Source organism: Nonomuraea sp. NPDC005983 (genome assembly GCF_040614375.1).
In the GTDB taxonomy this organism is placed as follows: Bacteria; Actinomycetota; Actinomycetes; order Streptosporangiales; family Streptosporangiaceae; genus Nonomuraea.
Genome location: NZ_JBEXUP010000068.1, coordinates 1 through 45,666 on the forward strand (window position 1 = coordinate 1; position 45,666 = coordinate 45,666).

General features: G+C 69.4%; 52 protein-coding genes, 2 pseudogenes and 1 riboswitch. Of the genes and pseudogenes, 26 read left to right on the top strand and 28 right to left on the bottom strand.

Going from position 1 to position 45,666, the window contains the following annotated elements; all coding sequences use genetic code 11:
* Nucleotides 1-218 precede the first annotated feature (218 nt).
* The 5 genes from ABZ297_RS26830 to ABZ297_RS26850 form a co-directional block, all read right to left on the bottom strand.
* The gene (locus ABZ297_RS26830; protein WP_355351244.1) at nt 219-1,088 is read right to left on the bottom strand and encodes a bile acid:sodium symporter; all 870 of its coding nucleotides are present in this window, start codon (nt 1,086-1,088) and stop codon (nt 219-221) included.
* A 35-nt stretch (nt 1,089-1,123) separates the two neighbouring features.
* Nucleotides 1,124-2,458 carry a Dyp-type peroxidase gene (locus tag ABZ297_RS26835; RefSeq protein ID WP_355351246.1) on the bottom strand — a complete coding sequence of 445 codons (1,335 nt, stop codon included), beginning with the start codon at nt 2,456-2,458 and terminating at the stop codon, nt 1,124-1,126.
* 20 nt (nt 2,459-2,478) lie between these two features.
* Nucleotides 2,479-3,498: a hypothetical protein gene (locus ABZ297_RS26840; protein WP_355351248.1), complete on the bottom strand. Its 1,020-nt coding sequence runs from the start codon at nt 3,496-3,498 to the stop codon at nt 2,479-2,481.
* 35 nt (nt 3,499-3,533) lie between these two features.
* Nucleotides 3,534-4,067, bottom strand: a complete 534-nt coding sequence (locus ABZ297_RS26845; RefSeq protein WP_355351250.1) for a hypothetical protein — start codon at nt 4,065-4,067, stop codon at nt 3,534-3,536.
* Nucleotides 4,068-4,363: 296 nt separating this feature from the next.
* Nucleotides 4,364-5,257: a nuclear transport factor 2 family protein gene (locus tag ABZ297_RS26850; RefSeq protein ID WP_355351252.1), complete on the bottom strand. Its 894-nt coding sequence runs from the start codon at nt 5,255-5,257 to the stop codon at nt 4,364-4,366.
* 120 nt (nt 5,258-5,377) lie between these two features.
* On the opposite strand from ABZ297_RS26850, the gene ABZ297_RS26855 reads away from it, so the two are divergent.
* Nucleotides 5,378-5,938 (top strand): helix-turn-helix domain-containing protein, encoded by a 561-nt coding sequence (locus tag ABZ297_RS26855; protein ID WP_355351254.1) that lies wholly within the window; start codon nt 5,378-5,380, stop codon nt 5,936-5,938.
* A 78-nt stretch (nt 5,939-6,016) separates the two neighbouring features.
* Here the strand turns inward: ABZ297_RS26855 and ABZ297_RS26860 are convergent, their stop codons facing one another.
* The 3 genes from ABZ297_RS26860 to ABZ297_RS26870 all read right to left on the bottom strand — a co-directional run bounded on the left by ABZ297_RS26860 (nt 6,017) and on the right by ABZ297_RS26870 (nt 7,949).
* A complete protein-coding gene (locus ABZ297_RS26860; RefSeq protein WP_355351256.1) occupies nt 6,017-6,421 on the bottom strand; it encodes a nuclear transport factor 2 family protein in 405 nt (134 codons plus the stop codon).
* Between the two features lie 258 nt (nt 6,422-6,679).
* Nucleotides 6,680-6,859, bottom strand: a complete 180-nt coding sequence (locus tag ABZ297_RS26865) for a hypothetical protein (RefSeq protein WP_355351258.1) — start codon at nt 6,857-6,859, stop codon at nt 6,680-6,682.
* A 91-nt stretch (nt 6,860-6,950) separates the two neighbouring features.
* On the bottom strand, nt 6,951-7,949 hold the full coding sequence (locus tag ABZ297_RS26870; RefSeq protein ID WP_355351260.1) for a zinc-dependent alcohol dehydrogenase family protein: 999 nt from the start codon (nt 7,947-7,949) through the stop codon (nt 6,951-6,953).
* A gap of 92 nt (nt 7,950-8,041) precedes the next feature.
* Between ABZ297_RS26870 and ABZ297_RS26875 the strand changes: the two genes are divergently transcribed.
* The 7 genes from ABZ297_RS26875 to ABZ297_RS26905 all read left to right on the top strand — a co-directional run bounded on the left by ABZ297_RS26875 (nt 8,042) and on the right by ABZ297_RS26905 (nt 12,633).
* Complete coding sequence (locus ABZ297_RS26875; RefSeq protein WP_355351262.1) at nt 8,042-8,359, top strand: helix-turn-helix transcriptional regulator; 318 nt, start codon at nt 8,042-8,044, stop codon at nt 8,357-8,359.
* 134 nt (nt 8,360-8,493) lie between these two features.
* Complete coding sequence (locus ABZ297_RS26880; RefSeq protein ID WP_355351264.1) at nt 8,494-8,841, top strand: hypothetical protein; 348 nt, start codon at nt 8,494-8,496, stop codon at nt 8,839-8,841.
* Complete coding sequence (locus ABZ297_RS26885; protein ID WP_355351266.1) at nt 8,838-9,311, top strand: hypothetical protein; 474 nt, start codon at nt 8,838-8,840, stop codon at nt 9,309-9,311. Before ABZ297_RS26880 ends, ABZ297_RS26885 begins: the two co-directional genes overlap by 4 nt.
* A 51-nt stretch (nt 9,312-9,362) precedes the next feature.
* Entirely contained in the window at nt 9,363-9,968 is a 606-nt protein-coding gene (locus ABZ297_RS26890; protein WP_355351268.1) for a bifunctional 4-hydroxy-2-oxoglutarate aldolase/2-dehydro-3-deoxy-phosphogluconate aldolase, read from the top strand.
* A gap of 231 nt (nt 9,969-10,199) precedes the next feature.
* On the top strand, nt 10,200-10,643 hold the full coding sequence (locus ABZ297_RS26895; protein ID WP_355351270.1) for a hypothetical protein: 444 nt from the start codon (nt 10,200-10,202) through the stop codon (nt 10,641-10,643).
* Nucleotides 10,644-10,714: 71 nt separating this feature from the next.
* Nucleotides 10,715-11,977, top strand: a complete 1,263-nt coding sequence (locus ABZ297_RS26900) for a sensor histidine kinase (protein WP_355351272.1) — start codon at nt 10,715-10,717, stop codon at nt 11,975-11,977.
* Nucleotides 11,974-12,633, top strand: coding sequence for a response regulator transcription factor (locus ABZ297_RS26905; RefSeq protein ID WP_355351274.1), 660 nt, complete (start codon nt 11,974-11,976; stop codon nt 12,631-12,633). Before ABZ297_RS26900 ends, ABZ297_RS26905 begins: the two co-directional genes overlap by 4 nt.
* A gap of 63 nt (nt 12,634-12,696) precedes the next feature.
* Here the strand turns inward: ABZ297_RS26905 and ABZ297_RS26910 are convergent, their stop codons facing one another.
* Nucleotides 12,697-13,305: an XRE family transcriptional regulator gene (locus ABZ297_RS26910; RefSeq protein WP_355351276.1), complete on the bottom strand. Its 609-nt coding sequence runs from the start codon at nt 13,303-13,305 to the stop codon at nt 12,697-12,699.
* Nucleotides 13,306-13,385: 80 nt separating this feature from the next.
* On the opposite strand from ABZ297_RS26910, the gene ABZ297_RS26915 reads away from it, so the two are divergent.
* Nucleotides 13,386-14,336: an NAD(P)/FAD-dependent oxidoreductase gene (locus ABZ297_RS26915; protein ID WP_355351278.1), complete on the top strand. Its 951-nt coding sequence runs from the start codon at nt 13,386-13,388 to the stop codon at nt 14,334-14,336.
* A 117-nt stretch (nt 14,337-14,453) separates the two neighbouring features.
* On the opposite strand, the gene tenA is transcribed toward ABZ297_RS26915, so the two are convergent.
* On the bottom strand, nt 14,454-15,134 hold the full coding sequence (tenA, locus tag ABZ297_RS26920) for a thiaminase II (protein WP_355351280.1): 681 nt from the start codon (nt 15,132-15,134) through the stop codon (nt 14,454-14,456).
* A riboswitch (TPP riboswitch) is annotated at nt 15,124-15,219 on the bottom strand. Its footprint overlaps the gene before it by 11 nt.
* A 169-nt stretch (nt 15,220-15,388) precedes the next feature.
* On the opposite strand from tenA, the gene ABZ297_RS26925 reads away from it, so the two are divergent.
* The 8 genes from ABZ297_RS26925 (at nt 15,389) to ABZ297_RS26960 (ending at nt 25,084) form a co-directional block, all read left to right on the top strand.
* Entirely contained in the window at nt 15,389-18,610 is a 3,222-nt protein-coding gene (locus ABZ297_RS26925) for a S8 family serine peptidase (RefSeq protein WP_355351282.1), read from the top strand.
* Nucleotides 18,611-19,255: 645 nt separating this feature from the next.
* Nucleotides 19,256-19,555 (top strand): DUF4158 domain-containing protein, encoded by a 300-nt coding sequence (locus tag ABZ297_RS26930; RefSeq protein WP_355351284.1) that lies wholly within the window; start codon nt 19,256-19,258, stop codon nt 19,553-19,555.
* A gap of 271 nt (nt 19,556-19,826) precedes the next feature.
* Complete coding sequence (locus tag ABZ297_RS26935) at nt 19,827-20,231, top strand: VOC family protein (RefSeq protein WP_355351286.1); 405 nt, start codon at nt 19,827-19,829, stop codon at nt 20,229-20,231.
* Nucleotides 20,228-20,770: a YdeI/OmpD-associated family protein gene (locus ABZ297_RS26940; RefSeq protein ID WP_355351288.1), complete on the top strand. Its 543-nt coding sequence runs from the start codon at nt 20,228-20,230 to the stop codon at nt 20,768-20,770. Before ABZ297_RS26935 ends, ABZ297_RS26940 begins: the two co-directional genes overlap by 4 nt.
* Before the next feature lie 109 nt (nt 20,771-20,879).
* Nucleotides 20,880-21,770 carry an NUDIX hydrolase gene (locus ABZ297_RS26945; RefSeq protein WP_355351290.1) on the top strand — a complete coding sequence of 297 codons (891 nt, stop codon included), beginning with the start codon at nt 20,880-20,882 and terminating at the stop codon, nt 21,768-21,770.
* A gap of 268 nt (nt 21,771-22,038) precedes the next feature.
* Nucleotides 22,039-22,551: a DUF4158 domain-containing protein gene (locus tag ABZ297_RS26950; protein ID WP_355351292.1), complete on the top strand. Its 513-nt coding sequence runs from the start codon at nt 22,039-22,041 to the stop codon at nt 22,549-22,551.
* Nucleotides 22,530-24,704, top strand: coding sequence for a Tn3 family transposase (locus ABZ297_RS26955; RefSeq protein ID WP_355351294.1), 2,175 nt, complete (start codon nt 22,530-22,532; stop codon nt 24,702-24,704). Before ABZ297_RS26950 ends, ABZ297_RS26955 begins: the two co-directional genes overlap by 22 nt.
* An 8-nt stretch (nt 24,705-24,712) precedes the next feature.
* Complete coding sequence (locus tag ABZ297_RS26960) at nt 24,713-25,084, top strand: TetR-like C-terminal domain-containing protein (protein WP_355351339.1); 372 nt, start codon at nt 24,713-24,715, stop codon at nt 25,082-25,084.
* On the opposite strand, the gene ABZ297_RS26965 is transcribed toward ABZ297_RS26960, so the two are convergent.
* Together ABZ297_RS26965 and ABZ297_RS26970 are read right to left on the bottom strand one after the other, a co-directional pair.
* On the bottom strand, nt 25,077-25,538 hold the full coding sequence (locus ABZ297_RS26965) for a hemerythrin domain-containing protein (RefSeq protein WP_355351296.1): 462 nt from the start codon (nt 25,536-25,538) through the stop codon (nt 25,077-25,079). The two genes, ABZ297_RS26960 and ABZ297_RS26965, sit on opposite strands and share 8 nt — an antisense overlap.
* A complete protein-coding gene (locus ABZ297_RS26970; RefSeq protein ID WP_355351298.1) occupies nt 25,528-26,307 on the bottom strand; it encodes an alpha/beta hydrolase in 780 nt (259 codons plus the stop codon). Before ABZ297_RS26970 ends, ABZ297_RS26965 begins: the two co-directional genes overlap by 11 nt.
* A gap of 279 nt (nt 26,308-26,586) precedes the next feature.
* Between ABZ297_RS26970 and ABZ297_RS26975 the strand changes: the two genes are divergently transcribed.
* Nucleotides 26,587-27,228 carry a recombinase family protein gene (locus ABZ297_RS26975; RefSeq protein WP_355351299.1) on the top strand — a complete coding sequence of 214 codons (642 nt, stop codon included), beginning with the start codon at nt 26,587-26,589 and terminating at the stop codon, nt 27,226-27,228.
* Nucleotides 27,195-27,524 (top strand): annotated as a pseudogene (locus tag ABZ297_RS26980) (DUF3224 domain-containing protein). Before ABZ297_RS26975 ends, ABZ297_RS26980 begins: the two are co-directional and overlap by 34 nt.
* Here ABZ297_RS26980 and ABZ297_RS26985 read toward each other — a convergent pair.
* Together ABZ297_RS26985 and ABZ297_RS26990 are read right to left on the bottom strand one after the other, a co-directional pair.
* A complete protein-coding gene (locus ABZ297_RS26985) occupies nt 27,512-28,348 on the bottom strand; it encodes a virginiamycin B lyase (protein WP_355351301.1) in 837 nt (278 codons plus the stop codon). The pseudogene ABZ297_RS26980 and the gene ABZ297_RS26985 sit on opposite strands and share 13 nt — an antisense overlap.
* A complete protein-coding gene (locus tag ABZ297_RS26990; RefSeq protein WP_355351341.1) occupies nt 28,342-29,829 on the bottom strand; it encodes an ABC-F family ATP-binding cassette domain-containing protein in 1,488 nt (495 codons plus the stop codon). The genes ABZ297_RS26985 and ABZ297_RS26990 overlap by 7 nt, the downstream gene beginning before the upstream one ends.
* A gap of 60 nt (nt 29,830-29,889) precedes the next feature.
* Between ABZ297_RS26990 and ABZ297_RS26995 the strand changes: the two genes are divergently transcribed.
* On the top strand, nt 29,890-30,477 hold the full coding sequence (locus tag ABZ297_RS26995; RefSeq protein WP_355351303.1) for a TetR/AcrR family transcriptional regulator: 588 nt from the start codon (nt 29,890-29,892) through the stop codon (nt 30,475-30,477).
* Between the two features lie 485 nt (nt 30,478-30,962).
* Nucleotides 30,963-31,190 carry a hypothetical protein gene (locus ABZ297_RS27000; protein ID WP_355351305.1) on the top strand — a complete coding sequence of 76 codons (228 nt, stop codon included), beginning with the start codon at nt 30,963-30,965 and terminating at the stop codon, nt 31,188-31,190.
* A gap of 18 nt (nt 31,191-31,208) precedes the next feature.
* Here ABZ297_RS27000 and ABZ297_RS27005 read toward each other — a convergent pair whose 3' ends face one another.
* Nucleotides 31,209-31,424, bottom strand: coding sequence for a hypothetical protein (locus ABZ297_RS27005; protein ID WP_355351307.1), 216 nt, complete (start codon nt 31,422-31,424; stop codon nt 31,209-31,211).
* A 570-nt stretch (nt 31,425-31,994) separates the two neighbouring features.
* Between ABZ297_RS27005 and ABZ297_RS27010 the strand changes: the two genes are divergently transcribed.
* A complete protein-coding gene (locus tag ABZ297_RS27010; protein ID WP_355351309.1) occupies nt 31,995-32,300 on the top strand; it encodes a hypothetical protein in 306 nt (101 codons plus the stop codon).
* Between the two features lie 286 nt (nt 32,301-32,586).
* Here ABZ297_RS27010 and ABZ297_RS27015 read toward each other — a convergent pair whose 3' ends face one another.
* The 3 genes and pseudogenes from ABZ297_RS27015 to ABZ297_RS27025 form a co-directional block, all read right to left on the bottom strand.
* Nucleotides 32,587-32,988: an NUDIX domain-containing protein gene (locus ABZ297_RS27015; protein WP_355351311.1), complete on the bottom strand. Its 402-nt coding sequence runs from the start codon at nt 32,986-32,988 to the stop codon at nt 32,587-32,589.
* A 34-nt stretch (nt 32,989-33,022) separates the two neighbouring features.
* A complete protein-coding gene (locus tag ABZ297_RS27020) occupies nt 33,023-33,229 on the bottom strand; it encodes a hypothetical protein (protein WP_355351345.1) in 207 nt (68 codons plus the stop codon).
* A gap of 10 nt (nt 33,230-33,239) precedes the next feature.
* A pseudogene (locus tag ABZ297_RS27025) lies at nt 33,240-33,557 on the bottom strand (transposase); the annotation flags it as partial.
* Nucleotides 33,558-33,659: 102 nt separating this feature from the next.
* Between ABZ297_RS27025 and ABZ297_RS27030 the strand changes: the two are divergent.
* A complete protein-coding gene (locus ABZ297_RS27030) occupies nt 33,660-34,265 on the top strand; it encodes a TetR/AcrR family transcriptional regulator (RefSeq protein ID WP_355351313.1) in 606 nt (201 codons plus the stop codon).
* Nucleotides 34,262-36,058, top strand: coding sequence for an SDR family oxidoreductase (locus tag ABZ297_RS27035; protein ID WP_355351315.1), 1,797 nt, complete (start codon nt 34,262-34,264; stop codon nt 36,056-36,058). Before ABZ297_RS27030 ends, ABZ297_RS27035 begins: the two co-directional genes overlap by 4 nt.
* Nucleotides 36,059-36,104: 46 nt before the next feature.
* Here the strand turns inward: ABZ297_RS27035 and ABZ297_RS27040 are convergent, their stop codons facing one another.
* The 6 genes from ABZ297_RS27040 to ABZ297_RS27065 form a co-directional block, all read right to left on the bottom strand.
* On the bottom strand, nt 36,105-36,848 hold the full coding sequence (locus ABZ297_RS27040; RefSeq protein WP_355351317.1) for a DUF2071 domain-containing protein: 744 nt from the start codon (nt 36,846-36,848) through the stop codon (nt 36,105-36,107).
* A complete protein-coding gene (locus ABZ297_RS27045; RefSeq protein WP_355351319.1) occupies nt 36,845-37,177 on the bottom strand; it encodes a metalloregulator ArsR/SmtB family transcription factor in 333 nt (110 codons plus the stop codon). The genes ABZ297_RS27040 and ABZ297_RS27045 overlap by 4 nt, the downstream gene beginning before the upstream one ends.
* A gap of 189 nt (nt 37,178-37,366) precedes the next feature.
* Nucleotides 37,367-38,668, bottom strand: a complete 1,302-nt coding sequence (locus ABZ297_RS27050; protein WP_355351321.1) for an MFS transporter — start codon at nt 38,666-38,668, stop codon at nt 37,367-37,369.
* Nucleotides 38,665-39,246: a helix-turn-helix domain-containing protein gene (locus ABZ297_RS27055; protein ID WP_355351323.1), complete on the bottom strand. Its 582-nt coding sequence runs from the start codon at nt 39,244-39,246 to the stop codon at nt 38,665-38,667. The genes ABZ297_RS27050 and ABZ297_RS27055 overlap by 4 nt, the downstream gene beginning before the upstream one ends.
* A gap of 79 nt (nt 39,247-39,325) precedes the next feature.
* The gene (locus tag ABZ297_RS27060; RefSeq protein WP_355351325.1) at nt 39,326-40,288 is read right to left on the bottom strand and encodes a LysR family transcriptional regulator; all 963 of its coding nucleotides are present in this window, start codon (nt 40,286-40,288) and stop codon (nt 39,326-39,328) included.
* Between the two features lie 168 nt (nt 40,289-40,456).
* The gene (locus tag ABZ297_RS27065) at nt 40,457-40,819 is read right to left on the bottom strand and encodes a nuclear transport factor 2 family protein (RefSeq protein WP_355351327.1); all 363 of its coding nucleotides are present in this window, start codon (nt 40,817-40,819) and stop codon (nt 40,457-40,459) included.
* A 312-nt stretch (nt 40,820-41,131) separates the two neighbouring features.
* On the opposite strand from ABZ297_RS27065, the gene ABZ297_RS27070 reads away from it, so the two are divergent.
* Nucleotides 41,132-41,539, top strand: a complete 408-nt coding sequence (locus ABZ297_RS27070) for a spore-associated protein A (RefSeq protein WP_355351329.1) — start codon at nt 41,132-41,134, stop codon at nt 41,537-41,539.
* 207 nt (nt 41,540-41,746) lie between these two features.
* Here the strand turns inward: ABZ297_RS27070 and ABZ297_RS27075 are convergent, their stop codons facing one another.
* Together ABZ297_RS27075 and ABZ297_RS27080 are read right to left on the bottom strand one after the other, a co-directional pair.
* Nucleotides 41,747-42,637, bottom strand: coding sequence for an alpha/beta hydrolase (locus ABZ297_RS27075; RefSeq protein WP_355351331.1), 891 nt, complete (start codon nt 42,635-42,637; stop codon nt 41,747-41,749).
* Nucleotides 42,638-42,683: 46 nt separating this feature from the next.
* The gene (locus tag ABZ297_RS27080) at nt 42,684-43,295 is read right to left on the bottom strand and encodes a GNAT family N-acetyltransferase (RefSeq protein ID WP_355351333.1); all 612 of its coding nucleotides are present in this window, start codon (nt 43,293-43,295) and stop codon (nt 42,684-42,686) included.
* 135 nt (nt 43,296-43,430) lie between these two features.
* On the opposite strand from ABZ297_RS27080, the gene ABZ297_RS27085 reads away from it, so the two are divergent.
* Nucleotides 43,431-44,408, top strand: coding sequence for a GntR family transcriptional regulator (locus ABZ297_RS27085; protein ID WP_355351335.1), 978 nt, complete (start codon nt 43,431-43,433; stop codon nt 44,406-44,408).
* A gap of 298 nt (nt 44,409-44,706) precedes the next feature.
* Here ABZ297_RS27085 and ABZ297_RS27090 read toward each other — a convergent pair whose 3' ends face one another.
* Both ABZ297_RS27090 and ABZ297_RS27095 read right to left on the bottom strand, forming a co-directional pair.
* Nucleotides 44,707-45,252, bottom strand: a complete 546-nt coding sequence (locus ABZ297_RS27090; RefSeq protein ID WP_355351337.1) for a YceI family protein — start codon at nt 45,250-45,252, stop codon at nt 44,707-44,709.
* Nucleotides 45,253-45,306: 54 nt separating this feature from the next.
* Nucleotides 45,307-45,576, bottom strand: coding sequence for a nuclear transport factor 2 family protein (locus ABZ297_RS27095; protein ID WP_355351343.1), 270 nt, complete (start codon nt 45,574-45,576; stop codon nt 45,307-45,309).
* Between the last annotated feature and the right edge of the window lie 90 nt (nt 45,577-45,666).

Sequence of the window (45,666 nt, forward strand, 5' to 3'; positions counted from 1 at the left end):
GGCCGGCGCGCTCCTTCGCGGAGTGGGCCACGGACCACGCCGCCGACTTCGCCTGATCCACTGCTGGGCCGCGCCGGCCGCGGTCGAGATCACGGCATCGCACGACGCCTTCATGTGCTGCGGTGGACTGTTCGCCGCCCACCTGAGGCATGTGTTCGCGGCCACGATCTCGGCGTGCCGCATCGTGTTCCCGCGACTGATGTCCTGCCCGCCTGGACTCAGGTCGTGCCGCCGGCCCGCCGGCGGCTGAGCACTGCGGCGATCGTCACGGCCGCGGCCAGGCCGCTGAGCAGTACCGCGGCCAGCGCTCCCAGGACGCCCGGCGTGTTGCCGAAGGCGATGCCGACGGCGGCCAGCGCGGGCCCGGCGTTGCGCACCGCGGCGACGCCTCCCATGGTGGTGCGACGCACCAGCGATCCGGTGGCCAGCACGGTGCCCGTGGCGAAGGCGGCCACGGACAGGACGACGCCCGCCAGCAGGGTGCGCGAGCCGATCAGCGCGACGACGTCGTGCCAGTTGCCCAGCAGCATGCCCGCCAGCACGATCAGGAACGTCACGTTCGACACTCCGGCCGCGACGGGTCGCCAGGACTGGGCTGTGGGCGGCGTGTAGTGGCGCACGATCAGCCCGATGGCGAACGGGATGAGCTGCAGGACGGCCACCGTCCGCACCAGCGCGGCGACGTCCAGGGAGATCCCCGCGGCGACCTTGGCCGCGGTGAGGACGGCGTTGGCCGTCAGGCCGAAGGTGACGCTGCCGACGGCGGCGAGCAGCACCTGCATCGCCGCGCCCGCGACCACGTCTCCTTTCTGCACCATGCCCAGCTTCGCCCCGAACGGCCCGCCCGGCGACGAGGCCACCAGCACCATCGCGATGAACGCCGCCGTGGGCAGGCCGAACAGCGCGGCGATGCCCCAGCCCAGCAGCGGGACGACCACCAGGTTGGCCAGCAGCGCCAGCAGCAGAAACAGCGGCTTGGCGAAGATCGCGCGCAGCGCCGGCAGCGTGGCTCCCAGACCGGCGGTGAACATGGTGGCCGCAATGAAGATCACGGTAATCGCGTTGAACAGCGGCTGCAGCGTGGCCATGCCCCCTCCACCCTCGTCTCAGGCCTGTCGTGCCTTCAGTCCTTGAGATCGCCCAGCCAGCTCAGGGCGTTGAGCCCGGGCATGAAGCCGTACTCGCCGCCGCGGGTGATGACGAACCTCGGCAGCGCCCGCAGGCGCCGCCGGAGCGGCTTTCGCGGGATGGTGAAGTCGCCGGAGCCGTCGTTGGAGCCGACGATGGGGTCTCGGGTGTCGGCCGCGCCGAAGAAGACGCCGTCGTTCATCCATTCGGACTGGACGAACTCGAACTGCCGCCCCAGATGCGCCCCGATGAAGGTGAACATCAGCCCGCGGTCGGCCCCGTCGTCCTCCAGGACCCCCTCGGGCAGCGGCGGGCCGTAGGCGGTGCCGCGCCTGATCATCCGGTGCAGCCTCGGCTCCCCCGCCACTGCCGCGTCGCGGGGGTTGCCTCGGCGGATGTGACAGCCGCCGGGAGTGACGAATCCCGCCGGGTCGTCGCGTTCGTACAGGAAGGCGTTGTTGCGCCGAGGATCGGCGCCGAGGTCGGGGTCGTCGTATGACGGGCTGAGCGCCAGCGGCGCACCACTGCGCCAGCGTCCCATGATCTTCGCGGCCAGCAGTTCCTCGTCCTCCGGGCCGGTGGAGTTGTCCCTCAGGTACTGCCGGAAGGCGGCGACACGCTGGTGCAGTTTGCGGAAGGCCACGTAGGTGCCGTTGCGCCCCAGAATCTCGGGCTGCGGGGCCTGGACGCCGCCGAGCTCGTCGGGGTAGCCGAGCACGAACTCCCCGGCCTTGAGCGGTGACGCCAGCGGGTTGGATCCGGCGAAGCCGCTGCCTTCGACGGCCGGGTGGCTGATGCCGTCGCGGTAACCGAACGGCTCGGCCTCGGTGGGCAGCGCGTGACAGTTCTGCCGCCAGATCGCGGTCACGCCGGAAAGGCGGTGATAGGCGGGGCGGGCACGGTCGATGGCCGCGTCCAGCCGGGCGCTGTCCGGTGCGAGCGCCACCAGCACCACGTGAACATCGGACGTGCCCAGCGGCGCCTCCCAGTACTGCGGGCTGCTCTCGCCGACGTCGCCCAGCGCCGTCGCCCGGGCGGCCATCCCCTGCCGGAACTCCCAGGCGAACGTCTCCAGCGCCTGCGGCGGAACCCCCAGCGCCTTGAGGCCGTGGAAGGTGAGCGCGACGCTCACCCAGGTCTCGCCCAGCGGGTTCACCGTGTCGGCGGCCGAGGTCACCGCCGCGCGCACGCGCCGCATCAGCTCCCGTCCGTGCGCGCGGTCGTCGATCCGGAACAGGATGTAGGTCGCCGCGTACGGGGTGGGCCGCGGGCTGAGGACCCCGCGCTGGATGTCGTCGAGCTCGAGCGCGACGTGCGTTGGTGCGGTCACGGTCTCCCCTCCCCGGGGTGCTACTTCGCCGAGGCGATGTTTCTCCAGAAGGCACGCAGGCTCTCGTCGCCGCCGAACAGCGAACTGAAGATCGTCGAGTCGGCCAGGAGCACGTCACCGGCTCGTTCCGCGGTGGGGGGCATCCATAGGAACATGTTGAACTCGGTGTTGCCGGCCTCGGTGAAGGGGTGCGGCGGCCTGGACAGGTCGATCGGCTGCCTGCCCAGCACGTGGATGCCGTCCGGGTTGTCGCTCGTCACGGCGTAGTGCGGCAGGTGCATGTGGAAGTTGAAGTTGGTCACGCCGTCCAGCCACCCTTTGGTGTCCAGATCCCTGGTGATGGACAACGGCGCGATCTTGCCGGGTTCCCGCGCCGCGGGCCGCAGCCCGTAGCGGTTCTCGACCGGCACGCCCAGCCCGCGCATCAGGCCTCGGACGTAGCGGGCGAAGCGTTGCTGGCGAGGCACCAGCGGGTCGCCGTGGTGGCGATACTCCGCCTCGCGCACGGCCAGGTCGTCCGACGCCCCCACGTCGTGGTGCGGCCCCAGCACCAGGCAGGTTTCCTCACGGGTGAGGAAGTGCCGCAGCGCCTCGATCTCCTCAGGCTCGGCCTCCTGCCCGGTGATCATGTGATCCAGGCCGAACACCAGCAGGGTGTCGGTGTCGGCCAGCACCCGCTCGTCCAGCACGGTACGGAATCCGGCCTGGTCGATGCGCTGGTACACCGGCACGGGGTGGCCGGTGACCTCCTCGACGAACTGCTGGAACGGCGCCCAGCCCCAGAAGAACAACTCCAGCGCTCCGGCGATACCCTGCTGAAACTGCAGCGGATCAGACCACCGGGGCTCTTCGTAGGCGGGCCAGCTCACCCGCCGGACCTCGGTGATCGTGGAGAAGCGGTTGTCGAGCTCGGCCGGGTTCCTGCCCGCCTCGGCCGGATAGCTCCACGAGACGTAGATGCTCACCCGCCGCCGCCCCGGGGTGTACGCGCGTGGCACGTGGTTCTGGTTGTAGGTGCGGGCGGTCCTGAACTCGCTCATCTCGCCTCCGATCGACAGCGGGATACCTGGTCCACTCACTGCATCTGGTCGAGCATCTCCGACAGGGCGTTCTTGATCTTCAGCGCCTTCTTGACCTCGTCGGCTGTGACGTACGGATACTCGCCGTACTCGATGAAGCTCGGGCAGTGGTGCTCGCGGACGAACTTGACGAACGCCTCGGGGTTGGTCTTCCAGTCCTCGGGGAACCCTTCGAGGTTCTCGAACGCCGTGTTCACCCCGGCCTTGCTGAACAGGGCGATGGCGTCTTCGGTGTACTTGTCGAAGTCGGTGTCGAAGATGCCCTGGTACATGAACCGGGTGTCGTCGTCGAAGAGCACCCAGCGCAGGTAGTGCAGCTTCAGCGGCGCGAGCAGGTGCGGGTCGGCTTCGAGCGCCTTGGCCAGCGCGTGGCCGTAGCTGCGGATCGCCTCGGCCCGGCCGGGCTTGACCTTGGCGATGATGGTGAACCCGTAGCAGGCGGGGGTTCTGGGGAAGATGGGGCCGTATTTGCCCTGTTCGAGGTGGTCGGTCTCCTTGGGAATGACCACTGCCTGCGGCGTGATGTCCATGCCGACTCTCCCTCACCCGATCAGTGGGGGAACCAGCCAAAGACCACCTGACATGGGCATTATCCCACAGAGGAGCTGGATGACAGGTAAGGGCACGCGCGTGCGGCGCATGGAGGATGGCGCGTCCGGTCGTTCGGGCAGGCCGCGCCGGGCCAGAGCCGGCGCGAAGAGGGTCAGCGGGAGATTGATGAAGAAGATCGTCCGCCAGCCCGTGTGGGCCACGATCAGACCGCCGAGCACGGGCCCGGCGATGAGCACCCAGCCCAGGCAGGCCCAGTGCCGGATCGGCGCGGTTGTCACTCGCTCTGGCCGAAGCCAGGTACCTTCCGCAGCAGCTCGGCGGAGGCAAGGGGGTTGCCGTAGTCGCGCGAGTGCACGATGAGCCCGTCCCGGACGGTGATGATTACGGCATAGGTGAGGGAGAAGCGTGCTCCGGTGGCGGTGACGGAGCCGTGCAGGGTGTACTCGGCGACCACCACGTCCGGGTCGGCCGTCTCCACCAGGTTGATCCCGGTTGCGCGGTCGAACCGCCACGCTCCTGCCACCGCCTCCAGCCGGGCGCGCAGGCGATCGTTGCCGGTCGAGCGGGTGGGCACTCCCGGCGGGGCGAACGGGATCTCGATGACGACGTTGGGTGCGTACAGCCCGACGAGGGTGTCGTGGTCGTTGGCCGCCGCGGCCTCGATCAGCTGCGCGGCGACCTGCTTGGCGCTGCGGCCGTCCGGCGCGGGGTGCACGGGGGTGGCGGCGGCGAGCATGGCTCCCAGTTCGGGCAGCATGCCGGCGGCTTCGGCGGCGTCCAGCGGGTTGGGATAGTCGAGATAGGAGACCACGGAGCCGTCGCGTACGCGGATCACGCCGAGGGAGGAGGCGAACCGGAACCGCGCGCCGCTGGTGCGCACGCTTCCCACGGGCTCGAACTCGACGACGACCGTCTCCGGATCGGTGGTCGCGTACACGGTGGTGCGGACGTCGTCGAAGCTCAGCAACTGCGCGATCCCGCCGGAAGTGCCCCGCTTCATGTGCTCGCGGATGGCCTGCACGCCCTCGAACCGGCGTGGCTGTCCGGGCATGCCGAACCGTAGCTCGTAGACGGCGTCGTCGGCGAACACGTCGGTGAAGGCGTCGGCGTCCATGCTCATCAGGGCTTGACGCAGGCGCGCGACAACGGGGTGGAGCTGGGTGGACATGGCGAACTCCATGGAAGAGAAGGGCGATAGAATCGGAACGCATGCCCCGCTTCGGGGCGCGCAGCAGACGATACGGAACGCGCGCCCCGGTTGTCTACCCGGTTGAGAGGAACTGCGTCGATGGCGGAGAAGCCCCTGCGCGCGGACGCCCGCCGCAACCGTGCCCGCGTGCTCGAAGCCGCCGAGGCCGCGTTCTCGGCCGAAGGCATGGCGGTGCCGCTGGACGAGATCGCCCGCCGGGCGGGCGTCGGCGCCGGAACGGTCTACCGGCACTTCCCGACCAAGGAGGCGCTGTTCGAGGCGGTGATCCATGACCGGTTCCGGCGACTCGCCGAGGACGCCCAGGCGCTCGCCGAAACTCGGCGGCCCGGCCAGGCGTTCCACGCGTTCCTGGCCCGCGTGGTCGAGCAGGCGATGCTCAACAAGGCGCTGTGCGACGCACTGGAGACAGCGGGGTCACCCGTCAAGCCCCAGGGCGTCGAAGGCGACATCTGGGACGCTTTCGGCGCCCTGCTCGCCGCCGCTCAGCGCGACGGCGCCGTCCGTGCCGACATCGACCTCTTCGACCTGCGGGCGGTGCTGTCGGGCGCGCTCACGATGGAGCGCCACGTCCGCGAGGGCGGCCGGCCTGCAGGCCGGATGACCGAGATCCTCCTGGACGCCCTGCGCCCGCGAAGCTGAGGGCTCGGCGACACCTCCGGAGTCCCGTCCTCGCTCCGGTAACGGCGGCCACGCGCGCCTTCCTCGCCGGAAGGCGCGCTACCGGGCGTTCAGAGGAGCACCGGGGGCGAGGACCCTGCGGTGGCTGATGCGCCAGCCTCGCTCGCCGCGGTCGATCGTGTCCTCGTAGCTGACGCTTCCGCAGGTGCCGTCCGCCTTGACGCCGATGCCCTTGGAAAGGGCGCGCACCTGGTGGTCGGTGACCTCGGTGAGGACGATGTTCGTGACGTGGTGACCGACGGGATTCGACGCTCCGAGCGCGAGCGTGGCGTCCCGGAGGGCCGCCAGCCCTTGGAGCGATCCGGCACCGAGCCCCGTGACGTCGTAGACGACGTCGGGGGTGAACAGCTCGTCCAGGCGGTCGAGCTCGCCACTGTCGAACAGGTGCCCGTGCATGTGGATGAGGTCCGTGATGGCCGTGCGGTCCTCGGTGCTGAGTGTCATCGGATTCCTCTCACCGCTTATTCGGGGAGCTCCCCGGATAAGCGGTGAGACTACTGGGGACATCCCCGGTTAGCAATCGGCCGCGGCGCTTGGCGGCGACCGCCTCGTGGGTGTGCAAGCGGTCCGCGGCCATCATGACGCCGTCCGTTTCACCACCCGCATGGTCGCTGACCGGGAGGCGCCGCTCTCAACGATCGCCGGCCGCGTCCCGAACCGGCTCACCGCCACCGGCCGTGCCGATCCTCCCCAAGGGCCCGCTCAGGCGGCCAGGCGCAGGGCGCCCCCCCCGGCACCGCCCGTTTCGTCCGCGCGGCGCGCTCCCGTGGCGCCCGCCTCGTCCTGGTCACGGACGCCTGGCAGTCGCCTCTCGCGGACGAGGCCGAGGTCCTGGTCCGGCTCCCCCGCGAAGCCGCCGGGCCGATCGCCCCGCTCACCCACGAGATCGCCGTCACGGAGCTCGTCCTCGTCGCCACAATGGCAGGCGATGAAGGTCGCCGATGCGGGCCGGCAACCGTCCTCCGCGCCGTGGTCAGTGGGCCACGGTGACCACGATCTTGCCGAACTGCGTGTTGGACTCCATGTGCTGGTGCGCCTGCACGATCTCCTCCAGCGGGAACAGGCGATCCACCATCGGGCGGAAGGCTCCGGTACGCAGGCCCGAGGCGACGAACTCCGCGGCGCGGCGTATCCGCTCCGGGTCCTTGGTGGTCTCCAGCACTGTGTACGTACGCATGTTCAGCGCGGGCATCCCCAGGTCGAACGCCGGATAGGGCGTCGGCTGCCCGCTCAGCGCGCCGTACAGGAACAGAGTCCCGCCGGCGGCCACGGCTCGGGCCAGTTCCGCCACGCCCGGCCCCGCGACGGCGTCGAAGACGTACCCGGCGCCCCTGCCGCCGGTCAGCGCGAGCACTCGTCCCGCCACGTCCTCTTCTTCCGAGACGATCACCTCGGCCGCGCCCTCCTCGATCAGCCGCTGCCTCTTGGCGCGGGTGCGGGTGACGGCGATCGGCGTGGCTCCCACGCGGTTGGCGGTGTGGATCGCCGCCAGGCCGACGCTGCTGGAGGCCGCGTTCAGCACCACCACGTCGCCCGCCCGCATCCCGCCCACCTCCACCAGCGCGCCGTAGGCCGTGAGGTAGGGCATCCACACCGCCGCGCCGGACACCGCGTCCACTCCGTCGGGACGGCGCAGGAGCGCGCTCGCCGGCGCGATCGCCCGCTCGGCGTACATGCCGTAGTCGTTCTGCGAGAAGGCGGGCACGACACTGACCGCCTGCCCCTCCGTGAACCCGGCCACCTCCGGGCCGACCGCCTCGATCACGCCCGCGGCCTCGGCGCCGAGCCTGGCAGGCAGTTGCTTGACAGGCTCGATGTACTGGCCGCGCCGGAACAGCGCCTCGGCCCTGTTGACCCCGATCGCGTCCACTCGGATGCGCACCTCGCCCGGTCCCGGCTCGCCTGTCTCCAGGTCCTCCAGTCTCATCACGTCGGGTCCGCCGATCTCGTGGAACCGCACAGTCCTTGACATGCCCGCCGTCCTTCCCTCGCTGTGAACGCGGTCCACTGTGACGCATAAGTACGATCGCCGTCAAACTTTGATGAGTGTCGTACTATTGGGCCATGGGACGTACGCCACTGCACCCAGAGGTGTCGCAGGTCGACCTCCAGCAGGTACTGGAGGCCCTCGTCGATCCGGTACGACGGAGCATCGTCACGCAGCTCGACGCCGCCGGCGAGGACCTCAAGTGCGGGTCTTTCGACATCGCCGTCAGCAAGTCCACCGCCACCCACCACTTCAAGGTGCTGCGCGAGGCGGGCCTGATCCGGCAGTACTACGTCGGGACCGCGCGGATGAACGCCCTGCGCCGCGCCGAGATGGACGACGCGTTTCCCGGCCTGCTCGACGCCCTCACCACGCGCCAGGCCAAGGGGCGCTGACCCCTGGTTCCGGCGATCGTGTTCGGCCGGCAGCGCGGGCGTTTCTCACCTGATCTTCATGATTTGCCGAGATTCGTCTGAGACGGGGCGGAGAGCGTTGAGGCGACCGAGTAACCTCGTCCGGGATGGTCCGCATGACACCAAGTAAGAGCAGGCTCGCCCTGGCGGCGATCGCCACGGCTGTCTCCCTCGCCGCCTGCACCTCGGCGACGGACCAGGCCGCCACCAGTGCGAGCGCGTCGACCGCGAGCACGTCCGCCCAGGCGGGGAAGGTGTCGGCGAACACCGCCGACGAGAGCCAGATCGCCACTGCGCTCCAGGCCGCCGGGGTGGCCAACGCCGAACGGTGGGCCAGGGAGGTCGTCGAGTACCGGCCCTACGACGCCGGCGACAGCGACCTGACGTCGCTGAGGCAGAACCTCGCCAAGTACAACCCGGGCGAGGAGACCGTCAACAAGATCGTCTCGGCGCTGACGCCATGACGCTACGCCGAGGGCTTCTGGCCCTGGTCCTCCTCAGCGTCATGGGCGCCGCGTTGGAACTCGCCGCCGAACGCCACTGGCAGACGGTGGAGCAGTTGATCCCCTGGGGAGCGCTGGCCCTGCTCGCGCTCGCGCTGGTGGTGCTCGCCGCAGGCGGATCCCCGAAAGCGGTGCGGGCGCTCGCGCTGGCCGTGCTGCTGGTGGCGATGTTCGGCGTCTACGCCCACGTGTCGGCCAACTACGACGCGGGCCTGCTCGACCAGCGCTACGCCGCCACGTGGGAGACTCTCTCCCCGCTGACCCGCTGGTGGTACGCCGTCAGCAAGTCGGTCGGCGCCGCGCCGCCGCTGGCGCCCGGCATGCTCGCCCAGAGCGCGCTGCTCCTGCTGCTGACCACCCTGACCCGCGCCCGCGTGAAGGAACCCGCCGAGAACGCCCACACGCCCGAACCGCTGCGGAACGCGCGGTGAGCAGCGCCGCGTACGAGATTTCGAAGGCCCTTGGCTGGGGAGGAGACGCACATGGACGCCGATGAGTTCTTCGGCAGCCACCTCGACCGCAACCCGATTCTCGGCATCTTCCGCAACCTCGATCCCGGGGCGACCGTGGAGATGTGCGAGCGGGCGTGGGAGTTCGGGGTCGAGCTGATCGAGGTGCCCGTGCAGACGCCGGACGCGCTGCCGTCCCTGCGGGCGGCGCTGGAGGTGGCGGAGCGGCGCGGCAAGAGCGTCGGAGCGGGGACGGTGACGACGGCGTCCCAGCTGAAGGCGGTCCGTGAGCTGGGCGTCCGGTTCACGGTCGCGCCGGGCTTCCACCCGGAGGTGGTCGCGGAGTCGCAGCGGGCGGGGCTGCCGCACCTGCCGGGGGTGGCCACGTCCACGGAGATCGCGACGGCCCTCGCCCACGGCTTCACCTGGCTCAAGGCCTTCCCCGCCAGGCAGCTGGGCGCGGGCTGGATCCGCGCGCAGCTCGCGCCGTTCCCAGGCGTCCGGTTCGTCGCGACCGGTGGGATCGACGCCTCCAACGCGGCCGCGTTCCTCGCCGCCGGGTGCCGGGGAGTCGCCGTGGGGTCCGCGCTGAACGATCCGGACGCCCTGGATCAGCTCCGAGAGGTGATCGCAAGGTGACGCCGGCCCGCTACGCCTGATCCCCTCCCCCGGCTCTGCCGCGCGCCACGACAGGAAGGGCAGCGGCTACTCCGGTCAGCCGGTCAGCCGGTCAGCCGGTCAGCCGATCGGCTGACCGGCTCAGCCATCCGGTTGGTCCGCCGGTTCAGCCGTGGTTCCAGGTGAATGGTCGATGCGAGGTCTGCCGTGGTGTTGCGACGCTGGAGGCTGTCCAGAGAGGAGCGGGTCTCCATGAACAACCGCAGCTCACGCCCTGCCGTGATCTCCGCCGAAGCGCTGAACCAGCCGCGCAGCCTGATGACGTTTCGCACCATGAAGCTGCTGGTGAGCGGCTACGTCGCCCTCAGCGTGCTCACGCTCGTGGCCGTCTACCTGCTCCGCCGTGATCCTGGGCTGGTGAACGACACGGTCTGGATACGCGGCGGGATCGTCGCCATCACCTCCGTCCTGATGCTCGCCTTCGTCGTCGGCACCGCCCGTGGCCGCCGCCGCGCGTATCTGCGGTTGCGGATCGCCTCGGGCGTCATGGTGGTGGCCATCGCGATCCTGGTCTCGATCCCGGGATTTCTGCCAATGTGGATGAGGATCGAACAGGGCGTTTGCGGGGTGCTCCTGGTGGGCGTCGTCGTGATCGCGAACGGCAGTCACCTACGCTCGCTGTTCGCCATCAGGTAGAACTGTTGGTCGCGGCTGGATGGACAGCTGGGAGCAACAGCTGGGAGCGGGAGCCATGGAGGAGGGCGCGGATGAGCAGTCCGGTGCCGCGCTGGTCTGCGCTGGTGACCGTCGGGCCGTACGCGTTGCTGGCGATCCTGATCGGTGTCACGGTGGCCAGCAAGCGATCGCAGGGCGAGTCCCCGCTCATCGATCTGGCCCTGTGCGCGCTGGCCGCGGCGTGGATGTTGTGGGTCTTCACGCTGCATCCCGCCTGGCGCGAGCGTCCGCCCGTGATGGCGGTGTTCTTCACCGTGCTGATCGTGATCATGTCTGTCCTGGTGATCAGGAACCCGTGGTTCGGGTTCTTCACGCCAGCGGGGTACGTCTACGCTTTCAGGGTCCTGCGCTGGCCGTGGGAGGTGGCCGGCGTCGCCGCGGTGGCGCTGGTGTCGGGCACGGCGCAGGCGTACGGCATCGACAAGACCACCTGGATCGGCCTGGTGGCGTACGCCGCCGTCGTGGTCGCGAACATCGTCCCGATGTGCGGCTTCGCCTGGTTCGCCCGGCGCAGCGCCCTGCAGAACGATGAGCGCGAGCGGGCGCTCCAAGAGGTGCGCGAGGCCAACCGCAGGCTGGCGGCGACGCTGGCGGAGAACGCGGCCCTGCACGAGCAGCTGCTGGCGCAGGCGAGGGAGGCAGGCGTGCATGACGAGCGGCAGCGCATGGCGCGAGAGATCCACGACACCCTCGCGCAGGGGCTCACCGGCATTGTCAGCCAGCTGCGCGCGGCCGCGCACACCGGCGAGGATCCGGCCGGATGGCGCAGGCACATCGAGGCCGCGACCACGCTGGCGAGGGAGAGTCTGGCGGAGGCGCGGCGATCGGTGCACGCGCTGCGTCCCGAACCGCTGCAGTCGGCGCGCTTGAGCGAGGCGGTGGCGGGCGTGGCCGAGCGTTGGTCGGCCCTGCACGAGATCCCGGTCCAGGTCACGACGACCGGCACGGCGCGGCCGCTGCTGCCGGAGGCTGAGGTCACGCTGCTCAGGACCGCGCAGGAGGCGCTGGCCAACGTGGCCAAGCATGCGCGGGCGACCCGGGTGGGGGTGACACTGTCATACATGGACCATGAGGTGGCCCTGGACGTGCGCGATGACGGCGACGGCTTCGATCCGGCCAGGCTCGGAGACGATGCCGCCGGTGCTCTGCGTGCCGACCACGGCGGGTTCGGCCTGGTCGCGATGCGACAGCGGATCGAGGGCCTGTCGGGGACACTGCAGATCGAGTCGGAGCCGGGCATCGGTACGGGGATCTCGGCCCGCGTCCCCGCCGAGCGGGCGGGGGTGTGCGCGTGAACCGCCCCGGCACCGCGATCAGGCTGCTGATCGTGGACGACCATCCAGTGGTCAGGGACGGTTTGAGCAGCATGTTCGCGCGCGACCCGGAGTTCGAGGTGCTCGGAGAGGCCTCCGACGGAGCCGAGGCGGTTCGGCTGGCCGAGGCCCTGGAGCCGGACGTGATCCTGATGGACCTGCAGATGCCCGGCGTGGACGGAGTGAGTGCGACAAGGCAGCTCACCGAGCGCGGAAGTGACGCCCGCGTGCTGGTGCTGACGACGTATGACACCGACAGCCACGTGCTCCCCGCGATCGAGGCCGGCGCCTCCGGCTACCTCCTCAAGGACGCTTCCCGCGACGAGCTGCTGCGGGCGGTCCGGGCCGCGGCCCGAGGTGAGTCGGTGCTCGCCCCCTCGGTGGCAGCCCGGCTGATGAGCCGCGTACGCGCCTCTGCCCCGGGGCCGCTCAGCCAGCGTGAGGTCGAGGTCCTCCAACTGGTGGCGGCCGGGGCCACGAACCGCGAGGCGGCGGCCAAGCTGTTCATCACCGAGGCCACCATCAAGTCTCACCTGCTGAACATCTACGCCAAGCTCGGGGTGAACGACCGCGCCGCCGCCGTCACCGAGGCGTTCAACCGGGGGCTGCTCGTCCCGCGAACACCGGAACAGCGCTGACGCCCTCGCCTTCCGCGCTCAACCAGCGCGGACGCCAGACGTAGCCGCAGGTAGCTGCGGGCCCTACGGTCCGTCCTGGAGCTGGTCGCGGCGGGAGCGGGGGGCGGCGCGGACGTGGATGCGCTCCCCCTGCCGCCCGAAGAGGCTGAGGACTTCGACGGGGCCGTCGCCGGTGCTGCCGAACCAGTGCGGCAGGCGGGTGTCGAACTCGGCGGCCTCCCCCGGGCCCAGCATCAGGTCGCGGTCGGCCAGGATCAGACGCAGGTGTCCGGAGAGGACGTAGAGCCATTCGTAGCCCTCGTGGGTGCAGGGCTCGGGGGTGTTCCGGCCGGCCGGGATGACCATCTTGAAGGTCTGCAGCGGGCCGGGCTGCCGCGTCAGGGGCAGCACGACGTTGCCGTTCACCCTCCTGGGCGTGAGGCGGACGCGGGGATCGCCGACTTCGGGGGCGCCGACCAGCTCGTCCAGGGGAACCTGGTGGGCCTGGGCGATGGGGAGCAGGAGTTCCAGGCTGGGGCGGCGCTGGCCGGACTCCAGCCGCGACAGCGTGCTCTTGGAGATGCCGGTGGCCTCGGCCAGGGCGGCCAGGGTGACGCCGCGCAGGGTGCGCAGGCGTTTGAGGCGGGGGCCGACCTCGGCGAGCGCCTGGGCGATGGCTGGTGAGTGCTCCACATCTCCCATTGCACCGCACTTGTCCCGGAAACGGCAACAAGGATTGCCGTCAGCGGGCCGAAGGTCGCAGGCTGGGGGCCATGAGCGAGACGACGAACGACATGATGTACGACGTGATGGTGGCCGGCGCCGGTGCGGCCGGGCTGAACGCCGCTCTGGTGCTGGCCAGGGCCCGCCGCCGGGTGGCGGTGGTGGACACCGGGGAGCCGCGCAACGCCCCGGCCGCGCACATGCAGGGCTTCCTGTCCCGCGACGGGATGCCTCCGGCGTCCCTGCTGGAGGTGGGCCGGGCCGAGGTGGCCGGGTACGGCGTACGGTTGATCGACGGCCGGGTGGATCACATCGACGACCACAGCGACGGCTTCCACGTGCACCTGGCCGGGGGCCCGGTGCTCAGGGCCCGCCGCATCCTGGTGGCCACCGGGCTGCGCGACGAGTTGCCCGAGCTCCCCGGCGTGCGGGAGCGGTGGGGCAGGGACCTGCTGCACTGCCCGTACTGCCACGGCTACGAGGTCCGCGACGAGCCGATCGGCGTGCTCGGCACCCACCCGGGCGCGGTGCACCAAGCGCTGCTGCTGCAGCAGTGGTCGGCCGACATCGTCTTCTTCCCGCACGCTCTCGACCTGACCGGCGAGGAGCGCGAGCGGCTGGCCGCCCGCGGGGTCCGCGTCGTCGACGGCGAGGTCAAGCGGCTGATGGTCGACGGCGACCGGTTGCGCGGGGTGGAACTGGCCGACGGCCAGGAGGTGCCGCGCAGCGCGGTGTTCGTCTTCCCGCACATGGTGCCCCGCGACGCCCTGCTGACCGGCCTCGGCTGCGAGCGAGACGAGAACGGCTGGGTGCGCACCGACCCCTCGGGCCGCACCAGCGTGCCGGGGGTGTGGGCGGCGGGCAACGTCGTCAATCCGCGGGCTCAGGTGGTCACCGCGGCCGGCATGGGGTCGGCGGCCGCGATAGCCGTCAACAACGACCTGGTCGAGGAGGAGGTCGCGCGGGACGTCGAGGACTACCTCGCGGCGGACCCGCGCTGATGGCCGAGCTATCCGATCACTCGCCCTGTCCCTGCTGATGTTCTCTTCGGCACGAGGAAGATCCCCGGCCAGGGGACCACTCCCGGAACGCGCGCCGTGGAGCTCATCGCGGCGGAGTCACCCGAGCCAGCGCGCGGTGGGCCAGGTTTCGAGCCGCCACGCGCTGTCCCAGAACATCCACTCGTACTCGGTCGCCCGGCAGAACGCCTCCGCCATGGCCTGGCGTGTCGCGGGGTCGGCGGAGGCGGCCAGCCGGTCGACGATCGCTTTGGCCTGCTGCACCGAGGCGGCGAAGTTCGCGTCGGAGTAGGTGGCGATCCACGCCTGGTACGGATGGTCGCTCGTGCCCGCCGTGCGTTCCAGCAGCGCCGCGCCGACGTCCTGGTACACCCAGAAGCACGGCAGGACCGCGGCGGCGAGCACGGGCAGGGGCGCGGCGAGCGCCGTGGCCTGAAGGAACGACGAGTAGGCCAGGCAGGTCGGCGAGGTGGCGACGCCCGCCACCTCGTCGGCCTTCAGCCCGAACTCCTCGAGGTAGCCGGTGTGCAGGGCGCGCTCGACGGCGAGCGCCGTGTGCGCGCTGCCGGCGAAGAACGTGGCGTCGGCGGGGTCGGTGGCGCGCACCGAGGCCGTCGCGAGCACCTTGGCGTACGCCACCAGGTAGCGGCCGTCCTGGACGATGTAGAACGCGAAACGGTCCCTGTCGAGGGTGCCGTCGCCGAGGGCGGCGTTGAACGGATGGCTGTGGATCGCGTCGAGCAGTTTGGCCGTGCGCGCCCAGATCTCCTCGCAGAACATGCGACGTCCCTTCGCTAGTACGAACTAGATCAGGTTCTACGGGTGTGATCTCAGCCCGGCTCTCCGGGCACCCCGCGTCGCGATCGACAGTAGCAGAGGATCAGACAGGCCACGGTTGACCTCAAGTTGAATTGAGGTTCTATGCTCGGGCGCCGTGTCGTAGATGTGCCATGACCGATGGCGCCACCCAGGTTGCTTGATCGCGCGAAGTGCCCCCTGGTTGACTCCTCCTGCTATATGAGGAGGAAACGACGATGTTAGCCAGAACGCTGATCGCGGTAGCTGCGCTGGCGATCCCCCTGGTCGCCGTCCCGCCGGCCGTTGCGGACACCCCACCGCCCGACGCGGCCGCCGCCAAGAGCGTGACGCTGATCACCGGGGACCGCGTGACCGTGGACGGTGACCGTGTCGACTTCGAGGCGGGTCCCGGCAGGAAGGATGTCCGGTACGTCACGGAGGGCACCAAGGACGACTGGACGCTCATCCCGCTGGACGTCGCCGGCGACGTGGCCAGGGGTGTGCTGGATCGCCACCTGTTCCAGGTTCCCCGGTTGATCGCGGATGGGCTGGATGACGCCTCGGTCAAAGGGCTGCCGCTGATCGTGCAGTATCGGGACGGGGCCGCGCCCATGACCGCCCTGTCCGGCGCCCGTACGCTGGCCTCGATCAACGCCGTGGCGGCCACCGCTCCGCGCGAGCGGGCCGTGTGGACGCAGCTCGACCAGGACAGCTCGGTGGCGAAGGTGTGGCTGGACGCGCCCGTCAAGGCCTCGCTCGACCGCAGCGTTCCGCAGATCGGCGCGCCCGAGGCCTGGCAGGCCGGGTTCACCGGCGAGGGTGTCAAGGTGGCTGTGCTGGACACCGGCGTCGACGACAAGCACCCCGACCTCGCCGGCCGGGTGGAGGCCGCGCGGAACTTCACCGACAGCCAGGACGCCGTGGACCGGAATGGCCACGGCACCCATGTGGCCGCCACGATCGCCGGTCAGGGCGTCGCAGGGACGCCCGCGCGCAAGGGTGTCGCGCCCGGGGCCCGGCTGCTCAGCGGCAAGGTGCTGAACGACCGCGGCAGCGGCAGCGCCTCCGGCATCATCGCCGGCATGGAGTGGGCCGCCCAGCAGGGCGCCAAGATCGTCAACCTGAGCCTCGGCCACCCGGACGAGCCCGGTCTCGACCCGCTGGAGCAGGCCGTCGAGCGCATCTCCGCCAGCAGCGGTGTGCTCTTCGTGATCGCGGCGGGCAACGACGGCCCGGGCGCGAGCACGCTCGGCAGCCCGGGCAGCGCCGACTCGGCGCTCACGGTGGGCGCGGTGGACTCCGAGGACAAGCTCGCGAGCTTCTCCAGCCGAGGCCCCCGCGTGGCGGACTTCGCGATCAAGCCCGACCTGACCGCCCCCGGCGTGGACATCACCGCCGCCCGAGCCGGCACGACCGGCTACATCGCGTACTCGGGCACGTCGATGGCCACCCCGCACGTCGCCGGCGCCGCCGCCATCCTGGCCCAGCAGCACCCCGACTGGACGTGGCAGCAGCTCAAGGCGACCCTGGTCGGCTCGGTCAAGCCGGGTGGGCCACTCACCGAGAACGGCGCCGGGCGGGTGGACGTCGCCAAGGCCGTCAAGCAGACCGTCACCGCCGACGCCGGCACGCTGTCCTTCGGGCACCTGCGCTGGCCGTACGAGGACAAACCCATCGAGCGGACCCTCACCTACCGCAACTCCGGCACCGCGCCGGTCACGCTCGACCTCGCTCTGGACGCGCCCGAGGGCGTGTTCAAGCTGGGCGCCACGCAGGTGACCGTGCCCGCGAACGGTACCGCGGCGGTCACCGTCACCGCGCAGGTGAAGTCGTCCAGCCCCGGCGCCTTCCCCGGCCGCATCACCGCGACGGGCGGCGGCGTCACCGCCTCCACCCTGGTCAACCTCTCCACCGAGGCGGAGAGCTACGACCTGCACGTGAAGATGATCGACCAGCTCGGTACGGTCCCCGACCGCCCGGACGACTACATGCCGATGACGCTCATGCCGGAAAACGGCGGCGACCCCATCAGCATCGGCGTCAACCACGGCGACAGCGAGGGGCCCGTCCGCGTGCCCGCGGGCCGCTACCTGGCCTATGCCGTCCTGCGGACCGCGTTCCCCGACGGTCACGTGGAGGTGAGCGTGGTGCCGGTCCCCGGCCTGGAGGTCAAGGCGGACCGGGAGCTCGTCTTCGACGCCCGCGACGCGCGGCTGCTGAACGTGGCGACCGACCACGCCGACGCCAGGACGGCCGGGGAGACCTTCACCTTCATCCAGGACCGCAAGGACGGCCAGCAGTGGGGGGCGCGGTTCTCCCTCGACCGCTTCTCGCTGCCGCGGAACGTCTCGCCTGATCCGCTGCGTTTCCGCGTGTCGCCCACTGAGGGAAAGGCGCCCGGGTTCCGCTTCGAGACGTTCACCCAGCTGGCGGCCCTGCGCGCCGACGGCAGGTTCACCGACACGCCCTACCAGTACAACCTGCTGCTGCGCAGGGAGGGATCCGTGCCGGGAGCGTTGAAGGTGCGTGATCGCGAGCTGGGCACCGTACGAGCGCACATGGCCACCCTTCGGGCCGACGCCACGGGCGCGTTCGGCGCGGCACCCGTCACCGACGGCCCCGCCGGGTCCTACACCTCGTGGAGCCAGGCGGTCGTGTCGTTGCCGGCCACGCCGACCTGGTACTTCACGCCAGGCATACCGTGGCGGCGCTCCATCGAGACCATGCCGAACGGGCGTCTCCACCAGACCGACGAGTACGCCGAGGCCGACTCCTACCGGGCCGGCCGTACCGAGAAGGAGTGGTGGAACACGGGCGTTGTGGGCCCGGCCCTGCCGAGCACCGCCACCGTGACCAGGAACGACAAGGCCTTCACGCTCACGCGCATGCCGCTGTGGTACCCACCCCGTCCCGGTCGCTCCGCCGTGAGCAGCGACTACGGCAGCGGCACCACGACGCTCCTGCGTGACGGCCAGGTCGTGGGGACGGCCAACAAGCTGCCCGGTACGGTGACCTTCCCCGTCGAGTCCGGTTCCGGGCGTTTCCAGCTCGTCCTGGACGGCACGGTCGACCCCGAGGCCAGCGAGCTGTCCGCCAAGGTCAGGACGGAGTGGTCGTTCACCTCGTCGGGTGCCGGTCCCGTGCCGCTGTTCGTGCTGCGCGCCTACCCCGAGCTCGACCTGGACAACGCGACCAGGCCCGGGGTGCTCGCGCTGCCCCTGCGGCTGGAGCGCATGACCGGGGCGACCCGGCCGCTGTCCCACGTCGGCGTCGAGGTGTCGCGCGACGGCGCCTCGTGGATCCGGGCCGTGGTCGTGCCCACTGGCAAGGACACCTGGAAGGCGATTGTTCCGGTCCTTCCGCGGCAGGGGGAGTTCGCGTCGCTCCGCCTCACGGCGCGTGACACGGCGGGCACCTCGGTCAGCCAGACCGTGGAGCGCGCCTTCCGCGTGCGCTGAATCCGTGCGGGGGTGCCGCGCGTGGCGGCACCCCCGCCGCAAGTAGGGCCGATGTGTCCTTGTGGTGAGGTCAGGTGAACGTTCCCGGTCAGAGCCGAGTGCGGAACTGCTCGTCAGGGGCGGGCGTGAACACCGATGCCTCCGGAGACGGTGAGGTTGTACTTCACGACAGCTTCGTTAACGGCAGGCCGCGTGGGGTGCGCGGCGGCTCGTAGCGGTGCATCCCGGGCGAATCCCCGCTCGAGAGGCTGGCAGGTCGCGGCGTGCGGGCTGCGCGTCGCCCTGATCCCGCAGCACCGTCTTCTCCCCCACCAGGGCGGCGAGCCGATGCCGTTCGAGGCTGTCGGCAACCTGTCCACGGCCTGCCCCGAGTGCCTGACCGCGCTCGCCCCGGCACGCCCGGCGTGACGCGGGCCGCCGCGCGTAGAAGCACGCGGCTGCGGGCTCGTGGCGTCGGCCAGCCGATCGGCAGGATCACGCTGTGAGGGCGCACTGGGACGTTACCGCCGATCAGGGGAACGCTTTGACCAGGCGCTTGACCGTGCCTGCAGCACGCGTTGTAGCGGGGCCTTTGAGCCTTGCCTCCACCTGCGTGGTGGGTGTGCCGATTAAGTTCCTGACTGATGAGGCGGGCCTTCGGCCGGTATGCGGGGCTGTGTGTCGCAGGCTGGCCTGGAGCGGGTGTTCTTCCTGGATGACGAGGACCATGTGTTGGTGGGCCGTCGTCGTGACGAGCACATGAAACTCGGGTTCGGTCTGCAACTGGTGACCGTCCGCTGGCTGGGGACGTTCCTGGAGGATCCTCTTGATGTGCCGATGGCGGTGCTGGATTTCGTCGCTGAGCAGCTCGGGGTCGCTGATGCGTCGCAGGTGAAGCGGTACACCGAGCGGGCCAAGACGGATCCGGGTGATGATCTTCCCGATGATCCACGGTGCGGCCGGTGAGGGCCTGGTATTCGCCGAGCTGCCCGACGTCGACCTGAGCCTCATCGGTACGAGCGTGATCGACGATCGTCTCGTGCTGCTCGACTACCGCGTTGGCGGGGACTGGCTCAGAACGCCGAGTGGAACAGCCAGTGCTGGAGCACGCCGCGGTCGCCGTCGATCGTGACGTGCTCGGGTGGCAGGCGGCGTGAAGTCCCCACAAAGTGCTCAATGGATGAGCACTTTGGGATGGAGGATGGGTGATGTCACCCGCTGAGGAGGGAACCACCCGATGCTGCGAGGCCTCACCACCGTCAGCTTCTTCGCCGACGACGTCACCGCTGCCGCCCGCTGGTACACCGAACTGCTCGGCATCGAGCCGTACTTCGCGCGCCCGGCCGAGGGGACGCCCGCCTACGTCGAGTTCCGCATCGGCGACTACCAGCACGAACTCGGCATCATCGACAGCCGCTTCGCCTCCCGCCCCCGCCCCGAGGAGGCCGGCGGCGCGGTGACCTACTGGCACGTGGATGACGTCGAGGCCGCCTTCGAACGGCTGCTCTCCCTGGGCGCCACGGCATACGAAGAGCCGGTCGAGCGCGGTCCCGGCTTCGTCACCGCCTCCGTGGTCGACCCCTTCGGCAACGTCCTCGGCGTCATGTACAACCAGCACTACCTGCAGGTCGTGGGCCGATGATGCACTTCGCGGACGCCACCCAGTGGGAGGCGTGGCTGGCTGGGCACCACGAGAGTGAGGACGGCGTCTGGCTGAAGATCGCCAAGAAGGGGTCGGCCGCCGACTCGGTCACGATCGCGCAGGCGCTGGAGATCGCGCTGTGCTACGGCTGGATCGACAGCCAGCGCAGGTCCCATGACGAGCACTTCTACCTGCAGCGGTACTCGCGCCGCCGCAAGGGCAGCCCCTGGTCGCGGGTGAACGTCGAACGCGTGGAGGCGTTGACTATCGCCGGGCGGATGCGTCCGCCGGGCCTGGCGCAAGTCGCCGCCGCCCAGGCGGACGGTCGCTGGGCGGCCGCCTACACCGCCCAGCGCAACGCCACCGTCCCGCCCGACCTGACCGCCGCACTCGCGGCGCATCCGCAGGCCGCCGCCCGTTTCGAAGCGCTCGACAAGACCGCCCGTTACCTGGTGATCCTTCCGCTGCTCAAAGCGCGGACCCTGGAAGCGCGCGCGGCCCGCCTGAACAGGACGCTCTCCGACCTGCTGAATCAGTGAAGCAGGACGCGATGACCGAGGAGGGCGCGATGCTTCTACCGCCACCCGCCCGGCAGGGAGCCCGCAGCAACACCGCCCAGCTCCCAGCTACCGTGACCTGAGGAGGAACATGGACGATGCCGCCCGCGACAGCAGCGCACGCCTTTCCGTGGGAGTAGCGGTCTTCGACCGTAAGGGGCGGGTCCTCCTTCTGCGTCAAGCAGCGGGCAACTCCGCACCGGGCCGCTGGGAGATGCCCGGCGGGTTGGTGGAAGACGGTGAGCTCCCGGAGTGCGCGGCGAGACGTGTACTCCAGGGAGTCGGCTTGGCCGACGTGGACATCGCCACGTACGCGGGGCAGCTCGACTACGCCGCCGCTCGGGACGTCATCCGGCAGTCGGTGTTCACGGCCCACGTCGATTCGGCGGACATCATCCTGTCTCCCGACCATGATGGCTACACCTGGCGGCATGCCGATGCCCTTCCCGCCGTCCGCGTGGAGGTCCTGGACTTGGTACGCCGTGTCGCGCCGCCGAAGCCGCGACTGGACGTCGAGGAGTGGCAGCAGAGCCTGCCACGCTGGCACGTCGGCGCCAACGCCCTCGTCCAAGATCAGGACGGCCGGGTCCTGCTCGTGCGCCCCGGACGGAGCCGCACCTGGCAGCTCCCCGGTGGCCAGGTCGATGCGCACGAGACTCCCCAGGACGCGGTGGGCCGCGAACTACTTGAGGAGACCGGCCTGGATCTCCCGGTCGGACCGGTGATCGCGATCACTTTCGAGCACCCGAGCCCCGGCTGGGATCATCCGACCCAAATCTGGCTGTTCGATCTTGGAACCATCGACTCGACCACGGCCCGGATCTCCGCACAAGACCCCGATATCGCCGAGCACCGCTGGGCACACCTCGACGAAGCGGAGCGACTCCTCGGCCCGGCGCGCACCGCACGTCTAAGGGCCGGACACGACGGTCAACGCCAAGGCAGCCCAGCCCTCGTTACCATCACCGACCCGGAGTGGTGACAGGCCAGCCCAGAGGGGGTGCGGCCCTCGCCTGCGGATGCGGCGTGGGGCCGGCAAAGTCTCCTGATGTTCTGCGTTGGCCAACTGATCGAACAGGAGGCGCAGGGCTATCTCACCACCGAACGCGCCAGGCCGGCGAAGCGCCTCGTTCAGCCGGGCTTTGAGGTAGGCGCGGATCTCGGCCGAAGAGGGGGCCGGTAAGAAACGTGTCGTGAGCCCCAAACGGCGTTGATCTTGCTGTGACTTGCCTGCTCAATGCTGGGCGGTCATGAAACACCCCCCGATGCACATCGACGAGCTGGTCGAGCACTGGACGATCCTGGACGACGAGCACGACCTCATCGCCGGAAAGCGCGACGCCACGCGACTTGGCTTCGCGATCTTGCTGAAGTTCTACACGCAGCACGGCCGGTTCCCGCGCGGTCGTTCAGAACTGCCGGACGACGTGGCCGAGCACGTGGCCAAGCAGGTCCAGGTTCCCGCCTCAGAGCTCGGCTTCTACGAGTGGTCCGGCTCGACGATCGAGTACCACCGCAGTCAGATCCGCACGCACCTGGGCTTTCGCACCTGCACGACCGCGGACGCCACCAAGCTGGCGGTGTGGCTGGCCGAGAACGTCGCGCACGCCGAGCGGCGGACCGAGCGGGTACGAGGGAGTTGCTCAAGCATCTGCGCGAGGAGCGGATCGAACCGCCGACGCCGGGCCGGGTCTCCCGGATCGCGGCTTCGGCTCTGCACAACGCGGAGGTCACCTGGTCGGTGCGGATTACCTCCCGGTTGAGCCCCGAGACCACCCAGCGCATCTGCGCGCTGGTCGGCATCGACGATGCCAGCCACGCGGGAGCCGAGGCGGCCGGCGACGGCCAGGAGCCTGCCAGCGAGACGGCTGCCGAGGACGACGACGAGGACTTCGACGTGCTGGCGTTCATCAAGTCCGCGCCGGGCAACGTGAGCCTGGAGTCGATGATGACCGAGATCCGCAAACTGGCGGTGCGCGCGATCGAGCTGCCGCCCGGGTTGTTCGCCGACGTGACGCCCAAGGTGCTGGCGTCGTGGCGGGCCCGGGCGGCGGTGGAGGCACCCTCGCACATGCGCACCCACCCGCGCGAGCTGACCGTCCTGCTGCTGGCGGCTTTGGTCCACGAGCGGGAACGAGAGATCACCGACACGCTGGTGGAGCTGCTCATCGCCACGGTGCATCGGATCAAGGCGCGGGCCGACAGCAAGGTGACCAAGGAGCTGATCAATGCGTTCAAGCGGGTGACTGGGAAGGAGAACATCCTGTTCAAGGTCGCCGACGCCGCCCTGGGCCACCCCGACGATCCGGTCCGCCAGGTCATCTTCCCCGCCGTCAGCGGCGGCGAGCAGACGCTGCGCGACCTGGTGCACGAGTTCAAGACCAAGGGCCCGGCCTACCGCACCACGGTGCAGACCACGGTGCAGACCACGTTGCGCGCCTCCTACACCAACCACTACCGGCGCGGTCTGATCGCGCTGCTGGACACCCTGGAGTTCAAGAGCAACAACACCGCCTACCAGCCGGTGATCGAGGCGCTGAAGCTGATCCGCCGCTACGCCAAGGCGGGCAACACCACTTACTACCCGCGCGGCGAGGTGGTGCCCGAGCACCGCGGCACCGCCGGCGACTGGGAGAACCTGGTGTTCAAGAACGACAAGCGCGGACGCCGGCGGGTGGTGCGGATGGTGTACGAGATCGTCACCTTCCAGGCACTGCGCGAGGCCCTGCGGTGCAAGGAGATCTGGGTGGTCGGCGCCCACTCCTTCCGCGACCCGGAGGAGGACCTGCCCAAGGACTTCGCCGCCCGCCGCGTCGAGAACTACGCCGAGCTGCGCAAACCGCTGGACCCTCAAGACTTCATCGCCGAGTTGAAGGCCGAGATGCGCGCGGAACTGGAGGCGCTCAACACCGCGCTGCCCAGGCTGGACTGGGTGACGATCTCCGAGCGTAAGTCCGGCGCGATCAAGCTGACGAAGCTCGGCCCGGCGGAGGAGCCGCGAAACCTGCGCAAGATCAAGAACGAGGTGGGCCGGCGCTGGGGCTCGGTCCCGCTGATCGACATGCTCAAGGAGGCGGTGCTGCGCACTGGCTGCCTGAACGCCGTCATCTCGGTGGCGGGCAGCTCCAGCCTCAAGCCCGAGGTCCTGGCCGAACGGCTGATGCTCGCGATCTTCGGGTACGGCACCAACACCGGGATCCGGGCCGTGGCCTCCGGTGGCCACGCCCACAGCGAGGACGACATCCGCTACGTCCGGCGCCGCTACCTGACCCCGCAGATCGCCACCGACATCGCGATCGCCATCACGAACGCGACCTTCACCGCGCGGGACGTGGAGCTGTGGGGCGAGGGGACGACCACCGTGGCCTCCAACTCCACGCATGTGCGCGCCTACGACCAGAATATTTTCACCGAGTGGCACTCCCGATACGGAGGCCCCGGCATCCTCATCTACTGGCACATCGAACGTGGGTCCATGGTCGTGCACTCCCAGACCCTGCGCGCCTCGGCCTCGGAGGTGCACGCGATGATCGAGGGCGCGGTCCGGCACGGCACCACCATGAAGGTCGAGGGCAACTATGTCGACTCCCACGGCCAGACCGAAATCGGGTTCGGCGTGACCAGGCTCTTGGGCTTTGACCTGCTGCCGCGCATCAAGCAGATCAACAAGGTCAAGCTCTACCGCGTCGAGAGCGGCGAAAGCGACCTGTACCCGCGCCTGACACCGGCGATGACCCGGCCAATCAAGTGGGAGCTGATCGAGCAGAACTACGACCAGATGATCAAGTACGCTACCGCGATCAACAGGGCACCGCCTCCACCGAGGCACTGCTCCCCGACGTCCTCGACGCCGCGAGCTACGACGACTGGCAGCCCGAGGACACCGGCTCCCTGCCAGGAGACCTGGCGGCACTGAACCACCAGATCCAGACAGCACTGACCGCCCAGCCGCCGATCACCACAGCCTTGATCGCCGCCTCCTTCCGTTCCGACGAAGCCGCCCGCGCCCTACAGCGCTTCTGGGAAGACCGGTACGCACGCTGCGAGATCGTCGTGCAGCGAGCAGCCCGGCGCGGGGACATCCCTGCGCGCACCAACGCGCGGCAACTGCTCATCGCCGCCACCGCGCCGCTGTACCACCAACTGATACTTCTCCGCACGCCACCCGATCCTCGTCTGCCCGACCACGCAGCCAGGAGCGCCGCCCTTGCGGCATCCGCCGGCGCCTTCTCGAACCCAGGTGGATTCCCGTTCGCGCCGTCGGCGGGCGGCGCGAACGGGACGCGGCTCAGCTAATCGGGCCGAAGATCTCGATGCTGTCGAAGTCGGCATCCATGCCGTCCAGCACCGCTCCCAGTTGCTTCTCCTCGTACTTGAAGTGCGTCTCCATGACCGCCTCGATCCCGTCCAGGTGGCGGTGTGCCACCTCCGGGTCGGTCGAGTCGGCCACCGCCTTCTGCAATCCACCGATGAGGTGCTCGATCATGTTGTGGTCCTGAGTCAGCTTCGCGACCACCGGCGCCAGGTCGGGTCGCGCCCGTACCAGCTCCGGGAACAGCGAACCGTCCTCGGCGCGATGGTGGCCGGACAGGGCAGCGCAGAACCCGTGGCAGAACAACAGCAGGTCGATGGCGGCGTCGGCGGGGTCGCCGCCGTCCAGTCCCGCCCGCGCCAGTGCCAACGCATTGCGCAGCTTGCCGTGCACCCGCTGCAGTTCCCCGCCCCAGGCGGTGACGCGGTCAGTCGGCAAGAACGCCCTCCCGTCGCAGCCAGGCCGCGCACGCGGTCGTCCAGGACGCGGTGTGCGGCTCGCGCGCAATGAACTTATGCGGCTCGCCGCCGTATTCCACGCCGTCGGCGAGGCCGATGCCGTGGCTGCCGCCCGGGTAGACGTGCAACTCCACCGGTACCGCGGCGGCCGCCAGCGCCCGGGTCCACTCCAGGGCGTTGGGCAAGCCCGGCGGGTCCTGAGCGGTGGCCCATACGAAAGTCGGGCACACCGACGCGTCCACATGCTTGGCCGGGGATAGCTCGTCCTTGATGGGCAGCAGGTCACCGAGCAGGTTCTCGACCACCGGCGGCGGCAGCAGGTCGAGGTCGGCCAGCGCGTAGGCCAGGATCGCGAAGTCCGGTCGGGGCGGGTCGGCGACTCCTTCCTCGATGGACAGAACCTGGCCGGTCATGAGCAGGCCAGCGAGTTGGCCGCCCGCGCTTGATCCGATGACGCCGACCCGGCCGACGTCGAGGCCGTGGTCGCCGTTGCGGATGTGGTCCAACCCGGCCCGGGCGTCTTCGAGCGGGGCCGGGAACCGGTCCGGCAGCAGCCGGTAGGACAGGACGAAGGCGTGGATGCCGAGGCCGGACAGCCAGCGCGCGTAGCCTTCGCCCTCGTGCGGTGGAAGTTCCCGGAAGCCGCCGCCGGGCAGGACGAGGACGGCGGGTCGGGGGCCGAAGAACCGGTCCTCGGCGGGGTAAAGCGTGATCTTCTGTGAAATTGGGGTGGGAATGGCCGTAGCCACCTTTCGATACGACGCCTCCATGCCTGACGAGCCATCCGCCACCGGCACGCGACGCTGCCTGGAACTATAAGGGGTGCCGGTAAGAAACGTGTCATGAGCCCCAAACGAGCGGAGCCCTGACGCCCCGAGCAGGATCACGATCGTCGTGATCTTGTACGGAATCGATCATTTCTGAGACACGGTGCGACTGCTGCGCCGTTCTCGACGTTCACTCTCGCGATCATGTCTCAAAATCCGCGTTCGGAAACTATGTTTCACTACCCTTCAGATCAGCCGTTTATGAGACACGTGGTGAGCAGGATCGGCTACGGACGGGTCTCCACCCGCGACCAGAACCCCGACAGCCAACGCGACGCCCTCGCCGCAGCCGGATGCGACCGGATCTTCATCGACAAGGCGTCCGGGAAGCTCGATCGACGCCCCGAGCTCGACAAGGCCCTGGACTACCTGCGCCCGGGAGATGTCTTCGTCATCACCCGGCTGTCGCGCGCCGCACGATCCCTGCGCCACCTACTGGACTTGGCGGCGCAGCTCCGCGAGCGCGAGGTCGACCTCCTGGTGCTCAAGCAGGGCATCGACACCTCCACCCCATCCGGGCGCCTGCAGTTCCACATGTTCGGCGCCTTCGATGAATTCCTTCGCGAGCTCATCGTCGAAGGCACCCTGGAAGGCCTGGCGTCGGCTCGCGCCCGCGGCCGCGTCGGTGGCCGCCCACCGGCCCTGGACACTCACGGCGTCGAGATGGCCCGAACCCTGTATGACATCACGGGCGCCGACGGCAAGCGCCGCTACACCGTCGCTCAGATCGCCGAACGGCTCGGCGTCAGCCGCGCCACGATCTACCGCCATCTGGACCCTCACAAGCCGGACTCAGCGTCGACGAGTCGGTGTATGAGGAGCCCGCTGAGGGCCCGAAGCTGACCCGGGTCACGATTCGCAAGTGCTACCAGGGCGCGATCGACGGGACAGGCGTCGCTGAGGTGCTCACCGCGCAGGGAACGGCGGGCGGGGGCTAGGTGGCCTCCGAAAGGATCGAGGGCGTGCTGGACGGTCGGCACGGCACCTTCGTCATCCAGCACGGCGGCCTGGCCGACGGCCCCGATCAGTCCAGCTACGGGAGCATCATCCCCAATTCCGGGACCGGGGACCTGGCCGGGATCTCCGGCCAGGCGATGGAGTTCGAGTTCCAGGTGCTCACGCTCGTCTACACGCTGTGACGCGTCAGGGCGCCGGACTCCATCGCGACCCAGATCGCCCCGTCCGGACCGACGGCGAGGCCATGGGGTTCCGCGCCCTCCAGCGGGAACTCCTCGATCTTCCCGTCGGTCGTGACACGGGCCAGCCTGCTGGCACCCCACTCGGTAAGCCAGAGCGCGCCGTCCGGCCCGGCCACGATGGCGTGCGGCCGGGCGGCGCGGTCGGGCAGCGGGAACTCGGTGATCGCGCCCGAGGTGTCGATCCGGCCGACCTGGCCGGCGCCGATCTCCACGAACCACAGCGCGTCGTCCGGTCCCGCGCAGATGCCGACCGGTGCCGCGCCCGGTGTGGGCAGTGGGTACGTCGACCCCTCGCCGCCGGTCGTGATGCGGCCGATCGCGTTGCCCTGGTTGAGCGTGAACCACAGCGCGCCGTCCGGCCCTGCGGTGATCGCGGAGGGCATCGCGCCGGTGCCGGGCAGCGGGTACGACGACACCTGCCCGTCTGGGGTGATGCGTCCGATCCGGTCGTCCTGCAGTTGGGTGAACCACATGGCCCCGTCGGGGCCGGCGGCGATGCCGTACGGCGAGGCCACCTCGAACGTGGTGACAACGCCGTCCACGGTGATCCGCCTGATCCGGCCGCCGGCGAACTCGGTGAACCACAGCGCGCCGTCCGGTCCCGGGGTGATGACCGTGGGCTGACCGTCGGCCGGATCGAGAGGGAACAGCGTGGGTTCCGCACCCGGCACGACCCGGCCGATGCGGCCCTGATGGACGAAGGTGAACCAGAGCGCGCCGTCGGGGCCGCAGGTGATGCCGTACGGTGAACCGTCGATCAACATGAAACAGCGATCTCCTTACCGGTGAAGCGACGCCGTAGCGCCCGGTCGTGCGTGACCACCACGAGCGTGCCCCGGTAGTCGCCGAGCGCCTGCTCGAGCTCCTCGACCAGGGTGAGCGAGAGGTGGTTGGTGGGTTCGTCCAGCAGCAGCAGGTCGTGTTCGCCCGCCAGCACTTCGGCCAGCGCCAGTCGCCGCCGCTGGCCCTCGGACAGTGCGCCGACTTTGAGGTGCAGCGCCTCGCGGTGGAACAGGCCCGTCGCGAGCAGGGCTTCTGGGTCGCCGCCGTAGGTCTCCATGACCGTCCTTTCGGGGTCGAAGGTGACTTCCTGCGCGAGGTACCCTGCCCGCCGGCCGGCCTGGGCCGCGATGGCCGCCAGCAGCGTCGACTTGCCCGCGCCGTTCGGCCCGATGATCAGCAACCGGTCGCCCGGTTCGATCCGCAGCCCGCCGTGGTCGACGTGCGTGCCGGCGCCCGCGAACCTGCCGCGGAAACACAAAGGCTTGGGCGGTCGCGGTACCGGGTCGGCTTCTAGGCGGCGCAGGCGTTCTGTGGCTTGCCGTACCCGCGAGGCGACCGAGCTTTGCACGCGGCCGGCGTTGCGGTCATAGGCCATCTTGTTGTTGTCCTTCATCTCGCGGCCCTGCGCGACGCGGCGCGCCGTGGTCGCGGCGAACTCCTTGACCTGCTCAACCTCCTCCCGCCAGGCGGCGTAGGCCTGCTCCCAGCGCTGCCGGGCGGCCGCCTTGTCGGTCAGGAATCCGGTGTAGCCGCCGCCGAACCTGGTGATCGTGCCGCCCTCGACCTCGAGGATCGTCGTGGCCACCCGGTCCAGGAAGGTCCGGTCGTGTGAGATTGCCACCACCGTGCCCTTGTGGGCGCGCAGCCGGTCCTCCAGCCAGGTGAGCGCCGCGTCATCCAGGTGATTGGTGGGCTCGTCGAGCAGCAGGATCTCTGGTGAGGCGGCCAGCACGCAGGCCAGGCCGAGCCGGGCCTGCTCGCCGCCTGACAGGGTCGACAGCTCGCGTGAGCGCTCGATCTGGGCCAGGCCGAGCCCGTGCATGGCCTTGTCGACGCGGGCGTCGGCCTCGTATCCGTCACGGGCCTCGAAGGCGGTGAGCAGCTCGCCGTACAGGGTCAGGTCCTGCTCCTCGGCGGCGCGCTGCATGTCGCGCTCGAGTGCGCGCAGCTCGGCCAGCGCGGCATCGACGGCCTGCTGGACGGTGTGGTCGCCGGGCAGGTTGAGGGTCTGGCCCAGGTAGCCGACGCCGCCGGCGGCCGCCACCGTCACCTCGCCGTCGTCTGGCTGGTCCACCCCGGCGATGATCCTGAGCAGCGTGGACTTGCCGGAACCGTTCTCGCCGACGATCCCGGCGCGCTCGCCGGGCCGGATGCTGAAGGTGAGCTGGTCAAGGACGCGGTGCTCGCCGTAGGACTTCGAGACTCCCCGGAGGGAAAGCTGTGTAGTCAGAGGAACTCCAATCGCAACTACTGTAGCTTTAAGCTAGCATAAGAATCCCTCTTAACGCAACTGGGGTAGACTTTGGACAGACGTCCCGGCGGTCGCAGCGCCCGCGTGCGCGACGCCGTACGACAGGCGACCCTCGCCGAGCTGGCCGAGCACGGCTACAGCGGGTTGACGGTGGAGAACGTGGCGATCCGCTCGGGCGTGCACAAAACCACCGTGTACCGGCGATGGGGCAGCGCGGAGGGCCTGATCGCCGACGCGCTCGAACTGGCCAGGGAGGAGCCGTGGCCGCTGCCCGACACCGGCTCACTCCGCGAGGACCTGCGGGAGATCGCCGGGCTGGTGCGAAGCGGGTTCGCCGATCCGGTCGCCGGGCCGATCTCCGCCGCATTCGTGTCGGCCGCCGTACAGAGCACCGGGCCCGCGCAGGCGCTGCACGCCTTCTTCGCCGCCCGCCACGAACAGGCAGCCGAAGTGGTACGGCGGGCGGTCGCGCGGGGCGAGCTCCCTGCGGACACTGACGTGGCAGACGTGATCAGAACGGCCGTCGCGCCCATCTACTACCGGCTGTTCATCACCCACGAACCGGTCACCGAACGCGACGCTGAACGTGCGGCGGATGCTGCCCTCGCCGCCGCCCGCGCCGGCGTCCTGCACTCCTGACGCCCGATACGCAGGGGGTGGAGAAGCTTCAGGGGTGGAAAGGAAGCCGCAACGGCGGCCGTTGCGCGTCCGGACAGGCTCGCGTGCATGGCAAACACATACCTCGCCAACCCCAGGCACCATGTAGCGAAACGTCGGCAACCCGGCTCACCGGACGGTGATCAAACCCGCCTCGTTCACGCCTCCTGCCATCGTGGGCATCTCGCCCGCCAACGCAGAGGCCCAGCACCACATATCTGAACCGCCCCACGGGGGCTTGCTTGAGCCGTGTGCAGCGACGAGTTGCACGCACAGTTCTGAGGGGAGGGCGGCGCAGCAATGCGCCGTCCTTACCCGGCGGGCGGAGGGCCTCAAGGCGCCTCATCCGGTCCCCCGCCGCGGCCGGGGCGGGGGACCGGATGAGGCCGTGGCCCTGTCACGGCGCCCATGGGTGCCGTATCGTTGGCGCACTGCGCAGGCCGGCCATCGCGACATCGGGAGGGACGATGAGCGACCCCATCTGCTCCATGTGCCAACGGCCGTACGACCCCGAGTTCATGACAGGGCTGCCCTGTCGCGTCTTCAGCCGTGAGGACGTCGTGACTCCGGGCTGCCCGGCACAGCAGCGCATGATGGCGGAGCTGAACAAGCAGGTCCGCAGAACCTCGCCGGCGGGGGGATGTCTCATGCTCATCCTGGCGCTGCCCCTGCTGTTGATCCCTCTGCTCCTGTGACCGGGGCCGGGCGGCCGGTCAGTCCCCTGGATCGAAGGGGGCGTCCTCGGCTCCGCCTCCGTCGCCGGGCCCCTTCTTCCTCGACTCGCCGACCGCGGCGGCGATCCCCAGGATGACCAGAATCAGGACGAAGGGCCCCGGCCCGCTCGCCTGCACGACCGCCATCATGAGAACGAGCACGCCGACCAGCGCGGCCGCGGTCAAGGCATAGAGCCGGAAGAACTCCTTGTCCATGACAGGACCTCCGACCATCAGGGGGAGCACCACGCTACGGGATACGCCCCTACTTTGCGGCCTATGACACCGACCCGAGCGGAGGGCTGAGCAGCCAGAGCGAGGTTTCGGCCAGGGCGGCGCGGAGTCCACCCTGGCCGCATTGGCTCACGCGCTGCCATCGGGGCGTTGACCTGCGACGATGCTTGTTCGGTAACCGGACAGAATTTGGGTTCTGACCGATCAGGAGCGCCGCACGTACCAGATAGCAAGATCCTTACCGACAGGCCAAGTAGTCAACCTCGAACGTCCTGCCCGCGCTCGTTTGGGCCTGCTAACACGAGTCTTACCAACACCCCGAAGAGTGCGGCGCATCCGAGCGATCACCGGTGCCGGCGGCTGGAGGACGAGCTGGCGAAGCGCGGAGGTCGGGGATCTGATGATCGCGAAGGCGTCTTTCGATGGCGTCGGGGGTCATGGGCTGTCCGCCACGGCGTCCGGGGAAGAGCCGGCCCTCCACGCGTTGACTTTTAGTAGTCGTGCGATTACTAATCGCTGTGGAGTGTCCGCCACAGAAAGGAACAACACCTCGTGCGCCAATCCGCCAGAGCAACCCTCACCGCACTCACTCTCACCTGCAGCGCCCTCACCCTGAGTCTCCCCGCCCAGGCCGCCGCCCCAGCGGGCAACGCACCCTCGTGCGTGACTGTCTGGCAGACCACCGGCACCATCACGAAAACCGGATACGCGCGCAACGACTGCGGCGAAACCCTGAACTTGAAGATCGTGTGGGCACACGGCGCCGACGGCCAGTGCGACACGGTCAACCCCGGACAGACCATCTCCGAGAAGGTGCCCCGCGGCGTCCGAACCTTCGACGGAGCCAGCACCTGCTGACGAACGAGAAAGAGGGGCCGGGCCACCCGACGGTGACCCGGCCCCGTACGTTGAGGGCTCCGCCGGCCCGCCAGGTCTGAGTCCTCGATGTCGACGTCCAGGATCTCCTCAGCCCGCCCGGCGGTCTCGTACAGCATCCGGTAGAGCGTCTTCTCCCGCAGCCTCGCCTCGCGGCGCGACCAGTCGGTCGACGGCAGAGAGCCCGGTCATCAGCTCAACCGCGTTGGCCGCAGTGCCGGTGTCCAGAGCAATAGTCATAGCTGTGGATCGGTTTGGTGTTGCTGAGTCAGTGAAGTTGTCCGGTCTGGTGTAGGTGATCGAAGATGATCTGGTCGACTGGGGACACCTGGTCGCGGTCGGCGTAGGTCAGCCAGGTGACTTCTTCAACCTCGCTGGTGGGCGTCGGTACTCCGTGATGGTCGGCGGTGTAGCAGGTCATCTGCACGATGATGCCTTCGGCGTGGCCATGTGCTTGGGCTTGGTAGGTGCCTACGTAGGTGGCGGTGGCGGGGATGATGGTGATGGAGAGTTCCTCGTCGATCTCACGGACGAGGGTGTCGAGGTCGGTTTCGCCGGGTTCGCGTTTGCCGCCGGGGATGTAGTAGGCGTTCTTGTCTCGTGACCGGGTGCTGAGGATCTTGCCGTTGTCCAGGTGGATCCAGGCGATCTTGTCGATGGTGCTGTTCACCGTGTGCTCCTGTTGACGGGGGTGAGGGGATGGGTCAGGCGGCCAGGTCGTCGGGGCGTTCGAGGAGTTTCCCGTTGGTGAAGACCGCTCCGGCGCGGACGAGGGCGACCAGGTGGGGTGCGTTGACCGCGCGCCAGCGGGCTTGGGCGGGGCCGTAGGCGGCCTGGAAGTCCTTGGCCGCGCTCTGGGCATGGGTCTTGTCCTCCGCGTTCCAGATCTCCGCCGGCGCCCTTTTTCGCACCCGGATGGGCCACCCACAGGTAGACGTAGTCGACGGTGGACAGGTCACGGGTGGCGAAAGCGCGCTGCTCGCCCTTCCAGGTCTCGGTCAGCTTAGTGATAACCGAGGCGGAGGAGGTCGAGCCGAGGAACTGGCCCAGCGCCGGGGCGAAGTCGCCGGAAGACAAGCCATGCCGATACAGCAGCGGCAGCATCTCGCTGATCGAGGAGGTCTTGCGGGCCCAGGCGGGCAGGATCGCCGAGGAGAACCGCCGGCGCTCGCCGCTGGCCTCGTCTGTGCGCTTGTCATTGACGCGCGGAGCCTTCACCTCGATCGCGCCGGCGACGGTGCCCGTGCCTATCGCTTGACCGAGCTGCGTTTCCTGTCGACCGCGTTGGCGCCGGCCTTTGGGGTCGTTTAAAAAATAAGTAGACTGGTCTATTATTTGCCCATGGTCGGAACCAAGGGCGCCAATACCAGCGGACGGCTGGTGGAGTCGATGCTCGAACTGATTCAGGCCCGTGGCTTCAGCGGCACGGGCCTCAACACCGTGGTGGAGCACGCACACGCCCCCAAAGGGTCGCTGTACTTCCACTTTCCCGAGGGGAAGGAGGCGCTCGGAGAGAAGGCCATCGAGCTCGCGGCCGCTCGCTTTCGCTCCCTCGTGGCCGACGCGGCACTGGAGCCGGGAACTCCGGGTGACGTGATCCGCCGCGTGATCGACGTGCTGGCCGGGATCCTCACGGACAGCGACTTCCAGCTGGGCTGCCCGGTCTCGGTGGTCACCTTGGAGATGGGCGCGCAGAGCGAGCGGCTGCGGGACGCGTGCGCGAACGCCTTCGACTCCTGGATCGCCCCCGTGGCCGAGTATCTCGCCGCTCACGGCCATCCTCGTCCTGCGGCCAGGACGTTGGCGACGGCTGTGGTCAGCACGGTCGAGGGAGCAATGATCGTGTCGCGTGCCCAGCGGTCGGTGGAGCCGCTGCGCTGCGCGGCCCAGGCCATCGCCGTGCTCGTGAACCAGCCCGGCTCCCTGATTGCGGAGGCGTCGTCGTGAGCCTCGCGGACCGGCACGCCCTGGTGTTCGGAGCGACCGGCTTCGTCGGGCAGCACCTGATTCTCGCGCTCGGCCAGGCCGGCGTACGGGTGAGCACGGCCAACCGGAGCCGCGAGTCGTACCGACGGCTGGTCCGGTGGTTGGCGGAGCACGGGCACGACCAGGCCCCGGCCGATCTCCCCGTCGACTTCGAGGCGCCGTCGTTGATCCACGGCGACGCGACCCGATGGGACGACGTCACCGAGATCTACAACTGCGCCGGCACCTATCGATTCGGGATGCCGGCAGACGAAGCCCGTCGCGCCAACGTCGACAGCGTCCGCGCGATCGTCGCCTTCGCGGCGCGGCTGCCTCATCTGCGGCGCTTGGTCCATGTCTCCGGCTACCGCGTAGGAGGGCAGGATCCGGAGCTCGTCCCCTGGAGTGACGAGCGACGGCGGGAAACCTACGCAGCTCTGGGAGCCTACGAAGCGTCCAAGGTCGAGGCGGACGCCGTTCTCCAGGCCACCGCGGACCGGCTGGGCGTCCCGTGGTCCATCGTCAGCCCGGCCAGTGTGATCGGTGACAGCACCACCGGCGAGTCCGACCAGCAACTGGGCCTCGCGTCGAGCCTGAAAGAGATCTGGCAGGGCACGATGGCGGCACTGCCAGGTAACGTCGAGACGTTCGTCCCTGTGGTCCCGGCCAACTATCTTGCCCGGTTCATGACCCTGCTCCCGCTGGAGGAGGCCGCCGAGCGCGCCGCGTACTGGGTGCTCGACGACGACACGCCCGCGTTGCCCGACCTTCTCGTGCTCGTCGCAGGGCACTACCAGGTCAAGATTCCACGTACGCGGATCCCGGTGCCCCTTCTCAGGCGCCTGCCCCGGTGGCTCACCAAGGCCGACCCGGAGACCTTGACGTTCCTCTCAAGCGACCGCTACCCCACGGGTCCGGCGAACGCCTTCGCCGTCCGGCACGGCCTGGCCATGCCGGAGGTCACCACGTCGATACTCCGCTGGGCCGACTACCTGGCGGCCCACAGGTTCGGCGACGCCCCCGCCGGCGTCCGACGGTTCACCGTACCTGCCGGTGTGCGGACGTTCGAGCTCGGCGAACCGGACGCACCCACCGTGGTGTTGCCGGGCCTGCCGGTGAACGCCGACACCTGGGGGCCGGTCACCGAGATCTTGGGCAATGCTCGCGCCGTAGACCTTCCGGGTCTCGGGCTGAGCAGAGGACGTCGCGACGACTGGACAGAGTGGTTGACCGCGCTCGGCGTTCGTCATCTGGTGGGTCACTCTGTAGGTGCGGCGGCTGCTCTGGAGGCCGCGACCGCCCGTCCCGACCTGGTGGGTCAACTCACCTTGGTGTCGCCGTTCTTCCTCCAGGCGCGAGCCGGTCTCGCCTCGCGATGGGCGCCGCTGACCCGCTGGTACCTGGGCAGAGTCGGCCCCAAGGCGCTGGCCGAAAGGCTCACCGGTGACGCGGCGCACGCGAAGGCGCTCCAGTCGAGCGTCTCAGACCTGCGCCGAGGCGACGTCGCGGCCAACGTCGCCCGACTCCTGTCCGACGCCGGAACAACGCGGTGGCGCAGCGACCTTCAGGCCGCACTGCGGCATTACCCAGGGGTCGTGCACATCATCGTGGGAGCCGACGACCCACTCACCCCCGAAGGCCGCATGCTGGTGGACAGCCTCCCGCATGCCACCGTCACCGCCATCACAGGCGCTGGCCACCATCTCCAACTCACGCACCCGCAGGACGTAGCCCAGGCCATCCACGAGCACGCCGCCTCGCGGGCGTCCCGATGATCGACGCTCTGGCCCCGCCCCGCCCTGCTCTTTGTGGGGGCGGGCGTCAGGAGTGCTGGAGCGCGAGAGGTGTGGCCGGGCCCAGGTCCATGGCCGGTAGTGGACGCCAGGTGACGGGGACTTCGCGCATGACGAGCGCGCAGTCCAGCGTCGCGCTTCCGGGCGGCAAGCTGTCGAAGAACGACGACTGCGCCGAGATGATGCGGCAGGCGTCCAGCTGCCATGCGCCCGTGTGCAACTCCATGCCTTCGAGCGCCCCCGCGGACGTAGGAGAGTAGCCCTTGGCCCCACGCTCGAAGAAGGTCGACGCCTGTTGCAGGTTGTCGAACAGCTTGCTGCCCCGCAGTTCGGGGGTCACCTCAGCGGTGACGTCCACTCGGGTGTCGCCGCTGCGGGTGGTGTAGGCGACGCGCAGCTCGCTGGGCGTCTCGCGGGCCTCGAACTCGGCCCGGCCGTGCCGGCCAGGGAAGATACGTCCGCCGGCCCAGGTGTTGAGCAGCGAGGCGGTGTCGCGGCGCGGGATGTAGACGCCGGTTTCGACTCCGCCGGGACCGTCCCACTCGACGGCGATGCGGTGGGCGGCGTTCTCGCTGCGCAATCCCACGGCCTTCGGCGCCCACCTCGGCCGTACGTCTCCTAGGCGCAGCAGGCAGATGCCCGCGACGGCATGGCCGCGCACGACCTGCGGGCGGAGCCCGTCGGGCAGCAGGCTGGCTGCGGCCTCCGGCGTCAGCCGGTAATTCACCAGCAGGCGCCGCTCGACGACGCTGGACAGCCGGGGTTGCCTCATGCTCCCTCACCTTCCGAAACGCGACGCCACTTGGTGTGGCGCAGGACGATCTGCTCGGGACAGACGGCGCTGAGGAAACGGCCGACGCAGGTGGCCAGCCGCTCCTCGGCCAGGGTGTAAAGAATGCGGTTGCCGTCGCGGCGCTCGGTGACCAGGCCCGCGCTCTTGAGGACGCCGAGGTGACGGGAGATGGACGGCGCGCTGATGGAGAACCGGCTCGCGATCTGTCCTGCCGAGAGCTCGCCGTCACGCAGGTCTTCGAGGATCTGACGTCTTGTGGGATCAGCGAGCGCGCGGAAGACCCCGGTCTCGTCGTAGGCATCCACCATGCTTCGGATATTAGCGCATTAGCTAAATAGCTAAATAGTGGCCACGGCCTCACCGCCGCGCTGTTCGATCGGCCGACGATCGCCTGGCCGGACGGCGGATCACAGCTGCGAGCGCGTTTCGATCCGCACCATGTACTGGCGCGGGGCTGCAGGGCTGGTTGGCCGGGCTACGCGCAGCCCTCGCCTCCCTCAGTGCCGCGGCTGCCCGCGTTCCGTCGTGTCAGCGCCTGCCCCTGTGGGGGCTGCGGCGGGAGCGCTCCGACCGCGCAGCCTGTCCATCTCCCGCCACTCCGGCCGCAGCCCGGTCAGGTTCGTGGTGAGGGCGTAGGCGGCCCCGCAGGCCAGCAGCGCCGGTGCCACTCCGGCTGCTGCCACCGCTACTCCGCCCAGCAGCCCGCCCAGGGGGATCCCGGCCCAGGCCAGCGCGTCCTGCAGCGCGTTGACCCGGCCAAGGAGGCGCTGCGGGATTCGCTCGAACGAGACCGCTCCCAGGATCGGGTTGAGGAACCCGCCGCTGAACCCGCTCATCGCGAACACCGCCACCATCGCCCACACCGGCGCGTCCACCGCCAGGATGAGGAACCGCGGCGGCCCGGCCAGCAGGAAGGCCACGAAGAATAGCGGTCGGCGCCGCATCCGGTGCGCCACCATCGCCGCAACCAGGCTGCCGCCGACCGCGGTCAGCCCCATCACACTGCTGTTGAGCCCGAGCACGGCGGGACCGTGGCCGGAGTCCTTGGCCCATACCGGCGCGAGCACCTGGCTGAAGGCCGCATCCAGCAGGTTCGTGACACCGATCATGACGACCACGGTGAGCAGCAGCGGCTCGCCGCGCAGGAATGCCAGGCCTTGGCCGAACCGCCGCCAGTACCGCTCATCCTCGTCCTGAACGGGGGCGCGGTGTCCCATGTCGCGTGGCAGCGCGCACGCCACGACCACCGAGCCGAGCGCGAAGCAGGTGGCGCTGATGCCCAGGCTCGCCAGCGGCCCGAGCAGGACCACCATCGCGCCGCCTACCGCGGGCCCCACCGTCTGGGCCAGTCGCTCGGTCACGCCCATCAGCCCGGTGGCGCGCTCCAGCGGCACGCGCCCGCGCTGGGCCGCCTCAGGAACCATGATCTCCTTGGCCAGGTCGCCGGGCCCGCGGGCTGCACCGACCACCGCGACCAGGGCGATCAGCGCGCCCAGCGGAAGCAGGTCCAGCGCGTGCAGCGCGACCACGGCCCCGGCCGCCGCAGCGCTGGCCACGTCGGCCACCCACGAGATCCGGCGCGGCCCGATCCGGTCGACCAGCGGCCCGGTCAACGCCTTGACCAGCACGTACGGGGCCATCTCCGCGAACGCCACCACCCCGGTTTGCGCCGCGCTCCCGGTGCTCGTCAGCACGAACCAGGGCAGCGCGATGGCCGACACCCGCGTCCCGGTCAGTGCCACCGCCATGGCCGCGAGCACGCCGGCCATCGGGCGTAACGACCCGCGCGCCCCCGTCACGAGCCCTCCGTCAGCTCTGGCAGGACCTGCGTGATCAGCGAGACCCGTACCGCGCCCTCAGGCGCCGACTCTCCCGGCACGTCGCGCCGATAGCGCGCCACGACCTCGCTCAGCTCCTCGCGCAGCCGCCGACTCTCTTCCAGAGTGAGCCGCAGCGCGAAGGAGCTGAGGTCCATCACGCGCCGCCACTCTTGCGGCATGGTTTGCAGCTCGTTCAGCGCCTGCTGGGTGCGCAGGTTGTACAGGGCGGCGATGGACTGCATGTAGGCCAGGACCGCCTCCGGCTCCCGCTCAGACAGGTCATCGTCGGTGAGCCGGGTGATCCGGTGGATCGAGCGCCACCAGCGCTCGCGGGCATTGCCGCGCTCGGTGTCCTCCTCCACGAACCCCGCCGCGCCAAGCCTGCGCAGGTGGTAACTGGCCGTGCCCGAGTTCACCCCCAACCGCTCGGCCAGCCGGGTGGCGGTGGACGGGCCGTGCTTGCGCAGCAGGTCCACCAGTTGCACGCGAACCGGATGGGCCAGCGCCCGCAAGCCCTTGGCGTCGAGGACGACCACGCTCTCATGGGAATCCGCCATGCCTCGAAGCGTAGACCGCCAACAGTTCTTCGCAAAGAGTTCTTCGCGAAGAACTGTTGGCAATCGGCGCAGGCAGTTCCTAATGGAGACTGGGGCCCATGGTGAAGGCGGCACGGTCGGGGTCCGGCAGCCACTGGCGGCGCGGGTCGAACGGCCGGAAGTTGGTCACGATGAAGCTGATGAGCAGGGCCAGCACCGGGTGATGGTTCTGGCGGTGGCAGAGCAGCGAGCACGGGTACGCCGGCGCGGGGTCGACGATCGGGATCTGGACAGTGCGCGGATGCCAGGGCACCCGCATCCGCTCCCCCACGAATCCGATGCGTCCGCCGGTGCCGATCTCCTCCACGTAGTACTCCCAGCCGAAGTCCGGCCCTGAAGTGTCGATCCGGACGTCGAACGCGTCGCTCAGGAGGCGGTAGAACTCGGCCCACTCACTGTCCGGGACGTTGCCGGGCATCCACACGGTCGATCCGGACAACCGTTCCATCTCCACCTGCTGTCGGCCGGCGAGGGGGTGGTCGCGGCTGACCAGCAGATGCAGCGGCTCAAGGTGTGCCGGTACGTGCCTGAGCTCCTCCTCCAGCATCCCGCTGACCCGGGCGAAGGCGGCGTCGAGGGACCCGTGGACGAGCGCGCGGCGCGCGGATCTGAGCCCGTTCGAGGTGGTGACGTCGACGTTCACGTCCCCGACGGTCTGGTGGAACGCCCGGATCAGATCGACGGATGACAGCCGGGTGTCGAGCACATCGACCCGGAGTGAGCGGCGCCGGCCGCGCAGCACCTCGAGTGCCTGGTCGGCGATGCCGACGAGGGCGCGCGCGTGAGGCAGGAACGCTCTGCCGTCCTCGGTCAGGTCGGCCCCGTTGCGGGACCGGAAGAACAACCTCACGCCAAGGTCGGACTCCAGCTTCGCGATCCGCTTGGAGACGGCCTGCTGGCTGATCCCCAGCCGGGCCGCGGCCTCGCTGAAATACAGGTCCTCGGTGACGGCGACGAAAGCGCGAACCGCGCCAAGGTCAAGATCCCCCGCAACCCCTTCCACAACCGTTGAATGTGGTGAATCGGTATGTCGTTTGTTGGACAACCGCGCCTGCTCTCGGGTCGAATGCTCGAGTTCGCAGGCGAGCGTACAACCAGGAGGCGTGGCCGTGACGCCGAGCGGATCCGCGAGACGCCGCGCGGCGCGGGGCTGACGGAGAATGGCCTTGACCTATCCCAGAAGGCTGGGCTGGTCGATCACCCACAACCACGTGCCGTCATCCTGGCGGCGAGCCACCTCGACGGTGACACCGCCGTCAGGCAAGCGCACCGAGGTGAGCGCCAGGTCGCCGTTACGCAGCGTGGGCTGCTGCTGCCCAGGAGCGAAGGTGGGCCCATCGCTGACCAGATGCTCATAGGCCTGGCGGATCTCGCTGGCTCCCTTGGCGATCTGGCCGTTCGGCAACGCCAGCACCGCGTCCGGTTCGTAGAGCGCCACCAGCCCGGCAACGTCGCCCGCGTTGAGCCGCTCCACGATGAACCGGCTGAGATCCTCCGGCTGGACGGCACGCTCCCTGACATCATCACCGGTCATTTCCTGTAACTCCCATCGGATCTGGCCAAGCTGCCTCGGACAGCAAGCGATCATGCCAGGCAGGTACGACAAACCAGCACTACCCGGCTCCGCGTTCCAACGGGCCGGAGTGCCAGAAACGTGGCTGGTCTTTCCCATCGGGGGCGCTCAAGGCCGCCGTGCTGAAGCAGGCGCGTCCGGGACCACTGCTACCGGCGTCGGACGCGTCCCATGGCACGAGCGGCCCAGATGATCTCGAGGGGCGACGGTGGGATGCCCGCCGTTTGGCCTATTCTTGATCAACAAATGTTGATATTGAGGAGGTATCCCCGAATGGGCGGTATCAAGCGAAGTGCGACCTTTGCGCTCGGGATGGCGGTCACGCTGGCGGCGTCCGTCACGTTGAGCGGTCCGGCCATGGCGGCGTCCTCGCCCATCGAGGCCTGCGGCGGCGGCAGCTACCACGTCATCGACAGCCATGCCTTCGGCTCCAGCGCCACCACCTATCTCCTCTACAACGGCACCACCAACTGCGTGGTGACCTGGAAGACGGGAGCGGTGGGCAACAGCGCCTGGGTACGTGCGGTGGTGCAGGCGTACGGCTCACCGGGGAAGGTGGACGCGGACAACTACCGCTATTACGCCGGCCCAGTCAAGGTCAACGCGCCTGGCACCTGCATCATGTGGGGTGGCTCCTATGGCAGCCAGTGGTACGAGAGCCCATGGGAGCACTGCGGCTGACCTTTGACGCCTCGCAGCCGAAGCCCCCTTCCGGTGTCGGGGCTTCTCCAGGTGTCTTCATGGCAGGGGCCCCGGACATCCCGTTCAGGTCCCTGCCGTGTGTCGCGGCCGACCTATCCCCCGTCCAGCGCACCGGACCCAGTCCGCCTCGTCCTCACTCCTACTCACCAGCTAGAACACGACTTGCCTGGGCCGTGCCGCGCCGGGTCAGCGGCTGGCGAGCTCGGAGAAGATCTCCACCAGTTCAGGCCGGTCGACCGGGCCGACATGGGGTGCCGCGACGCTTCGCACGTCAGTCGGGTTGTCCGGAGTGAGGCGGTCGGCCTCGGCGATGAATCGGTCCTGCAGCGCCGGCGGAATCAGCCGGTCGAGCGTGAAGCGCACATACGTCCGGGGAATCCGGCCCCAGGTGTGTGCCTCGCCCCGGGCTTCAGCCAGGGGGATGCTGGCGGTCTCGTCCGGTTCGAGCATGTTGAGCAGCCGGCTCACTCCCTCGTCGGTGAAGTCGCCGGCGAGGCACTCCTTGATGCCTTGGAACACCGCCGGGTCGGCCGAGCGCCAGTTGAGCCGGCTCACCCCCAGGACTGCTGGATCGGCGACCATCGCCTGGGCCACTTGAGGCAGCAGACTGTCGCTATTCTCCGGCGTGCTGAGATAGGCGGTCATGTTCGGCAGGTCCACGCAGCAGTACGCCGCGACATAGACGACCCGTTCCAGCAGTTCGGGGATGGCGTTGCCGACTCTGCTCACGGTTACGCCGCCCTGGCTCATGCCGGCAAGGATCACGGGCCCATGGCGGCGGGCCCGGCGCACCACATCCACAACGCGCTCGACATAGTCGTCGATGGTGATCTTGGCCAGCGGCGACGGTTCGGTTGCCAGCGCCTCGAGGTCCTGCGGGGCCTGGTACGAACGGGGGTAGAACGCCTCGCGGCCGTGTCCCGGAAGGTCGACGGCCACGCACCGGTGCCCGCGCAGGGTGAGTTCGCTGGTCAGCCCCGAAGCCCAGGCCGAGGAGGAGTTGGTACCGTGGATGAACACCAGGGTCGGTGGTCGCCGATCGGCGTCGCGAGCCTCGGCTGCAAAGTTCGTTGTCATTGACGTTCTCTCCTTTGTCTGTTGGACGGGTGGTGTGAGTCGGCGGTCACCGGTGCGGTGGGCGCCACATCGGCCACAGGAGCGGGCTGTCGGCCACGCGAACCGGTTCGCCGAGATCCTCGAACCCGTGCCTCTGGTAGAGGGCACGGCTCCGGGGCGAACTCGCCTCCAGATACGCGGCGAGCCCGTCGGCGTCGGCTCGCTCCAGCCGGTGCCGCAACATCGCCGAGCCGAGCCCGGCGCCCTGCCGCCCGCTGACCACCCCCATGCAGGGGAGGTAGAGGTGCGGTTCGCGATCGGGGTGCCGTAGGGCCAGCGCCTGCCCCAGGGCCAGCAACCGCGCGCCGTTCTCTCCGAAGACCGAGTTCGAGCCCGCCTCGGACGCGTCCGAATGCTCCTCATGGGGCGCCTGGCCCGCGGCCAACGTCATCCACACGGAGGCGCCCTCGCGCTGGTCGACCAGGTACGCCTCACCATCGGGATGGGCGAGCAGCGGGCGGTAGAAGTGCCTCTGGAGAAGACCTCGCTCGCCCGCCTTGGGGAAGAGCCAGCAGACGAGGGGATCGTTCATGAACGCCTCGGTGAGGACGTCCAACACTGCCTGCCGGTCTTCGTCATCCGCCTGCCGCACGGATGCGTACGGCGTATCAAGTGCCATGCGTACATCGTAGTGAGACCGCCGTAAAACTAGGCCCTTCTCAGTGATCTTGGCGGAAAAAGTGAACTAGTACTGTAGAGATTGAACTAGTACACTGCCAACAGGAAACGACCTCACCAACGACTCGGGGGCTCTATGTCGTCGTCAACGCAGCGACCGGACCCGCCATACCGGCAGATCGTCGCGGAGATCCGCGCCCGGATCCTGGCCGGCGACCTGCGGCCCGGCGATCGGATGCCGTCCATCCGGCAGATCGCCCAGCGATGGGGCGTCGCGGTCGCCACCGCAACCAGAGTGATGGCGACTCTTCGCGACGAGGGGCTTGTCGAAGCGAAGGTCGGCTCCGGCACGGTGGTCAGCGCACGCACGAGCCAGAAACAGCCGGTCGGCCTGACCGCGCCACCGAGACCTCAGCGGGCCGACATCCCCAAGCAGGCTCTGAACCGGGAGCACGTCCTCCGCACCGCCATCGCGATCGCCGACGTCGAGGGGCTCGACGCCGTGTCCATGCGGCGACTCGCCGCCGAGCTCGGAGTCGGTCCGATGTCGCTGTACCGGCACGTGGCGAACAAGGACGAACTGGTGACGCAGATGGTCGACGAAGTCTTCGGCGAACCAGAGCTGCCCATCCCGGGGCCGGACGGGTGGCGGGCCAAGCTCGAACTGATCTCCCGCCGGCAATGGGAGCTGTGCCGGCGACACCTCTGGCTGCCCAGGGCCGTCTCCTTCGTTCGCCCGTTGCTCGTGCCCAACGTGATGGCACACACCGAGTGGACTCTGCGCGCACTCGACGGGCTTGGGCTGCCCATGACGACACAGATCCGCGAGGCACTCACCCTGCACGCACTGGTCGTCACCGTTGCCCTGTCCATGGCGGACGAGGTCGAAGCGGAGCAGGAGACCGGTGTGACGCTCGACCGGTGGTGGCTGACACAGCGGAAGCGGGCCGACGAACTCCTCGACAGCGGGCGATTCCCGCTGCTGGCGACGATTCCAGAGGAAGCGGTGTCGGACCTGGACGGATTGTTCGAGTACAGCCTTGCCCGCCATCTCGACGGTTTCGCCGCCCTGCTGGAGGATCAAGCCGATCATGAGGGCACGGCGGACGGTTGACGAGGAGCCGGCCCAAGCGAGGCCGCGGCCGCCGCGACCTGGAGCGGAGGCCATGTCGCCGCGACGGTTGACCATGACGCAGCGTCAACCTCTCAGCATGGTGGCATGAACACGAAAACCAGGCGCGAAGAGCACGGAGATCGTCGTCGCTGAAGACGAGGTCGTCGAGCCCGCGCGGACCCGCCGGGCCATCGCCGAGGCCACACCTGCCCGGGGAGCACACAGCAACATCCCGCTCTTGCCCCCCAGGGGTGCCGTCAAAGACGTACGCCGGCGGTCATCACGCATTCGGCCCCGGTCAGGACCGCCGGATCGCGACGACGTCGAACTCCAGCGTCACCTTCTCACTGACCAGGACACTGGTCGCGGCGTTCCAGTTCACGCCCCAGTCCTTGCGGCTGATCGTGACGCTGCCCCCGAAGCCGACTCGGAAGTCGCCCCTCGGGTCGTTCTCGGCGCCGGTCAGCTCGAAGTCCACGGTGACCGGCTTGGTCACGCCGCGGATGGTCAGGTCACCGGTGGCCTTGAAGGTGGTCGCGTCGACCTGCTTCACCTTGGTCGAGGTGAAGGTGATGGCCGGATGGTTGTCCACGTCCAGGAACGTGCTGCGCAGTTGGTCGTCGCGCTGCTGGTTGCGGGTCTGGATGCTCATCGCCTGGATCGTGAGCTGGGCACTGGACTTCGACGGGTCGTCGCCGTCCAGGTGCGCGCTGCCTTCGAACTTGTCGAACTGCCCGCGTACTCTCGTGGCCATCGCGTGCCGGGCGACGAAGCCGATCCGTGTGTGGGCGGTGTCGAGGACGTAGTCGCCGGTCAGCTCGCTGAGCGTGGTCGTGGTTGTCATGCTTGGTCGCTCCAAGAGGGGAAAGAGGTAGTTAATCGCTCAGGTCTGAGCCGGTCATGATTCGTGCATGGACCCGGGCGTCGCGTGGGACGCCGAGCCCGTCAGCGGAGTGGCGTCCAGGTACTTGACCTCATAGACGCGCTCCGTGCACCTCCAGCCGCCCGAGGTGCGCTGGTAGCGGTCGTGGTACACGGAGCAGTTCAGGTACGAGCCGCCGTCGCGCATGCGTCCGAACTTGGCGACGAATGTACGGCCGACCGCGGCGTCACCCTCGAAACTGGACCGTGCCCGGGTGGTGTCGCTGAGCGTTCCTGTCAGCTGGATGGTGTCTCAGTAGTCCGACGACACAGCCGCTGGGAATGTGAGGCGACGCGCCAACCTGACAGTTCGGCGCGGTGCCTCGTCGAACTGGTG

Bases quoted from the DNA above. Each gene is read 5' to 3' on its own strand.
- ABZ297_RS26830 (WP_355351244.1), bottom strand. From the start codon at position 1,088: ATGGCCACGCTGCAGCCGCTGTTCAACGCGATTACCGTGATCTTCATT.
- ABZ297_RS26840 (WP_355351248.1), bottom strand. From the start codon at position 3,498: ATGAGCGAGTTCAGGACCGCCCGCACCTACAACCAGAACCACGTGCCA.
- ABZ297_RS26845 (WP_355351250.1), bottom strand. From the start codon at position 4,067: ATGGACATCACGCCGCAGGCAGTGGTCATTCCCAAGGAGACCGACCAC.
- ABZ297_RS26850 (WP_355351252.1), bottom strand. From the start codon at position 5,257: ATGTCCACCCAGCTCCACCCCGTTGTCGCGCGCCTGCGTCAAGCCCTG.
- ABZ297_RS26855 (WP_355351254.1), top strand. From the start codon at position 5,378: ATGGCGGAGAAGCCCCTGCGCGCGGACGCCCGCCGCAACCGTGCCCGC.
- ABZ297_RS26860 (WP_355351256.1), bottom strand. From the start codon at position 6,421: ATGACACTCAGCACCGAGGACCGCACGGCCATCACGGACCTCATCCAC.
- ABZ297_RS26870 (WP_355351260.1), bottom strand. From the start codon at position 7,949: ATGTCAAGGACTGTGCGGTTCCACGAGATCGGCGGACCCGACGTGATG.
- ABZ297_RS26875 (WP_355351262.1), top strand. From the start codon at position 8,042: ATGGGACGTACGCCACTGCACCCAGAGGTGTCGCAGGTCGACCTCCAG.
- ABZ297_RS26880 (WP_355351264.1), top strand. From the start codon at position 8,494: ATGACACCAAGTAAGAGCAGGCTCGCCCTGGCGGCGATCGCCACGGCT.
- ABZ297_RS26885 (WP_355351266.1), top strand. From the start codon at position 8,838: ATGACGCTACGCCGAGGGCTTCTGGCCCTGGTCCTCCTCAGCGTCATG.
- ABZ297_RS26890 (WP_355351268.1), top strand. From the start codon at position 9,363: ATGGACGCCGATGAGTTCTTCGGCAGCCACCTCGACCGCAACCCGATT.
- ABZ297_RS26895 (WP_355351270.1), top strand. From the start codon at position 10,200: ATGAACAACCGCAGCTCACGCCCTGCCGTGATCTCCGCCGAAGCGCTG.
- ABZ297_RS26900 (WP_355351272.1), top strand. From the start codon at position 10,715: ATGAGCAGTCCGGTGCCGCGCTGGTCTGCGCTGGTGACCGTCGGGCCG.
- ABZ297_RS26915 (WP_355351278.1), top strand. From the start codon at position 13,386: ATGAGCGAGACGACGAACGACATGATGTACGACGTGATGGTGGCCGGC.
- tenA (WP_355351280.1), bottom strand. From the start codon at position 15,134: ATGTTCTGCGAGGAGATCTGGGCGCGCACGGCCAAACTGCTCGACGCG.
- ABZ297_RS26925 (WP_355351282.1), top strand. From the start codon at position 15,389: ATGTTAGCCAGAACGCTGATCGCGGTAGCTGCGCTGGCGATCCCCCTG.
- ABZ297_RS26930 (WP_355351284.1), top strand. From the start codon at position 19,256: ATGCGGGGCTGTGTGTCGCAGGCTGGCCTGGAGCGGGTGTTCTTCCTG.
- ABZ297_RS26935 (WP_355351286.1), top strand. From the start codon at position 19,827: ATGCTGCGAGGCCTCACCACCGTCAGCTTCTTCGCCGACGACGTCACC.
- ABZ297_RS26940 (WP_355351288.1), top strand. From the start codon at position 20,228: ATGATGCACTTCGCGGACGCCACCCAGTGGGAGGCGTGGCTGGCTGGG.
- ABZ297_RS26945 (WP_355351290.1), top strand. From the start codon at position 20,880: ATGGACGATGCCGCCCGCGACAGCAGCGCACGCCTTTCCGTGGGAGTA.
- ABZ297_RS26950 (WP_355351292.1), top strand. From the start codon at position 22,039: ATGAAACACCCCCCGATGCACATCGACGAGCTGGTCGAGCACTGGACG.
- ABZ297_RS26975 (WP_355351299.1), top strand. From the start codon at position 26,587: ATGAGACACGTGGTGAGCAGGATCGGCTACGGACGGGTCTCCACCCGC.
- ABZ297_RS26985 (WP_355351301.1), bottom strand. From the start codon at position 28,348: ATGTTGATCGACGGTTCACCGTACGGCATCACCTGCGGCCCCGACGGC.
- ABZ297_RS27000 (WP_355351305.1), top strand. From the start codon at position 30,963: ATGAGCGACCCCATCTGCTCCATGTGCCAACGGCCGTACGACCCCGAG.
- ABZ297_RS27005 (WP_355351307.1), bottom strand. From the start codon at position 31,424: ATGGACAAGGAGTTCTTCCGGCTCTATGCCTTGACCGCGGCCGCGCTG.
- ABZ297_RS27030 (WP_355351313.1), top strand. From the start codon at position 33,660: ATGGTCGGAACCAAGGGCGCCAATACCAGCGGACGGCTGGTGGAGTCG.
- ABZ297_RS27040 (WP_355351317.1), bottom strand. From the start codon at position 36,848: ATGAGGCAACCCCGGCTGTCCAGCGTCGTCGAGCGGCGCCTGCTGGTG.
- ABZ297_RS27045 (WP_355351319.1), bottom strand. From the start codon at position 37,177: ATGGTGGATGCCTACGACGAGACCGGGGTCTTCCGCGCGCTCGCTGAT.
- ABZ297_RS27055 (WP_355351323.1), bottom strand. From the start codon at position 39,246: ATGGCGGATTCCCATGAGAGCGTGGTCGTCCTCGACGCCAAGGGCTTG.
- ABZ297_RS27065 (WP_355351327.1), bottom strand. From the start codon at position 40,819: ATGACCGGTGATGATGTCAGGGAGCGTGCCGTCCAGCCGGAGGATCTC.
- ABZ297_RS27070 (WP_355351329.1), top strand. From the start codon at position 41,132: ATGGGCGGTATCAAGCGAAGTGCGACCTTTGCGCTCGGGATGGCGGTC.
- ABZ297_RS27075 (WP_355351331.1), bottom strand. From the start codon at position 42,637: ATGACAACGAACTTTGCAGCCGAGGCTCGCGACGCCGATCGGCGACCA.
- ABZ297_RS27080 (WP_355351333.1), bottom strand. From the start codon at position 43,295: ATGGCACTTGATACGCCGTACGCATCCGTGCGGCAGGCGGATGACGAA.
- ABZ297_RS27085 (WP_355351335.1), top strand. From the start codon at position 43,431: ATGTCGTCGTCAACGCAGCGACCGGACCCGCCATACCGGCAGATCGTC.
- ABZ297_RS27090 (WP_355351337.1), bottom strand. From the start codon at position 45,252: ATGACAACCACGACCACGCTCAGCGAGCTGACCGGCGACTACGTCCTC.